44 protein-coding genes (2 of these 44 running past the window's edge) are annotated in these 57,671 nt (G+C 62.9%); 23 read left to right on the top strand and 21 right to left on the bottom strand.

Translation table 11 applies throughout. From position 1 onward, the window contains the following. The 8 genes in view from C8K61_RS18565 to C8K61_RS18600 are tightly spaced (at most 47 nt apart) and all read right to left on the bottom strand, a layout consistent with a single transcriptional unit that may run on beyond the window. Window positions 1-653: the 5' portion of a hypothetical protein gene (locus C8K61_RS18565; protein ID WP_108097762.1), read on the bottom strand. Its footprint begins 16 nt before the window's first position; only the first 653 of its 669 coding nucleotides appear in the window; it begins with the start codon at window positions 651-653; the stop codon falls past the left edge of the window. After that, entirely contained in the window at window positions 650-859 is a 210-nt protein-coding gene (locus C8K61_RS18570; RefSeq protein ID WP_108097763.1) for a hypothetical protein, read from the bottom strand. The genes C8K61_RS18565 and C8K61_RS18570 overlap by 4 nt, the downstream gene beginning before the upstream one ends. Window positions 860-906: 47 nt before the next feature. Continuing rightward, window positions 907-2,955, bottom strand: a complete 2,049-nt coding sequence (locus C8K61_RS18575; protein WP_108097764.1) for an ATP-binding protein — start codon at window positions 2,953-2,955, stop codon at window positions 907-909. Then, window positions 2,952-4,124, bottom strand: a complete 1,173-nt coding sequence (locus C8K61_RS18580) for a Pvc16 family protein (RefSeq protein ID WP_108097765.1) — start codon at window positions 4,122-4,124, stop codon at window positions 2,952-2,954. The genes C8K61_RS18575 and C8K61_RS18580 overlap by 4 nt, the downstream gene beginning before the upstream one ends. A gap of 2 nt (window positions 4,125-4,126) precedes the next feature. Next, on the bottom strand, window positions 4,127-4,966 hold the full coding sequence (locus C8K61_RS18585; protein ID WP_108097766.1) for a hypothetical protein: 840 nt from the start codon (window positions 4,964-4,966) through the stop codon (window positions 4,127-4,129). Next, complete coding sequence (locus C8K61_RS18590) at window positions 4,959-5,672, bottom strand: hypothetical protein (protein WP_146174305.1); 714 nt, start codon at window positions 5,670-5,672, stop codon at window positions 4,959-4,961. Before C8K61_RS18590 ends, C8K61_RS18585 begins: the two co-directional genes overlap by 8 nt. A 5-nt stretch (window positions 5,673-5,677) precedes the next feature. Continuing rightward, entirely contained in the window at window positions 5,678-6,196 is a 519-nt protein-coding gene (locus tag C8K61_RS18595) for a phage tail protein (protein ID WP_108097768.1), read from the bottom strand. A 12-nt stretch (window positions 6,197-6,208) separates the two neighbouring features. Next, window positions 6,209-8,077, bottom strand: coding sequence for a phage tail sheath C-terminal domain-containing protein (locus C8K61_RS18600; RefSeq protein WP_108097769.1), 1,869 nt, complete (start codon window positions 8,075-8,077; stop codon window positions 6,209-6,211). A 630-nt stretch (window positions 8,078-8,707) separates the two neighbouring features. Between C8K61_RS18600 and C8K61_RS18605 the strand changes: the two genes are divergently transcribed. From C8K61_RS18605 to C8K61_RS18620, 4 genes are all read left to right on the top strand, one after another. Beyond that, on the top strand, window positions 8,708-8,950 hold the full coding sequence (locus tag C8K61_RS18605) for a hypothetical protein (RefSeq protein ID WP_108097770.1): 243 nt from the start codon (window positions 8,708-8,710) through the stop codon (window positions 8,948-8,950). 46 nt (window positions 8,951-8,996) lie between these two features. Then, entirely contained in the window at window positions 8,997-9,890 is an 894-nt protein-coding gene (locus C8K61_RS18610) for a Ku protein (protein WP_108097771.1), read from the top strand. A gap of 18 nt (window positions 9,891-9,908) precedes the next feature. Further along, window positions 9,909-12,464 (top strand): DNA ligase D, encoded by a 2,556-nt coding sequence (gene ligD / locus C8K61_RS18615; protein ID WP_108097772.1) that lies wholly within the window; start codon window positions 9,909-9,911, stop codon window positions 12,462-12,464. 151 nt (window positions 12,465-12,615) lie between these two features. Next, complete coding sequence (locus C8K61_RS18620) at window positions 12,616-13,473, top strand: SDR family oxidoreductase (RefSeq protein ID WP_108097773.1); 858 nt, start codon at window positions 12,616-12,618, stop codon at window positions 13,471-13,473. A 9-nt stretch (window positions 13,474-13,482) separates the two neighbouring features. On the opposite strand, the gene C8K61_RS18625 is transcribed toward C8K61_RS18620, so the two are convergent. Continuing rightward, window positions 13,483-13,986, bottom strand: a complete 504-nt coding sequence (locus tag C8K61_RS18625; protein ID WP_108097774.1) for a hypothetical protein — start codon at window positions 13,984-13,986, stop codon at window positions 13,483-13,485. Between the two features lie 171 nt (window positions 13,987-14,157). On the opposite strand from C8K61_RS18625, the gene C8K61_RS18630 reads away from it, so the two are divergent. Then, window positions 14,158-14,796, top strand: a complete 639-nt coding sequence (locus C8K61_RS18630; protein ID WP_108097775.1) for a response regulator transcription factor — start codon at window positions 14,158-14,160, stop codon at window positions 14,794-14,796. A gap of 98 nt (window positions 14,797-14,894) precedes the next feature. Continuing rightward, window positions 14,895-15,263, top strand: a complete 369-nt coding sequence (locus C8K61_RS18635) for a response regulator transcription factor (protein WP_218277827.1) — start codon at window positions 14,895-14,897, stop codon at window positions 15,261-15,263. 24 nt (window positions 15,264-15,287) lie between these two features. Here the strand turns inward: C8K61_RS18635 and C8K61_RS18640 are convergent, their stop codons facing one another. Then, on the bottom strand, window positions 15,288-16,856 hold the full coding sequence (locus C8K61_RS18640; RefSeq protein WP_158272522.1) for an ATP-binding protein: 1,569 nt from the start codon (window positions 16,854-16,856) through the stop codon (window positions 15,288-15,290). A gap of 112 nt (window positions 16,857-16,968) precedes the next feature. On the opposite strand from C8K61_RS18640, the gene C8K61_RS18645 reads away from it, so the two are divergent. Both C8K61_RS18645 and C8K61_RS18650 read left to right on the top strand, forming a co-directional pair. Next, window positions 16,969-17,259: a Rho-binding antiterminator gene (locus tag C8K61_RS18645; RefSeq protein ID WP_108097777.1), complete on the top strand. Its 291-nt coding sequence runs from the start codon at window positions 16,969-16,971 to the stop codon at window positions 17,257-17,259. 128 nt (window positions 17,260-17,387) lie between these two features. Beyond that, a complete protein-coding gene (locus C8K61_RS18650) occupies window positions 17,388-17,999 on the top strand; it encodes an isochorismatase family cysteine hydrolase (RefSeq protein ID WP_108097778.1) in 612 nt (203 codons plus the stop codon). A gap of 10 nt (window positions 18,000-18,009) precedes the next feature. Here C8K61_RS18650 and C8K61_RS18655 read toward each other — a convergent pair whose 3' ends face one another. Beyond that, window positions 18,010-18,909, bottom strand: a complete 900-nt coding sequence (locus tag C8K61_RS18655) for an AraC family transcriptional regulator (protein WP_108097779.1) — start codon at window positions 18,907-18,909, stop codon at window positions 18,010-18,012. 343 nt (window positions 18,910-19,252) lie between these two features. On the opposite strand from C8K61_RS18655, the gene C8K61_RS18660 reads away from it, so the two are divergent. Next, complete coding sequence (locus tag C8K61_RS18660) at window positions 19,253-19,603, top strand: antibiotic biosynthesis monooxygenase family protein (protein WP_108097780.1); 351 nt, start codon at window positions 19,253-19,255, stop codon at window positions 19,601-19,603. On the opposite strand, the gene C8K61_RS18665 is transcribed toward C8K61_RS18660, so the two are convergent. Continuing rightward, window positions 19,582-20,529, bottom strand: coding sequence for a LysR family transcriptional regulator (locus tag C8K61_RS18665; RefSeq protein ID WP_108097781.1), 948 nt, complete (start codon window positions 20,527-20,529; stop codon window positions 19,582-19,584). The genes C8K61_RS18660 and C8K61_RS18665 overlap by 22 nt on opposite strands. Before the next feature lie 367 nt (window positions 20,530-20,896). Between C8K61_RS18665 and C8K61_RS18670 the strand changes: the two genes are divergently transcribed. The 6 genes from C8K61_RS18670 to epsC all read left to right on the top strand — a co-directional run bounded on the left by C8K61_RS18670 (window position 20,897) and on the right by epsC (window position 29,622). Then, window positions 20,897-23,323 (top strand): TonB-dependent receptor, encoded by a 2,427-nt coding sequence (locus C8K61_RS18670; protein ID WP_108097782.1) that lies wholly within the window; start codon window positions 20,897-20,899, stop codon window positions 23,321-23,323. A 42-nt stretch (window positions 23,324-23,365) separates the two neighbouring features. Next, complete coding sequence (locus C8K61_RS18675; RefSeq protein WP_108097783.1) at window positions 23,366-24,274, top strand: TauD/TfdA family dioxygenase; 909 nt, start codon at window positions 23,366-23,368, stop codon at window positions 24,272-24,274. Window positions 24,275-24,339: 65 nt separating this feature from the next. Next, entirely contained in the window at window positions 24,340-25,233 is an 894-nt protein-coding gene (locus C8K61_RS18680) for a TauD/TfdA family dioxygenase (RefSeq protein ID WP_108097784.1), read from the top strand. 915 nt (window positions 25,234-26,148) lie between these two features. Beyond that, on the top strand, window positions 26,149-27,543 hold the full coding sequence (locus C8K61_RS18685; protein ID WP_108097785.1) for an aspartate aminotransferase family protein: 1,395 nt from the start codon (window positions 26,149-26,151) through the stop codon (window positions 27,541-27,543). Next, window positions 27,540-28,526 carry a TauD/TfdA family dioxygenase gene (locus C8K61_RS18690; protein WP_108097786.1) on the top strand — a complete coding sequence of 329 codons (987 nt, stop codon included), beginning with the start codon at window positions 27,540-27,542 and terminating at the stop codon, window positions 28,524-28,526. The genes C8K61_RS18685 and C8K61_RS18690 overlap by 4 nt, the downstream gene beginning before the upstream one ends. A gap of 124 nt (window positions 28,527-28,650) precedes the next feature. Continuing rightward, on the top strand, window positions 28,651-29,622 hold the full coding sequence (epsC, locus tag C8K61_RS18695) for a serine O-acetyltransferase EpsC (protein WP_108097787.1): 972 nt from the start codon (window positions 28,651-28,653) through the stop codon (window positions 29,620-29,622). 152 nt (window positions 29,623-29,774) lie between these two features. Here the strand turns inward: epsC and mapR are convergent, their stop codons facing one another. Beyond that, complete coding sequence (mapR, locus tag C8K61_RS18700; RefSeq protein WP_108097819.1) at window positions 29,775-31,184, bottom strand: GntR family transcriptional regulator MpaR; 1,410 nt, start codon at window positions 31,182-31,184, stop codon at window positions 29,775-29,777. Between the two features lie 162 nt (window positions 31,185-31,346). After that, window positions 31,347-32,762, bottom strand: coding sequence for a cytochrome c oxidase accessory protein CcoG (ccoG, locus tag C8K61_RS18705; RefSeq protein WP_108097788.1), 1,416 nt, complete (start codon window positions 32,760-32,762; stop codon window positions 31,347-31,349). Between the two features lie 294 nt (window positions 32,763-33,056). Between ccoG and C8K61_RS18710 the strand changes: the two genes are divergently transcribed. The 3 genes from C8K61_RS18710 to C8K61_RS18720 all read left to right on the top strand — a co-directional run bounded on the left by C8K61_RS18710 (window position 33,057) and on the right by C8K61_RS18720 (window position 35,853). Beyond that, window positions 33,057-34,724, top strand: coding sequence for a nitrite/sulfite reductase (locus C8K61_RS18710; RefSeq protein ID WP_108097789.1), 1,668 nt, complete (start codon window positions 33,057-33,059; stop codon window positions 34,722-34,724). Further along, on the top strand, window positions 34,721-35,152 hold the full coding sequence (locus C8K61_RS18715; RefSeq protein WP_108097790.1) for a DUF934 domain-containing protein: 432 nt from the start codon (window positions 34,721-34,723) through the stop codon (window positions 35,150-35,152). Before C8K61_RS18710 ends, C8K61_RS18715 begins: the two co-directional genes overlap by 4 nt. Before the next feature lie 212 nt (window positions 35,153-35,364). After that, window positions 35,365-35,853: a DUF4174 domain-containing protein gene (locus tag C8K61_RS18720; RefSeq protein WP_108097791.1), complete on the top strand. Its 489-nt coding sequence runs from the start codon at window positions 35,365-35,367 to the stop codon at window positions 35,851-35,853. A 14-nt stretch (window positions 35,854-35,867) separates the two neighbouring features. On the opposite strand, the gene C8K61_RS18725 is transcribed toward C8K61_RS18720, so the two are convergent. Further along, window positions 35,868-36,308 carry a YqaA family protein gene (locus C8K61_RS18725; protein ID WP_108097792.1) on the bottom strand — a complete coding sequence of 147 codons (441 nt, stop codon included), beginning with the start codon at window positions 36,306-36,308 and terminating at the stop codon, window positions 35,868-35,870. A gap of 295 nt (window positions 36,309-36,603) precedes the next feature. Here C8K61_RS18725 and C8K61_RS18730 point away from each other — a divergent pair, with 295 nt between their 5' ends. From C8K61_RS18730 to glgB, 3 genes are read left to right on the top strand one after another with little or no spacing between them, the layout of a single operon-like run. After that, window positions 36,604-38,625, top strand: coding sequence for an alpha-1,4-glucan--maltose-1-phosphate maltosyltransferase (locus tag C8K61_RS18730; protein ID WP_108097793.1), 2,022 nt, complete (start codon window positions 36,604-36,606; stop codon window positions 38,623-38,625). Window positions 38,626-38,636: 11 nt separating this feature from the next. Further along, window positions 38,637-42,002, top strand: a complete 3,366-nt coding sequence (gene treS / locus C8K61_RS18735; RefSeq protein WP_108097794.1) for a maltose alpha-D-glucosyltransferase — start codon at window positions 38,637-38,639, stop codon at window positions 42,000-42,002. Beyond that, window positions 41,999-44,203, top strand: coding sequence for a 1,4-alpha-glucan branching protein GlgB (gene glgB, locus C8K61_RS18740; RefSeq protein WP_108097795.1), 2,205 nt, complete (start codon window positions 41,999-42,001; stop codon window positions 44,201-44,203). The genes treS and glgB overlap by 4 nt, the downstream gene beginning before the upstream one ends. Before the next feature lie 104 nt (window positions 44,204-44,307). On the opposite strand, the gene C8K61_RS18745 is transcribed toward glgB, so the two are convergent. Genes C8K61_RS18745 through C8K61_RS18770 form a run of 6 tightly spaced genes read right to left on the bottom strand, consistent with a single transcriptional unit; the run spans window position 44,308 to window position 51,193 of the window. After that, complete coding sequence (locus C8K61_RS18745; RefSeq protein ID WP_108097796.1) at window positions 44,308-45,948, bottom strand: BatD family protein; 1,641 nt, start codon at window positions 45,946-45,948, stop codon at window positions 44,308-44,310. Between the two features lie 3 nt (window positions 45,949-45,951). Next, the gene (locus tag C8K61_RS18750) at window positions 45,952-47,754 is read right to left on the bottom strand and encodes a VWA domain-containing protein (protein ID WP_108097797.1); all 1,803 of its coding nucleotides are present in this window, start codon (window positions 47,752-47,754) and stop codon (window positions 45,952-45,954) included. Next, window positions 47,751-48,800, bottom strand: a complete 1,050-nt coding sequence (locus C8K61_RS18755; RefSeq protein WP_108097798.1) for a VWA domain-containing protein — start codon at window positions 48,798-48,800, stop codon at window positions 47,751-47,753. The genes C8K61_RS18750 and C8K61_RS18755 overlap by 4 nt, the downstream gene beginning before the upstream one ends. After that, on the bottom strand, window positions 48,793-49,287 hold the full coding sequence (locus tag C8K61_RS18760) for a DUF4381 domain-containing protein (protein WP_108097799.1): 495 nt from the start codon (window positions 49,285-49,287) through the stop codon (window positions 48,793-48,795). The genes C8K61_RS18755 and C8K61_RS18760 overlap by 8 nt, the downstream gene beginning before the upstream one ends. Further along, window positions 49,284-50,228, bottom strand: coding sequence for a DUF58 domain-containing protein (locus C8K61_RS18765; RefSeq protein ID WP_108097800.1), 945 nt, complete (start codon window positions 50,226-50,228; stop codon window positions 49,284-49,286). Before C8K61_RS18765 ends, C8K61_RS18760 begins: the two co-directional genes overlap by 4 nt. A 5-nt stretch (window positions 50,229-50,233) precedes the next feature. Then, window positions 50,234-51,193, bottom strand: coding sequence for a MoxR family ATPase (locus tag C8K61_RS18770; RefSeq protein WP_108097801.1), 960 nt, complete (start codon window positions 51,191-51,193; stop codon window positions 50,234-50,236). A 551-nt stretch (window positions 51,194-51,744) separates the two neighbouring features. Between C8K61_RS18770 and C8K61_RS18775 the strand changes: the two genes are divergently transcribed. Both C8K61_RS18775 and C8K61_RS18780 read left to right on the top strand, forming a co-directional pair. Next, complete coding sequence (locus C8K61_RS18775; RefSeq protein ID WP_108097802.1) at window positions 51,745-56,586, top strand: NAD-glutamate dehydrogenase; 4,842 nt, start codon at window positions 51,745-51,747, stop codon at window positions 56,584-56,586. Window positions 56,587-56,878: 292 nt separating this feature from the next. Beyond that, window positions 56,879-57,671, top strand: the 5' portion of a protein-coding gene (locus tag C8K61_RS18780; protein WP_146174306.1) for a hypothetical protein. It continues 149 nt past the right edge of the window; 793 of the gene's 942 nt are visible here — the first part of the coding sequence; it begins with the start codon at window positions 56,879-56,881; its stop codon lies beyond the right edge, outside the window.

Genomic DNA, 57,671 nt, shown 5'->3' on the forward strand with positions numbered 1-57,671 from the left:
TCAACAATCTGTTCGGCCGTATTGGCCAGGTTGGCGATGGCTTGGGCTTCTTTGGCCAGGGTCGAATATTCCAGGGCGCCTTTGGCGAGGATGTCGTCGGAGCAGTCGTCGACGGCGATCACGCTCAGTTGCAGGTCCACTTCGGCGCGGGTGGGGTTGAGCAGGGCGTCGTATTCCAGTTCGTTGATGCTCATCGAGTCGATGCTCACGGGCAGCACCCGGGTCAGGCCCCAGATAAACAGGATGCGCGGGTATTTTTCCCGCGGGATCGGTTGCGCCGGCGGCGCCTCGCCACCGCCGCCCAGGGCACCGCCGATGGCGTCCAGCGCGGCACCCAGCAGGCCGGCGAGTTTGGCGCTGGGCAGAACCATCTTCTCCAGCGCCGCCAGTTGCGGGCCGATGCCGAACAACTGCGCCAGCACCTTGCCTTCGTCGAGCATATTGGCGGCGCTGAAGTGCGCCTTGAAGGTGATTTTCTCCACGGTTTTTTCCCCGGCCTGGGTGGCTTCACGCGGTGTGGCACCGCCGGGCCGTGGCGGGATATCCAGCGAGCGCGACAGCGACTCGGGGTTGAATTGGAAGATCACCACATTGGGAATCGGGCCAATCAGGCTGGTGCCGTACTCGATCAATGCGCCGCGCAGCAGGGTCATGGCTGTAGGCTCCCGAGGCGGCGGGCAAGTTGATGGGCAATGGCACTGGCCACCTCTTCAGCACTGCTGCTGTGGCTGAGGGTGATCTCACCCGGTTGCCGTAACGCTCGCGCCAGCGCCGGGCCAAGCAGACGCACAGCGGCTTTGGCGGTGTCCGGCGCGATGCCGCGAAGGTCCAGATGCAACGCCTCGATGGCGACGCTCATGGCCACACCGCTGCCTTGTGGGAGAGGCTTCAGCCTCGATTCCTGGCTCATCGTTCCACCCTCTGGCCCGCGACCAGTTCGGCGTATGGCCCGAACTGGTCGAGGCTGTTGGCCCGGTCGAGTTTTTGGTATTCACGTTGAATAGCGCGCACCACCGCCGGCATCTCCAGGCGCCGCGGCGCGCCGTCGTCTGCGCTTTGCAGGCAGGCGGAAAACACGATGCCGCGAATGTGCCCGCCGGCCAGGGCAAAGCGCTGGGCGAGAAAGTCGAGGTCCAGGGCGCTGGCATCCACCCCTGGCGGAATCACGCTGCGCCAGATCCGCAGGCGCTCATCGGCGCCCGGCAGGGGGAACTCGATGGCAAAGCGCAGGCGCCGCAGGAAGGCTTCGTCGAGGTCTTTGCGGCGGTTGGTGGCCAGGATGGTCAGGCCCTTGCAGCGCTCCATGCGCTCCAGCAGGTAGCTGATTTCCAGGTTGGCGTAACGGTCGTGGGCGTCTTTGACTTCGCTGCGTTTGCCAAACAGGGCGTCAGCTTCGTCGAAGAACAGAATCAGGTCGGCGGCGTCGGCGGCATCGAACAGGCGGCGCAGATTCTTCTCGGTTTCACCGATGTATTTGTTCACCACCTGCGACAGGTCGATGCGGTACAGCGGCAGTTCCAGCTGGTGGGCGATGGCTTCGGCGGCCATGGTCTTGCCGGTGCCGGGCGGGCCGGCGAACAGCACCGCCAGGCCGCCTTCGTTCCACGGCCGTGCGGTGCCCCAGTCGTGGTGTACGCGGGTCAGGTTGCGCATGGCGGCGATGATTTCGTCCAGCTGGGTGGCCTGGGCGGGCGGCAGCATCAGCTCGTTGAGGGCAAAACGTGGTTGCACCGCTTGCGCCAGGTTGCCGAGATCAAGGTCGGCCCGCGCCGCAGCGAACACCTGGCTGCTGGTCGGCGCTGCCGGCAAGGCGTGCACCTCGGCAGCCACCCGTTGAATCGCGCCCAGTTCATAACGAAAACGCCGCGCCAGTTCGGCCAGGGCCGGTGCCTCGGGCAAATGCCGCTGCCACAACGCCAGGCGCTGCGGGTAGCTGAGCGGCGCCAGGCTGAGGGCGGGCAGGGTGTGGCTCAGGCCTTTGAGGCGGGCCAGGTCTTCGGCGCCCAGCCACAGCAGCAAGGGCAAGGCCGGTAGCGGGAGGCTGATGGGGGCGGGCTCATGGCCGTGGTCATCGCCAAGGTCACGCGCGTTCAGGTACAGGGTGCAGCCGCGTAACCAGCTGACGGTCATGGCGGCGGCCAGTTGTTCCGGCGCCAGCGCATGGCTCGGTTGCAGGGTGCCGAGCCCGGCTTCGGCGCTGCAGGCAGCGGCTACCTCGGCCAGCGGCGCGTCACTGGCGCCCAACAGCGGTAGAACCTGCAGTCCCGTCGAGGTGCGTAACAACGCCGCCCGCACCCGCGCGGCGGCCTGTTCGGGCAAGGCCTGGTCGGTAGCCGTTACCCCGTGCAAGGCCGCCGGCAGCTCGCCGTCGGCCAACAGCAACTGGCGGGCGACCAGAACAGGCACCTGCAACGGTGCATCCCAGCCGCTGATGGGTTGCAGCAGGCCATGGCTGAACAACCGATGGCCAGGGTCGAGGCAGCGCAGCAATTGCTCCGGGGCGTGCCATAGGCGCTGGGCCAGGGCCAGGGTCGGCGCCTGGCGATTGCTGTCGTTCTGGCAGCAGGCGATCACCGCGCCCGCAGCGCTATCCAGGCTGGGCAGCAAGGCCAGGGCGAGGACAAAACTTTCCACCGCGTTCAGCTGCAACTGCGCCACCACCCAGGCAAACGAACCCTGGGCGCCGTCGACCGTGGGCGCCGCGTCGTCGAGCTGCTCGCTGAGGTAACGGGCGGTGCTGTCGCTGGCAAAAAACTGCTGTTTGTCGTGCTGGTAACGCTGCAGGTCGAGGGCGAACAGGGTGCTGTTGACCTCGGCGGGCAACGCCGCCGTGCCCTGGTCGCCGCGCTCGCGCCACAGCCAGCCGACTTCACGGCGCAGGCGCAGCGTGACCTGGCCCAGCCAGTAGCGGGCGCAGGCGTCGTCCGCCTGCAGGCCGGGGACAAACCCGCTCATGGCAGGTTCACCAGAGGGCTGCCCTGGGCCTGCTGGTTGTTCACCCGCAAAATCACCTGGTAGGCCCCAGCCGGCACCGCGACGGCCGCGCCGGGTACGGTGAGAGTCTGCTGATCGGCGCTGGCGGTGAAGGTGTCGAACAGGTGCACAGTGGCGCCATCGACCTGGCGGTAGAACAGCACCGTGACATCGTCGTCGTGTTTACCCAGCAACAAACCCTGCAACTGCAAGTCGCTGCCGACCAGGTTGGCCGAGGTCAGGGTTGGCAGCAGACTGGCCGCGAGCAGGTTGCTGGAACGGAAACGGTCGTTGAGCAGACGCCGGCGCACCACCAACGGCAGCTCGCCGGCCGACAGCCGGGTGCCGTCCTCCAGCGGCGCACCGTTGGCTGCCTGGGCTTGCACCCGCAGGCGGTCGGGAGCGCGTTCGAGAATGGTCAGCGGCACGTCACCGAGCAGCACCTCGTGGCTGCTGGAATTGAGGTCATCGCCGTACAGGGTGAAGGGCGCACCCAGTTCAAAGCGGGCTGGCTCCACCCGCAGCAGGGTGGCGCCCATGGACGCCGTGACATCGATTTGCACGCCGTCCCGGCCGATCACGGTTTGTGCCGCGCTGCTGTAGTCGACGCCCACCAGCAGCGCGCCACGGGGCAGGGCAGCGGGCACGATCAGCACCGGGCGAACCTGGAAGGCCACCGACAAACGATAGCGCTCGTCGCTGCCCTGCATGGTCTTGGCAATCAGCTCGACCGGGGCATCGTCGAAGCTCAGCTTGAGCGGCTCCGGGTTGTTCTCCAGGGCCTTGCGCACATCGAGGGCCACCAGCGCGTCCAGGCGCAGAAAGGCCAGTTCCTGCAGCGCCGAGATACCCCGCCCGAGCAGGTCGTGGGCGGCGGCGCTGTCGCTGTTTTCGCCCACGTCGAAGGCGGTCAGCAGGTACTTGAGCACCATCCACAGCGGTGGGCGTTCGCCGTCGCGCAGCACCTGGTTGCGCAGGTGGCCGTCGAAGGCGGTTTCGAACAGATACAGGTTGAGCTTCTGGTTGCTGCTGTCGGTTTTCGCCGCCTGTTCCGGTTTGCCAATGGCCACCTCGAAACCCCGGCGAATCAGCTGGTCTTGCAGCAGGCGGGTGACGGCACCAATGGCGCGTCCGGAATCGGCGAGGGCCATGGTCAGAGTGGCCTCAGCGCACGACGGCTCAAACCGCTGCGGGCGGTGACGGCGGTGCGTGGGGCGGCAGCGGTTTTGCTTGGCGCGGGTTTTACCGCAGCGACCGGTTGCGCCGGGGGCGCAGGGGCATCAACGCGGAGGTGGATGGCGCCGATGGAGATGCTGATGGGTTGCTCTGCGGGCTCAGTCGGGCGTTCAAGCGGCTGCAGAATGACGGCGGCCGCTGGCTGGTCAGGCGCCAGAACAGGGTGGCTGGGTGTCGCTAACGCATCGCCAAGTGCTGCCTGCTGGACTTGAGTTGGCTGAGTAAGCTGAGACGCCAACACCTGCGATTCGGTATGCCGGTTCAGCGCCAATTCGACCGGCGCAGTGGTCGCTGTTTCGCTGACAGAAACCATCAGGCTCGTCGGTGCAGCAAGCGTGTTGGTCACCGTGACGGACTCAGGCGTTTGCTGCGGATCGCTGGCAACCCAGCGCAGTACCGATTGCACCAGCGCCTGTTGGCTGACGGCGGCGGCAACTACGGGTTGAGCCTCGGTTTTAATCTCCGGCACCGACGCCTCGCTGGTAGCAGCAGGTGCACGCTCGGGTTGGCTGAGGGGGTTGCTCGGCTGGCTAACGGCCGGTGTGCTGGATTCAGGGTGGGTAACTTGAACGACAGCAGGTGCTGGCGGCACCGCTACCGGCTGGCTTAACGCCGTTTCAGCCCTGGCCTGAGGCACCCCGGCAGTAGGCGTCGAAAACGCCTCCAACTCCTCTAACCCAAGGTCCGCCGTCGGCGCGGCGAACGGCTGCCCGCTCAGGCCACTGGCCCGCAGCAGCGCGGCAAAGTAGTCACTCATGATGGCTCTCGATCAAGGCCAGGTAGTGCGCGCGCCGCGGCGCGGGAATCGCCAGCACCTGGGCTTCGCTCCAACCGTAACGGCTGGCGAGGCGGTGGATATCCAGCAATAAGGCGCGTTGACGTTGCTGCAGGCGGGCGAGGGCGGCGGCGTCGAGGTCGATATCCACCTCGCGGTCGGCGCCACAGGCCGGGCATTGGCAGGCCACCGCAAAGGCCGCCAGCGGGTCGGCATTGGCCAGGGCGGCAGCCAGCGGCGCGTGGTCTTCGGCCTGCACCTCGCCCTCCAGCAGCAGGCTGTCGAGCATCAACTGCACCGCCTGCTCCTGGCTGCTCGGCCGCGCCGCGCGCCAGTGGCGCAGGTCGTTACCGGTGGCGCGGCGCAGGGCCAGGGTGCGGCTGTGCAGTTCGACCTTGAGGGGCGCCGGGTCGATGGCGGTGGCCAGTAACGGCGCCAGCGGCAACTCGAATTCGAACGGCTCGCCACACAAGCTGCACTGCGCGCTGAACGGCAAGGCGCTGAGGTTTTCACTGCGCGCGGCCACTTGCAGCAACGCGGCAGTGCGCCCACTGACCGGCTGCGCCCACCAGAACGCCGCGTCCCGGGGCGTCGCGCACTGAGCCAGCAGCTGGGTGACCAACTGCGGCCGGTCGGCGCTGGCGAAATCCAGGTCGAGGTCTTCCAGTGCACCAAAGGCCCGCGCCATGTCGGTCAACCCACCAGCGCCGGTTCGGAGGGTTCGGCCACTTCGCTGTCACGCTCCCAGCCTTCGTTTTCCAGCTTGAGGGTCTGGATCGCGATGGCATTGGCGTTGGCGTCGAGGTCAGGCAGCGCCTGGAATTCCGAGACCCAGCAACGGAACAGCTTGTAGGCCAGTACCACCTGGCCGGCTTCGTTGTACACCTCGAGAATCAGGTCTTTGCGAAAGTCCTTGAGGCTGACTTCCGCGCCCAGGCCGGTGCCGATATGCCAGACCTTGTTGGCCCAGGCTTCGAACTCCAGGTCATGGGTGACCCCACGCTCGAGGGTGATGGCTTCGTATTTGGTGCGCCCCGGCGATTTACGCGAGGTGGAGGGGTCGCCACCTTCGCGGTGCTCGACCACTTCGGTGGTGCGTTTCAGGGCGCCAACCTTGCTCACCCCGGCCACGTAACGGCCGTCCCACTTGATGCGAAATTTGAAGTTCTTGTAGGGGTCGAAGCGATGGGTGTTAACCGCGAATTGGGCCATGGTCCGACTCCTTTATTGCAGATCGCCAGCGATCTGTTGAATGGACAGAACGACGAACTCCGCGGGTTTCAGCGGGGCAAAGCCGACCTGGATATTGACGATGCCGAGGTTGCGGTCGGCCTGGGTGGTGGTCTCCTTGTCGCACTTGACGAAGAAGGCTTCCTGCTGGGTTTTGCCCTGGAACGCGCCCTGGCGAAACAGGCCGTTCATAAACGCGCCGAGGTTGAGGCGGATCTGCGCCCACAACGGTTCGTCGTTGGGTTCGAACACCACCCACTGGGTGCCGCGGTACAGGCTTTCTTCGAGGAACAGCGCCAGGCGGCGGATGGGGATGTACTTGTATTCGTCGGCCTGGGCGTCGCCACCTTTCATCGTTCGCGCGCCCCAGGCGACCCGCCCGTAAGCGGGAAAACTGCGCAGCACGTTGATGCCCAGCGGGTTTATCTGACCGTTCTCCAGGTCGTTCACCGGCAGGGCCAGGTCGAGTACGCCGTTGAGGCTGGCATCGGTACCGGCCGGGGCTTTCCACACGCCACGGGTTGCGTCGGTGCGGGCGTACACCCCGGCGAGGGTGCCGGAGGGGGCCATGGCGCGCGGGCGTAAACCGTCGAGGGGGTCGACGATGCGCACGGCGGGAAAGTAGGTGGCGGCGTTGCGCGACTGTGAGGCGCTGTTGGCCCAGCTGCCAATATCGCTGAGGATGCGGTTGGCCGGCGCGTCGACGATGTAAAAGGCCCGGCGCGCTTCGCACAGGGCGATGGCGGCGGGAATCACCCCGGCCTCCTGGCCGCCGATCATGTCGAAGGTTTCCGGAATCAGCAGCAGGTTGAACAGGTCGGCGTCGAGCAGGGCATAGATGCCGGTTTTATCCGACTCGCTGCCCACCAGGTCGGTGGCCGTGCCACGGTTGCCATCCACACCGGCAGCGGCCGGCGCAACGTTGCTGACCACCGCCGGCCGGTGCTCGACCGCGCCAGCGAATTCGCGCCCGCCATTGGCGGCGCCGAGCTGCGCCAGAGCACTTAAACCACCAAAGGCACCGCCGGCGATCACCACGCTGGACGACTCGCCAGGCGTCAGCGATTGCAGGCTCAGGTGGTCGTTACCGGCCTGGCCGTCTGCACCGGTTTCCGAAGCTTGAAGCTTGGCCGCCAGGCCGGCGGCGATGATCGCGTCGTTGGCGGCGGTGACCAGGTCACCGATATCGGCCCACGGCCCGTCCTCCAGGGTCAGCAAAAAAGGCGTAGTGCCGTCGAGGGTGCCGCCCAGGGTGTTGTTGCTTGGGTCGAGGGGGAAGGTGATCGCGCCGCTCACTGCCTGGCCGCTGTCGCCGAACACCAGCGCCGCATCGCGCTTGACGCGGATATAGGCCGAGGCGTGGTTGATCACTGACTCGACGTATTGCGGCGATTTGCTGTCCAGGCTCAGGTTGCGGTGGGTTTCCAGCGGCGTGGTGCCGTCGAGCACCACCAGGTTGAAGTCGCTGTCGGGGTTGCGCACGCCGGTGTGCTGCACGCTCAGACGAATGCTGTTGCCCCAGCCACCGGGGCTGGCGGCTGTGACATTGAGGGCAGCGGCTGCGGCGCCGTTATTGAGCACCCAGCCGGCACTGCCGTAGCCATTGGCCACGCGCACGATCAGGGCCTGGGTACCGCCATTCAGAAAGAACTGGCGCACCGCGTAGGACACCGGGCTGTCGCGGTCCAGCCCGCCATAGCCGCGCTCGAAGTCGGCGAAGCTGGTAATGGCCACAGCCTTGTCGGGCACGCCTTTGCGGGTGTAGCCGACAAAGGCGGCGACCGAGGTGGCCACTCCGGTAATGGTGCGAACACCACTGGCCTTCTCGACGATGTACACACCGGGATAACTGACTTGAACCATAACGCCGACTCCTATGCGATGCAGAGGACCCGCCCGACGACAAGTACGGCTAACTCTTCCTTGGCAGGTGTTGGTATATAGCGGAACTAAATAGGGGGCACTTCGTTAGTTGCCTAAGTGCCATTAATTGGCTAGCACTTTTAATGCGGCTTACATATAGCGGTTAGTTGGTACATAAGTTCCATGTGTAACTGTAACGCTGCGTTAACACTTCGTTAGCAGGCTTTGTTAGTTTGCTATCTCGCTGATAAATCGTGCTTTAAAGGCGCAAGGCTACCGCCCATCCGCGTACTTTCACGCCGATAAATAACAGGGGGAAGTTGTTGCTGACACAGATCCTTCTGCTGCATGTGATGGCACTTTGCTGCTAATTAAGTGCAATCAAATAGGGGGGTCGTGGCAGAGCCATCGACAGGTTAGTTCGGGGTTGGCCATGCGCCATTAATTGACCAAGCGAAACGGCAACTTCCGACCAACGGCGAAAACTTATTACCTATCTTTTGGTCGGAGCGCCGTTTTAATTCGGTGAACTTCGGCGAACAGGCGCGGCAAACAAAACTGCAACTCTTTTTTCCCTCCGCCGTCCCAATTCCTGTGAGCCAGATAAGGCACGAGAAGGGGGACGCCGCCATGTTTCGCGATTTCGACACCTGCATCGCCTGGACCGATGCGATGAAAGAAGGGCACAACTACGTGGGCCTGATCGAGTACCAACCCAAACGCATGGGCGCCGAAGTGCGCGTGCTGTGGGTGATAGTGCCGGGCTGCGTGTGCGAGAACGAAGCGGAAACTGCCGCTGACAACATGCTGCGCGAAATCAGCGATATCACCCAGTTGGACCGCGTGACCTATAGCGATGGGGTGATGTTGTGACTGCCGCCGCCTAGCCCGTCCCGATAGATAACAGGAGAGCAACGCCATGCCACGAGCCATCTGGAAAGGTGCGATCAGTTTTGGTCTGGTGCACATTCCGGTCGCGCTGACCTCGGCCACTTCTGCGCAGGGCGTGGACTTCGACTGGCTGGACAAGCGCAGCATGGACCCGGTCGGCTACAAGCGGGTGAACAAGGTCACCGGCAAGGAAATCGACAAAGACAACATCGTCAAAGGCGTGCAGTACGAGAAGGGCCGTTATGTGGTGCTCAGCGAGGAAGAGATCCGCGAAGCGCACCCGACCTCGACCCAGACCATCGACATTTTCTCCTTCGTCGACAGCGCAGCCATCCCCCTGCAGAACATCGACACCCCCTATTACCTGAGCCCGGACAAACGCGGTGAGAAGGTCTACGCCTTGCTGCGCGAAACCCTGGCCAGCACACAGAAAGTGGCCTTGGCCCTGGTGGTGTTGCACACCCGTCAGCACCTGGCCGCGGTGATGCCGATCGACGATGCCATGGTGCTGGTGATGCTGCGCTGGCCCAGTGAGGTGCGCAGCCTGGCCAGCCTCGAACTGCCGGCGGCGGTGAGCGGCGCCAAGTTGGCCAAAGCCGAGTTGGACATGGCCAAACGCCTGGTCAAGGACATGAGTGGCGACTGGAGCCCGGACGACTATCAGGACAGCTTCACCGACAAGATCATGCAACTGGTCGAACAGAAGGCCCAGCAAGGCAAGATCGCAGCCGTCGAACAGGTGCCGGGCGAAGAAGGCCGGCGCAGCGCCGATGTCATCGACCTTACCGAACTGCTCAAACGCAGCCTGGGCGGCAAACCGGCGGCGGCGAAAAAGGCCAAGGCCGCATCGGCGCCAGCGAGCAAACCGGCGGCCAGCAAAGCAGCGCCGAAAAAAACCAGTAAAACCAGCAAGGCGAGTTAAGGCGCCGAGGGCTTGGCCATGAGCGAATACAACCGCAAACGCAATTTCAGCATCACCTCGGAGCCGCCCGAGAGCACTGGCCGCAAGCCGCGCAAAAGCCCCGGCGCGTTGCGTTTCGTGATTCAGAAACACGACGCCAGCCACCTCCATTACGACTTTCGCCTGGAACTGGATGGCACCCTGAAAAGCTGGGCGATTCCCAAAGGCCCGAGCCTCGACCCGAAAGACAAACGCCTGGCCGTGCATGTTGAAGATCACCCGCTGGGTTACGCCAATTTCGAGGGCAGCATTCCCAAGGGCCAATACGGCGCGGGTGATGTGATCGTATGGGACCAGGGCGTCTGGCAGCCCCAGGGCAACCCGCTGGACAGCTACAAAAGCGGCAAGCTCAAGTTCACCCTGGTGGGCGAAAAGCTCAGCGGTGATTGGGCCCTGGTGCGCACCCGGCTCAAGGGCAGTGGCGACAAGGAGCAGTGGCTGCTGATCAAAGAACAGGATGACGTCGCCCGCCCGGCCAGCGAATACAGCGTGGTCGATGAGCTGCCGAAAAGCGTATTGAGCGGTGGCGAGGTGGGCACGGCGAAAAAAGCCGCCAGCAAGCCGGCAAAAGCCAAGGCTAAATCCACCGGCAAGGTCAGCGCCGCCGACACCCAGGCCGCCAACCACCCCCACGGCGAGATCCCCGAGAAGTTCCAACCGCAGCTGGCCACCCTGGTTACCCAGCCGCCGGCTGGTGAGTGGATCTACGAGATCAAGTTCGACGGCTACCGCATGCTCGCGCGCATTCAGGGCGGCGAGGTGCGAATGTTTAGCCGCAACGGCAACGACTGGACGGAGCGCCTGCCCAAGCAGGTGGAAGCGTTGCGTTCGTTGCAGCTCGGTGATTCCTGGCTGGACGGCGAAGTGGTGGTGCTCAACGAAGAAGGGCTCCCGGATTTTCAGGGGCTGCAAAATGCTTTCGATGAAGGCCAGAGCCAGCCGATTCTCTATTACCTGTTCGATGCGCCGTACCTGAATGGCCAGAACCTGCGCCAACAGCCGCTGGAAGCACGGCGTGATGCGCTGCAAAAAGTGCTCAAGCACAAACGCGGGCCGCTACGTTTTTCCAAAGCCTTCACCGCCAGCCACCAGGACATCGTCGCAAGCGCCTGCGCCATGCGCCTGGAAGGGGTGGTCGGCAAACGCGCCAACAGCCCTTACGTGTCGCGCCGCAGCGATGACTGGATCAAGCTCAAATGCCGTCAGCGCCAGGAATTCGTGGTGATCGGCTACACCGAACCCAAGGGCAGCCGCAGTGCTTTTGGTGCTCTGCTGCTGGGCGTGTATGAAGACGACAAGCTGCGTTATGCCGGGCGCGTCGGCACTGGTTTTGATGAGCAACGCTTGCAGCACTTGCTCAAGCAGATGGAAAAACTGCAGCGCGCCGATACACCCCTGGCCAAACCACTGAGCGCCGCCCTGGCGCGTGGCGTGCAATGGCTGAAGCCGACCCTGGTGGGCGAAGTCGAATTTGCCGAATGGACCCGTGAAGGGCTGGTGCGCCAGGCCTCGTTCATTGCCGAGCGAACCGACAAACCGGCCAGGCAGATCATTCGTGAACAGGCAGTGGCGCCGCCGAGCACATCCAGCAAGCCGAGCGGCAAGACCAAGGCTAAAGCCAGTGCTGCCAGCAAGCAGCGGCAGAGCCTGGATGACGTATCCATCAGCCACCCCGAGCGGGTGATTGATGCCCAGAGCGGCACGCAAAAGGTCGAGTTAGCGCAGTTCTACCACGACATCGGCCGCTGGATTCTGCCGCACCTGCAAGGCCGCCCGGTGTCGCTGATGCGTGCGCCAGATGGCGTCGAGGGCGAGCAGTTTTTCCAGAAACACGCCCAGCACCTGGCCATTCCCCATATCACCCACCTGGACAAAAAAATCGACCCCGGCCACGCCCAACTGATGCAGATCGACAGCCTGCCGGCGCTGATCGGCGCCGTGCAGATGGGCTGCATCGAGTTGCACACTTGGGGCGCCGGGAGCGCCACGGTGGATAAACCCGACCGGTTGATTCTCGACCTCGACCCGGACCCGGCGTTGCCATGGCGCAGCATGGTCGAAGCGACCAACCTGACCCTGGCGGTGCTCGACGAACTGGGCCTGCAGGCCTGGCTGAAAACCAGTGGCGGCAAGGGCATGCACATCGTCGTACCGCTGCGTAAGCAGGCCGGCTGGGACAGCGTCAAAGCCTTCTCCAAGGCCCTGGCTACATTCATGACCCAACAGATTCCCGAGCGCTTCACCGACAAGATGGGGCCACAGAACCGGGTCGGAAAAATCTTTGTCGACTACCTGCGCAACCAGCGCGGCGCCAGTACGGCCAGTGCTTACTCGGTACGTGCGCGGCCGGGTTTACCGGTGTCGGTGCCGATTCGTCGTGAAGAATTGGACGATCTGAAAAATGCCGCGCAATGGACCGTCGACAACCTGCGCGAGCGCCTTGACAGCCTGGAGCAAGACCCCTGGCACGACTACCACAACCGCCAACGTATCACCCGCGCGCAGTGGAAAAAGCTGGGTGCGAAGCCGGTGTGATATACCCCGTCGTCCCAGCGCAGGCTGGGACCCAGAATCGTGCGGCATACACCGCTCTCCTGCGCAACACTGGATCCCAGCCTGCGCTGGGATGACGGTGAGGAGCCATTGCTGTTGGGACGTTGGCAAGCCATTACTTTTGGAGGGAACAATGAGCGAAGAACAAACCCTGCCACCCCAACACCAGACCGAGCAACCCGGCAGCGAAGCGCAGATGCAGCCGCAGCCGGAAACCATCAGCGAGTACTACCTGGCCGCCGGAAAGCTCGAAGGGTTGGTGGCGATTGTCACCGGCGGCGACAGTGGTATCGGACGCGCCGTGGCGCTGCACTTTGCCCGCGAGGGTGCCAATGTGGCGATTGTTTATCTGGATGAGCACGACGATGCCGCCAACACCCGCGACCAGATCCACGCCCTGGGCCGTGGCTGCCTGCTGTTTGCCGGCGATGCGGCGGACAAAAGCTTCTGCCAGGGCGTTGTCGACAACTGCCTGGCCGAATGGAAGCGCCTGGATCTGCTGGTCAATAACGCTGGCGAGCAACACCCGCAGGACAACCTCGAAGACATCAGCGAAGAACAGTGGGAGAAAACCTTCCGCACCAATATCTTCGCCTTGTTCCAGCTAACCAAGGCCGTGCTGCCGCACCTGAATGCCGGCGCCAGCATCATCAACACCACCTCGATCACCGCCTACAAAGGCAACCCGACCCTGCTCGATTATTCCTCGACCAAGGGCGCGATCACCTCGTTCACCCGTTCCCTGGCGCTGAACCTGGCCAAACGCGGTATTCGGGTCAACGCGGTGGCGCCGGGGCCGATCTGGACGCCCCTGATTCCCTCGACCTTCAGCGCGGAAAAAGTCGCCCAGTTCGGCAGCAACACGCCGATGGGCAGACCGGGGCAACCCTCTGAAGTGGCGCCGGCCTATGTGTATCTGGCCAGCGCCGATTCCAGCTATGTCAGTGGCCAGGTTATTCACGTTAACGGCGGTACGGTGGTCAATGGCTGATCGACGCCCCTACGAAGCGAAGGCGCTGACGCGCCGTCCACGTAAGCGCAGCAGTTGATACCCCAAGCCCAGCAAAAAAATCCCGAAGGCAATGCCAATTGCCAATTTCACTTCCGGCGAGTCCGGCCCATGGCCAATCGGGTTGCCCACGGGCAGGCGCGACAGGCTTTCGTTCAGCCCCGGGATCATCAGCACCAGGTAACTGAAGGTCATGCTCGCGGTTTGCAGGTACTCGCGGGCGTTGCCCAGGCGCTGCACGGCATGGATATGGCGGCCGAAAAAGATCGCCGCCAGGGCGATGATGCCCAGGGCATGGCCGCTGTTGAAACCGCCGGTGCTGGACAGGCCGAAGGCGCTGAATACCGAACCGAGCATGCCGTACAGGTACCAGTCGCCTACGCGACTATGGGGGCTGATGCGCCCGTCGCGGACAAAACCGTAGGCGCCGGCCACCACCGGCACCAGGCTGATTGCAGTGTGAATAGTGCCCAGAAAGGACAGTGAGCTGGCCATCGCGTGTACCTCTTGCGGCTAAGCGGTGAAGGATCGAGGCCCGGCTACTGCTGGCAGGCTTGGCCTGCGCCGGTATTAGCGACTATAAGAAGCTGGCCACGGCGCCACCATTCTACGAAGGGGCGCCGCACTCATACCTGGGTATGAGTGTTACCCGACCGGAAAACCGCCATGCCGCAAGAACCACAGGAACTGGTGCATATCATTGATGACGACGAGTCGCTGCGCTGCGCGCTCGACAGTCTGTTTCGCTCGGTTGGCATGGCCACCCGGCAATATGGTTCGGCCCAGGAGTTTCTCGCCGCCGAGCGCCCCGATTGCCCGTCCTGCCTGGTGCTCGATGTGCGTTTGCCAGGCAAGAGCGGGCTGGATTTTCAGGCGCAACTGCTGGACTTGCAGATCGCCATTCCGGTGGTGTTTATGACCGGCCATGGCGATATCTCGATGTCCGTGCGCGGAATGAAAGCCGGCGCGGTGGACTTTCTGACCAAGCCGTTTCGCGACCAGGACATGCTCGATGCGGTGGCCGCCGCCATCGGCAAGGACCGCAGCCAGCGCGATCTGGGCCGCAACGCGGCACTGCTGCGCACACGCTTTGCCAGCCTCAGCCCGCGGGAACGGCAGGTGATGGCGCTGGTCACCAGCGGCAAGATGAACAAACAGGTGGCCGGCCAGCTTGGCCTCAGCGAAATCACGGTGAAGATCCACCGTGGCCACGCCATGCAGAAGATGCAGGCGCGCTCGCTGGCCGAGCTGGTGAAAATGGCCAGCGAACTGCAGCTGCAAGCCGACGGCGAGCTGGCCACCTAAACCTCCGTATGATGGTCAGCCCGCGCGGGCTGGGCCATGCTGAGCATCAGTGGCGAGACAACCGGTGCTCGCCCAAGCCTTATTGCGTGGCGCAAACCGTGGCCCAAGACCCGCTGATTTCGGTGATCGACGACGATGAGTCGCTGCGCCTGGCCACCTCCAGCCTGCTGCGCTCAATGGGGTATGCCACCGAGTATTTCGCCAACGCCGAAGACTTTCTCGGCTCCGGCGATGCCGCACGCTTTGCCTGTGTGATCAGTGATATCCAGATGCCGGGCATGAACGGTATCGACCTGACCCAGCGGCTGATGGCCGCAGATGGCGACAGCAAGGTGATTCTGATGACCGCGCGCACCGAGCAGGAACTGCACGAGCGGGCGCGGGCGAGTGGGGCAGTGTGCTTGCTGCTGAAACCGTTCGAAGCGGAGCGGTTGTTGCGCTGTGTGGGGGAGGCGTTGGTGATGTAGGAGCGGCTTCAGCCGCGATGCTTTTTAGCTGAGGTGCACGACAAACCGCGCACCTCCACCGTCGCTGTTAGCCGCCGTAATGCTCCCGCCGAGACTCTCAACAATCGTCCGGCAAATCGGCAAGCCCATGCCCATGCCGCTGGCCTTGGTGGTAAAGAAGCTGTCGAACAGCTTGCCGAGGTTTTCTTCAGCAATCCCCGGCCCACTGTCTTCCACCCCCAGTTCGATACCGCCGCTGTCATGGGCGCGGGTGCTGAGGGTAATTTGCCGCTGTTCGCTCTCGGCCATGGCCTGCATGGCATTCACCAGCAGGTTGACGATCACCTGCTGCAGCAGGGTGCGGTCGGCCTGCACCTTGGGCAGGTTAGGGGTGAGTTTCAGGCGCACCTCCACACCCTGGGCCTGCAGTTCATGGCGGAGGAACTGCACGGCTTCCTTGACCACGTTGTTGAGCACTTGCGGCGCCCGCTGCGGGCTCTGGTGGCGGGCCATGCTGCGGATGCGGGTGATGATATCGGCGGCGCGACGGGCGTCGGCGACCATGCGCTCGGTGAGGGTGCGCACCTCTTCGGTATTGGGCAACGGCCGGTTCAACCAGCGCAGCCCGGCCTCGCCATTGGTGGCAATAGCTGCCAGCGGCTGGTTGATTTCATGGGCGATGGAGGCGGTCAGCTCCCCGAGCATAGACACGCGCGCCGCGTGCATCAGTTCAGCTTGCATGCGCTCCAGCGCAGCGAAGGCCTGGTTGCGTTCGGAGAGGTCGATGACGCCGACCATCAAGATGCCTTTTTTCATGTTCTCTGGCGGAAACGAGGCGGTAAACAGCGCGTCAAACTCGCGGCCATCGATAGTGCGCAGGCGGGTTTCCTTGCTGTAGTTGAGCTGGCGCGACACGGCGGCGACGATGCTATGGGCAAACACCTCGGTGCTGGCGGACGGCCAGAACGGCTCCACCGATTGCAGCAGTTCGGTTTTGTCGCCGCGGCCGAACAGGCGCACGGTCTGTTCGTTGACGTCCAGCACCCGGGTGCGCAGCATCATTTCGCGCACCAGCTGCGGGTGGTCGGCAAAGTGTTGGGCGAGGTCGCTGACGCCCGCGGCGAACAGCTGGCGGACCATAGTGCCGATCGGGGTGAAGTCCAGCTCCCAGAAGGAGGCGGCCATGGCCTGGAACAGATTGCGGTAGCGGTATTCACTCTCCGCCAGGCTGTGTTCGATGGCCTTGCGCGCGCTGATGTCGCGGCCGATTTCGACGATGCCCAAGGCGTCACCCTGGGCATTTTTATGCAGCGACCAGCGCGCATCTATCAGCAGCGTCTGGCCGTTGGCACGCTGGCGCGTCAGTTCGCCATCCCAGCGGCCGAGGCTGTTGACCTGCGCCTCCAGCGCCTCGATGCCATCGGCGTGTTGCGAGCCCAGCAGCTCATGGGCCAGCTTGCCCAGCGCCTGTTCTGCCGGCCAGCCATACAAGGCCACGCAGGCCTGGTTCCAATAGCGGATGCGGCCGTTCAGGTCGCGCACGAAGATGCTCTCGTGAATCAGCTCTAGCACGTCCAGGCCGGGGCCGGACTCGATCGACTGGGCATCGCTCATGGGCTTTTTTCCGGGTGCGCTAAACAGGGGCTGGCAAGGGGTATAGATCAGGGTTCGACACTCGGCAAGAGAACCCGCTACGCTGCCGCCATTGCCGCACGGAGACCTGCCCATGACTACCCCCGACATCCCCTATCAACCGCTCGACTGTGACCTCTACGACTACCTGGAAATGGCCTGCCTGTACCAGTACCGCGTGCTGGTGGAAATGGTCGAAGGCGGCCGCTTCGAAGCCGTGGCGTTGGACACCCACACCAACGCGCGCAAAGAAGAGTTTCTGGTGGTGCAGGTGGATGACGAAAAGGTCGAGCTGCGCATTGACCGGCTGCTGGCGATCACGCCATTGAATGAAAAAGCCAAGTTCGGGCGGGTGGAGTTGGCGGGGTTGTACTGCGCGAAGTAGTTCGCAGGTAAATCAGCTGCGATGCGCTTATACCAAGGTGTGAGCCGCGCATGCCGATGGACGATAGGCCGGCCACCCCAGCCAGGCCGATGATGGTGCCACCCCCCAAAGCGCCATCGGAGCCCGTCATGTCTACCTATCCCGCTGCCCACACCGCCTTGCTGCTGGTCGACCCCTACAACGATTTTCTCGCCGAGGGCGGCAAGCTCTGGCCCCTGGTCGCCGATGTAGCGCAGACCGTCGGCCTGCACGCCAACCTCAAAGCCATCACCCAGGCGGTACGCAGCAAAGCCTTGCCGGTGTTTATCGTGCCGCACCACCGCGCCGAGCCGGATGAGTACGCCGGTTGGGATCACCCCACGCCCTACCAGTTGGGCGCCTCACGGGCGCAGGTGTTTGCCAAGGGCAGTTGGGGTGGCGACTGGCATCCGGACTTCGCCCCGCAGCCAGGCGACACGGTGGTCAAGGAACACTGGGGTGGCAGTGGTTTCGCCAATACCGATCTGGATTTTCTGCTGAAACAGAAGCGCATCAGCCACGTGATTCTGATCGGCTTGATCGCCAATACCTGCATCGAAAGCACCGGGCGCTTTGCCGCGGAACTGGGTTACCACGTGACCCTGGTGCGTGATGCCACGGCGGCGTTCAGCCATGAACATATGCATGCCGCGCACACCCTTAATGCGCCGAGTTTTGCCCACCAGGTAGTCACCACCGCCGAGCTGCTGGAGCGCTTATAGGGCGTGACGCTCAGGCGATGTTTTTCAGGCGGGCGAGGTCTTTGAGCGGCGGGGCACCGAACAGGCGGCGGTACTCGCGGCTGAATTGCGAGGGGCTTTCGTAGCCCACGCGGTAGCCGGCGGCGGCCACTTCCAGGCCTTCGCTCATCATCAGGCGCTGGGCTTCCTGCAAGCGCAGCTGCTTCTGGTACTGCAGCGGGCTCATGGCGGTGACGGCTTTGAAGCGGTGGTGCAGGGCGGACACGCTGAGGTTGGCGACGCGCGCCAGGTCTTCGATGCGCAGCGGTTTGTCGAAATTGGCGTTGAGCCATTCAATGGCGCGGGTGATGCGGTGCGATTGGCTGTCGCACATGGCGATTTCGATCAATTGCTGTCCTTGCTGGCTACGCAGCAGGCGGTAGTAGATTTCCCGCAGCGCCAGCGGCGCAAGCATGGCGATGTCGCGCGGGGTGTCGAGCAGGCGGGTCAGGCGCAGGACGGTGTCGAGCAGCGAGGCGTCGATGCGGTCCAGGTACATGCCGCGACTGGCCGGGCGCGCCGGCAAACCGACCGGGCCGACGTCGCTGATCATGCGGGTGATTTCTGCCGGATCAAGGTCCAGGCGCAGGCACAGGTAGGGTTTGTCCGGGCAGGCTTCAGTGACCTGGCCGGTCACCGGCAGGGTCACCGACACCACCAGGTAATTCAGCGCGTCGTACACGTAGCTTTCACCGCACAGATGCACCTCTTTACGGCCCTGGGCAATGATGCACAGCGCCGGTTTGTGCACCCCGCGTGATATCGGCGTGGGCTGGTCGAAGCGGATCAGGCTAAGCGGGCCGATGGCAGTCTGGAATGGGCCCTCGCCAGGGGTGAAGCGCTCGATCAACGTCGCCAGTTCGTGTTGGCGTTGCTGTACTTCGATTTCCATGAGGGCCTCCGCAGACGGGGAAATGCACGTTCGATGTGGCATCACGACGATTGCCGCGCAGCTTGCGCACGGGAACGCCGTTTGGCCAGCGCCGTCGGTGCGTTTGTGCAGGATTAGGCAAGCATAAGACAGGATCAGGTAAACCGGACAATCAGCGCGCCCACGCCCGCTGTAACCGGTCCGGCGGCTTCAGCGATTTTTTGCAGGATTAGGCAAAAGGAAAGCAGGAAACGGATAACCCGCCTGCGCGCCGCTGGGTAATCTGGCAACCGTGGTAATCGGCCCATGCCACCCGGCTAGCTGCGCCACCTTTTTCGTTTCTGACTTTCAAGGAGAACGACTCATGTCTGAGCAAGTCAGCACCCTGGTCTTTATCAAAGCCAGCGAAGGTCCACGCGCCAGCACCGAGCTGGAAGTCCGTTTGCAGCAACTCGTCAGCCAATCCCTGGGTGAGCCCGGTTGCCTGGCCTATTCACTGCAGCGCTCGTTGACCGACCAACACCTGTGGTTGCTGCAGGGCACCTGGCAGTCAAGCGACGCGTTGAATGCCTACCTGTGCCAACCGCCGTTGCAACTGTTGGGCGGGCTGCTGGGCGAACGCCTGGTGGTGGAGATGGACCTGCACACCTTCAGCGGCGCGGTCGGGCAGAGCGCTGCCATCACCAGCAGTCCTCACGCACAGGCATTTGCCTGATAGGCCAGGCTCTCCTGGCCCAACTCGCTGTCCACCTCGACGATCATCGCGATCATCGCCCGCGCTGCTGCCGATAGGCGATAACCGGCACGGCTGACAATCCCGCAACGGGCTTGCAGGCTCTCGTCGATGTTGGTGGGCAGGTTACGGAAGTACAACCGCACCAGTTCGCCACGCTGCAGTTCCTGGCCGAAAAATTCTTCGGTGGCAATGCCGATGGCATCGGTGTTGCGCACGATGTCCACCAGGGCCGGCAGGTGTTCACAGGTAACTGATGGATTGAAGTCGGTGCGCCCGCTGAGGTTCGCCAGGTATTTGCGTGCTCGCGCCGGAATCTTCGGCGTAGCCACCGGGTAGTCGAAGAGGTCGTTGGTGGACAGGCTGTCTTTGTCCAGCAACGGGTGCCCCGGGCGGCAGAAGTAGATGCCGCGACGCGGGGTGATGGCCTGGGTGTGGAAGTTGGGGTCGGCCTCGAACTGGGTGATATCGGCAATAAAGAACTCGATCTCATCGCGCGACAGGCTGCGCCCGAGCTTTTCCCAGTTATCCACCTCGAAACTCAGGCTGATCCGCGGGTGCTGTTTAACGAATTGCGCCACCGCACTGGGCACCAGGCGTGCGGCTGGGGCAGGGCCGCAACCAAAGCGCAGGTCGCCGGCATCCAGCTTGGTCATCTGATCGATTTCACTGCTCAGGTTGGCCGCGCCCTGCACCAGGCGCAAGGCATGCTGCAGCACCACCTGGCCCTCGGGGGTGGGGCGCAGATCCTTGTTGCCACGGTCCACCAGGGCGCAGCCAAATTCCTGTTCCAGGCCTTGAATACTGCGGCTGAACGCAGGCTGGGTAATGCCGATGGCATCCGCCGCGCGCACGAAACTGCGGTGTTCCAACAGGGCGATGAAGTAGCGCAGTTGTCGAAGGTCCATATGCTTTCCTGGCATCGAAAAAATAAGTCGAAGGCATTTGCTGCTGTATGGGTGAGGGTTTTAAATGCAGGCTCTTATTCCGTCAACACAGCATGTTTGTATTTGTTAGAACGTAAACGAATATGGATATGGCGCCGCGTAGATAGGGGAGCCACATGAGCCGACAACCCAGCAACAAGCATCAACGCCAAGCGCACCAGCGCATGTGTTGCCACGCCTGATAAATAGGCAGACGTAAGCAGCCACGCTGACGTCCTCGCCCGCTAATACCAGACCGTTATTTTCGAGCACCGCGATTGCGTGGTGGGGGATCGTTTTGCCCGCGAATTGAGCCGCGTGGCCAAACGAGCACACAAGGATTTGCACGATGCGTTCGACCATCAACCCGTTTACTCCGCGTTTGGCGCGGCCGTTGGATCTTCGCCGATTGGCCACCCCGGAATATGCCCTGACCCTGATTCTGGCCCTGAGCAGCGCCGGCCAATGGAACAGCGCCTGGGCGGCAGAAGAAACTGCAGCCGACAGCGTGACCAGCCAGGATGCCAGCCAGAAAGACAGCGAAGCGGCCAAGGCCAACGCCGATACCCAACTGCAGAAAGTCACCGTCACCGCCCGGCGCCGCGCCGAAGATGCCCAGGACGTGCCGACGCCTATCACCACCCTCAGCAGCAACACCCTGGAAACCCAGCGCATCTACAAAGTGCAGGACCTGCAGCAGGTGCTGCCCAGCGTCAACGTTGCCTTTATTCATGCCCGCCAATCCAGCGTGGCGGTGCGCGGCATCGGCAACAACCCGGCCAGCGACGGCCTCGAAGGCAGCGCGGGCATCTACCTCGACAACGTCTACCTAGGTCGTCCCGGCATGGCCGTATTCGACATGCTCGACATCGAGCAGATCGAGCTGCTGCGTGGCCCGCAAGGCACGCTGTTCGGCAAGAACACCACCGCTGGCGTGCTCAATATCAGCACCAAGAAACCCACCTTCAGCCCGGAGCGCACGGTGGAAGTGTCGGGCGGTGAAAACGGCTACTTCCAGGGCAAGGGCACGGTCTCCGGCGCCTTGACCGAAACCCTGGCCGGGCGCCTGTCGGCGTACCGCACCCGCGATGACGGCTACACCAAGAACATCTACAACGGCGATGACCTCAACGGCGGCGAGCGCCAAGGCGTGCGCGGCCAGTTGCTGTTCCAGCCCAACGACGATTTCAACCTGCGCTGGATCAACGACTACAACGAAGAAGACTCCACCCAGGGCACCATGGTGGTCTACGGCCAATCGGACCAGTACCGCCAACGGGCCGCGCTGGTAGGTGCTTCGCCGGTCAATGATCCGGACCGCAATGAAGTGAACATCAACGGCCGGCAGAACGTCAGCGTGCACCAGGGCGGCAGCTCGGTGGAGGCCAATTGGAACCTCAATGGCGGCTTCACCCTGACCTCGGTCAGCGCCTACCGCTATTGGCACTTCACCCCGGCCAACGATGAAACCCTGAACGTCTCGGCGATCAACAACACCGGCGTAGAAGTGCATGACCGCCAGTTCTCCCAGGAATTTCGCCTGGCATCGCCCACCGGCGGCTTCTTCGACTATGTGGTCGGCGCCTACGTGTTCAACTCCAACCTGGGCAACAAGACCTTCACCGACTACGGTCCGGAGGCCGACCGCTTTATCCTGCCGGCCGCGCAGAACAGCTTCAACTCGCTGGACGGCGTGTCGACCAAAGCCAACGGCAAAGTGGTGACCGACAGCTACGCGCTGTTTGGGCAGGGCACCTTCCACCTCACCGACCGCCTGGACTTCACCGCCGGCCTGCGTGGCACCTATGAAGAGAAACAAGCCAAGGTCGAGCGTTTCGCCCCCGAAGGCGGCGAAACCCCAATTGGCCCGGGCGCGACTATTCGCCAGCGGCAGTTGGGTGCCTATGACAGTGGCGACCTGAGCCTGCACAACGCATCGCCATCCGGCCTGTTGAGCCTGAGCTACAAATTCAGCGATGACGTATTGGGCTATGCCAGCTTGTCCCACGGCGAGAAATCCGGCGGGGTCAACCTGGCGGTGGCCAGTGCGCCCACCGCCGGCGCCGACTCGCTGCTGGTCGGCCCGGAGCGCGCCAATGATGCCGAACTGGGCTTCAAGAGCACGTTGCTGGACCGTCGTTTACAGCTCAATGCCAACGTCTTCTGGACCGGCATTCACGGCTACCAAGCCACCACCCTGTACCAGCCAGCGGGCAGTACCACCCTGGTGCAAGTGCTGGCCAACGCCGGCAGCGTGCGCAGCCGTGGCGTCGAGTTCGAAGCCACCGCCCTGGTTACCCGTGGCCTGACCGTCAACGTCAACGGCTCCTACAACGACGTTACCTACCTGTCGTTTGAAGACGCTCCGTGCCCCGGCGAGGTGGCCACCGCACCCGGTGCACCCGCGACCTGCGACCTGACTGGCGAACGCGTAGTCGGCGCGTCGAAATGGATCGGCAACCTCAACAGCGAATACAAGTGGCAACTGGGTAACGGCTTCGAGCCCTACGTGAATGCCAGCTACTCATACCGCTCTGAAGCCGAAGGCACGCTGGACAACTCCGACCTCTCGAAAATCGACGGCTACGGCCTGGTCAACCTCTCCACCGGGGTGCGCGCCGATGTTGGCGACGGCCAGTTGGACGCCTCGCTGTGGCTGAAAAACGCCACCGACAAAGAGTACTACCTGAGCGCTTTTGCCTACATCAACGGCGCTTACACCGCGTCGGTGGGTCAGCCGCGTACTGCCGGCGTGACCCTGCGTTACGACTTCTAACCCCGAGCCTGACCTGACCCGAGCTAACAAGAGGAAACCACCATGAGCAATGCAGCACTCGCCACACCGTTGAGCCACGCCGTGCAACTGGACATCCGCCGTGTCGCCGGCCGTATCGGTGCCGAAATCCGCGGGGTGAAACTCTCCGCTGACCTCGATGCCGACACCGTGGCCGCCATCCAGCAGGCCCTGCTGGAACACAAAGTGATCTTCTTCCGCGGCCAGACTCACCTGGATGACGTCAGCCAGGAAGCCTTCGCCAAACTGCTCGGCGAACCGGTCGCGCACCCGACCGTGCCCGTGGTCGATGGCACCCACTACCTGCTGGAACTGGACTCGGCCAAAGGCGCGCGCGCCAGCTCCTGGCACACCGACGTGACCTTCGTCGACGCCTACCCGAAAGCGTCGATCCTGCGTTCGGTGGTGGTGCCTGAATACGGTGGCGACACCACCTGGGCCAACACCGCCACCGCCTACGAGCATCTGCCCAGCGAGTTGAAAGAGCTGGCCGACAAGCTGGTAGCCGTGCACAGCAACGAATACGACTACGCCGCGATCAAGCCCAACGCCCAGATCGAAGCCGCCGAGCACTACCGCAAGGTATTCACTTCCACCGTGTACGAAACCGAGCACCCGGTGGTACGCGTGCACCCGGTGAGTGGCGAGCGCAGCCTGCTGCTCGGGCACTTCGTCAAACGCATCAAAGGCTATGGCGCAGCCGACTCGGCGCACCTGTTCAACCTGCTGCAGAGCCATGTGATCCGCCTGGAAAACACCGTGCGCTGGACCTGGCAGGTGGGCGACGTGGCGATCTGGGACAACCGCTCGACTCAGCACTACGCCGTCGACGACTACGGTACGCAGTCGCGCATCGTGCGCCGCGTAACCCTGCACGGCGAAGTGCCGTACGGCGTCAACGGCCAGCGCAGCCAGACCATCAAGAAAGCCTGACCCCACGTGTGAAACCTGAGTAGCCCGCCGCCAACGGCGGGCCCCCTGATCTGGAGATTTTCTGTATGAGCCAAGCTGCCACCGCGCTGCGCCAAGAACCCCCGGCCTTTGCCATCGTGCCGCTGCACGACGCGGCCCTCGGTGCCGAAGTGCACGGCCTCGATGCCCGCCATCCACTGCGCCCCGAGCAGGTGCTGGAACTGAAACAGGCGCTGCGCGACCACCACATTCTGATCTTCAAAAACCAGCAACTGGACGACCGCCAGTACCTCGACTTCACCAGTTACTTTGGCTCGGTATTTCAGCCGCACCCGGACTTTCCCGTGCTGTCTTCCGGCGCTGACGGCAAGGCACCCACCATCGTCCGGGTGGCCAACACCGAAGGCGGTGAGCTGGGCAACTTCGCCTTGCCGGCCCATAGCGACCACCAGTGGACGCCAACGCCGTCGGCCGGCTCGTTGCTTTACGCCCTGCAAGTGCCGAGCAGAGGCGGAGAGACCAGCTGGACCAACCTGGCGTTGGCCTATGAAACCCTGCCCGAGGCCACCAAGGCTGAAATCGAGGGGCTGCGCCTGATCAACTACAACCCGTTCGTGCGGATTAAAAACGGTGGTTATGGCGGGACGTTCATTACCTACCGCACCCCGGATATCGAGCCGATTCAGGGCACCGAACACCCGTTGGTGCGCACCCATCCTGAAAGTGGCAAACGTTTGCTGTTTCTCAGTGTGCACACGGAGGTGGAGATTCCCGGGGTTGATCCGGAAAAGGGTAAGGAACTGATAGGACGGCTGCGTGAGCACCTGCAGAATCCGAAGCTGTATTACACCCATACGTGGCAGGTGGGGGACATTGTTTACTGGGATAACCAGGCGACCCTGCATGCGCGTAATGCGTTTGATCCGAAGGAAACCCGTAATCTCAAGCGGATCAGTTTGGCGGGGAGTCGGCCGTTCTGATGCCTTGAGACTGAAGCCTCTCCCTCGGGAACGAAAATCCATGCGGGAGAGGTTTCAGCTTCGAGTTTTTGATGTGGACGTTCTTCTATACCGCGTGGGCTGGGCGATCTGTTTCGCGCCTTACGCGCGAGTTTCTTTTTTCAGTCGATAAAAAAGAAACCAAAAAATCTTGCCCCCACCTCGGCCTTGCGCTGCGCTCCAGGTCCCCTCACTCCGTCGTTGCTCCGGGGGCCGGCAAAACAGGCCATCCTTGGCCTGTCTTTGCCTCTCGCGGCTCCCGGCCGCTCGACCCCCTCCACAACGACTCCGTTCGGCCTTCGCCCAAGGGGCGGGTAGATCAACAGCCAAGCAAAATCAAAAGCCAGAGCAATCGAGGCTGTTGATCTGGCTGTTGATCTGGCTGTTGATCTGGCTGTTGATCTTGATCTACCCGCCCCTTGGGCGAAGGCCGAGCAGAATCGCCGTGTAAGGGGTTGAGCGGCAGGGACGCCGCGAAAGGAACGATGGGCCAGGGACGGCCCGTCGTGACGGCCCCTGAAACGGCGATGGCGCGAGGGGACCCGCAGCGCAGCGGAGGGCCGAGGTGGGGGCGAGCGTTTTTTGCTTACTTTTTGCCGCGACTGGCAAAAAGTGAGTCGCGCGTAAGGCGCGAAACAAAACACCCAGCGCACGCGGAAAAGAAGAACAACACCGCTCGCCCGAAGACCGCTTGGTGCGCGGAGCACACCCTACAAAAGCACCGCGCGTAAGGCGCGAAACAAAACGCCCAGCGCACGCGGTAACGAAACCAAGCCCGAAGCGCAAAGCAACCACCTCCTAAATCCGACTCAACCTCGCACGTTACCTCTGCAACGGATACCGATCGCGCCGGCGCGCTGTTGGTTGAGTCGCTGCCATTTACGGAGTATCACCCCCATGCAAGTCGCCACCGCCTCGCGTGCCATTGCCGCAGAAGAAGTGCTGTATCAGTTCGACGAGTCGCCTTTGCTCGAGCGCCAGAAACGCCAGGAGTCCAATGCCCGTAGCTACCCGCGGCGCATTCCGTTGGCGTTGAAGCGGGCCCGTGGCATTTATGTGGAAGACGTCGAGGGCCGCACGTTTATCGACTGCCTGGCCGGCGCCGGCACCCTGGCGTTGGGGCACAACCACCCGGTGGTGATCGATGCCATCCGCCAGGTGCTCAGTGACGAGCTGCCGTTGCATACCCTCGACCTCACCACGCCGGTCAAAGACCAGTTCGTGCAAGACCTGTTCGCGGTGCTGCCCGAGGCGTTGGCTCGCGAAGCGAAGATCCAGTTCTGCGGCCCCACCGGCACCGATGCGGTGGAAGCGGCGCTGAAGTTGGTACGCACGGCCACCGGGCGCAGCGGCATTCTGTCGTTCCAGGGTGGCTACCACGGCATGAGCCTGGGAGCGCTGAATCTGATGGGCAACCACGGGCCGAAAAAACCCTTGGGCGCGGTACTCGGCAATGGCGTGCAGTTCTTGCCGTACCCCTATGACTACCGCTGCCCGTTTGGCTTGGGTGGCGAGCAGGGTGTGCAGGTCAATCTCAACTATCTGGAAAACCTGCTCAACGACCCGGAAGGCGGTGTGCTGTTGCCGGCGGCGGTGATCGTTGAAGTGGTGCAGGGCGAGGGCGGTGTGATTCCGGCGGATATCGCCTGGCTGCAGGGGTTGCGACGGATCACCGATCAGGCCGGTGTCGCCCTGATCGTCGACGAAATCCAGAGCGGGTTTGCCCGCACCGGCAAGATGTTTGCCTTCGAGCACGCCGGCATCATTCCCGATGTGGTGGTGCTGTCCAAAGCTATTGGCGGCAGCTTGCCGCTGGCCGTGGTGGTGTATCGCGAGTGGCTGGATACCTGGGCACCGGGCGCCCACGCCGGCACCTTCCGTGGCAACCAGATGGCCATGGCCGCCGGTTCCGCCGTGCTGCGTTACCTGCGTGAACACGACATCGCTGGCCACGCCCTGGCCATGGGCGAGCGCCTGAGCAATCACCTGCGCACCTTGCAGCGCGACTACCCACAGATGGGCGATATCCGCGGCCGTGGTCTGATGCTCGGGGTGGAACTGGTCGACCCGCGTGGCGCTGCCGACAAGCTCGGCCATCCGCCAGTCTTTACTGCGCTGGCCTCGCGGGTGCAGGCCGAGTGCCTGAAACGTGGGTTGATTCTGGAACTCGGTGGCCGCCATGGCAGCGTGGTGCGTTTCCTGCCGCCGTTGATCATCAGCGCCGAGCAGGTGGATGAAGTGGCCAATCGTTTTTCCCGCGCCTTTGCCGCTGCTGTGGACGCGCTGGCATGAGCAGCGTCGCCAGCCCGCTGCCGCTGAGCATTCAGCCGCTGCTCAGTAGCGGCGGCAGCCTGCCGTTGCTGGTGCAGGCGCCGGAGGCGGGCGTCGATCTGCTGGAAGCGCTGGGGCAGATCCGGCCGTTGGTGGACAACCATCTGCTCAAGGCCGGCGGTATTCTGTTCCGCGGTTTTGCAGTGGGCGACGCCGAACGGTTTCGCGCTTTTGCCGGCGGCTTTGGCCACGGGCTGCTCAATTACGAGTTCGGTTCGACGCCGCGCAGCAACGTCACCCAGGGCGTCTACACCTCTACCGAATACCCGGCGCACCAACGCATTCCGCTGCACAACGAGCAGGCCTACACCCGCGAATGGCCGATGAAAATCTGGTTCTACAGTATGCTCGCTGCCGAGACCGGTGGCGAAACGCCGATTGCCGACAGCCGCGAGATCTTCCGCCGCATTGCCCCGCGCATTCATGAACGTTTCACCCGCCATGGCCTGATGTACGTGCGCAATTTTGGCAATGGTCTGGATGTGCCCTGGGAGCAGGTGTTCAACAGTGACGACCCGAAAGTGGTCGAAGCCTACTGCGCGCGCCAGGGCATCAGTTGCGAATGGAAAGACGACGGCGAGTTGCGCACCCGCCAGACCTGCCAGGCTGTGGCCCGTCATCCGCGCACCTTCGAAGACGTGTGGTTCAACCAGGCGCACCTGTTCCACATCTCTAACCTGGCCGCCGATATCCGCGAAAACCTGCTGGACATCGTCGACGAAGAAGACCTGCCCCGTAACGTGTATTACGGCGACGGCAGCCCGATCGAAGACAGCCTGCTGGACGAAGTGCGCGGCGTGCTCGACGAATGCGCCATCAGCTTTGCCTGGCACAGCGGCGACGTGCTGATGCTCGACAACATGCTCGCCGCCCACGCCCGCTCGACTTTTACCGGAAAACGTAAAGTGATCGTGGCGATGGCAGAAGGGCACGGTAGCTTTTGATGCACCACGTACTACGAAATTGTGCCTAGACGATTTGGTTCTTAACCTAAACGAATTAATTATTTAGGCCGCCCATCAGCCGCGCCGTAGAGTAGCCATCCCGCCTGATCTACCTGGGATTGCCATGACTAAACAGCTCAACGCCGGCCTCGACAAGCTGACTCCAACCCCCAGCGAGGCGGTCAGCCAGCCGGTGAATTGGCAATTGGAGCAGATCGTCAACGAACTGCACGCGGTGCGTGCCGAGTGGCGCAGCAGCAACGGCCGTTCCCGTGAGCTGGTGGGGCGCGAACTGCCGTCGCGTCAGGCCATGGCCAACATCCTCGACGGCCTGATCGGCGCGCTGTTTCCGATGCGCCTGGGGCCGAGCAACCTGCGTCAGGAAAGCGAAGATTTCTACGTCGGCCACACCCTCGACAACGCCCTTAATTGCCTGCTGAACCAGGTACGCCTGGAACTGGCCTACGCCGCTCGCCAACGGGGTGACGACCCGGCCGGTGAGGCCGCCGCCGTGGCCATCGTCCGCGACTTTGCCAGCGCCTTGCCGGGCATGCGTCGCCTGCTCGACACCGATGTGATTGCCGCCTACAACGGTGACCCAGCTGCCCGCAGCGTGGACGAGGTGCTGCTCTGCTACCCGGGCATTCTCGCGGTGATTCACCACCGCCTGGCCCACCACCTGTACCGCGCCGGCTTGCCCTTGCTGGCCCGCATCAGCGCTGAACTGGCGCACTCGGCCACCGGCATCGACATTCACCCTGGCGCACAGATCGGCCACAGTTTTTTCATCGACCATGGCACCGGTGTGGTGATCGGCGAGACCGCGATCATTGGCAACCACGTGCGCATCTACCAGGCCGTAACCCTGGGCGCCAAACGTTTCACCGCCGACGAAACCGGCCAACTGCACAAAGGCCAGCCGCGCCATCCGATCGTTGAAGATGACGTGGTGATTTATGCCGGGGCGACCATTCTCGGGCGCATCACCCTGGGCAAAGGTTCAACCATCGGCGGCAACGTGTGGCTGACCCGCAGTGTGCCGGCGGGGAGCAACGTCAGCCAGGCGACAGCGCAGAGCCAACCGGCTGGCGAGTAATTTGCGAAGTGATGCGGTCTTTGTGGGAGGGGCTTTAGCCGCGAGCTTTTTAGAGCAAAGGCATCGCGGCTGAAGCCCCTCCCACAACAGCCCGTTTGCCGCAGATGGAGAAACTCTCACGCCTTGCCGCGCTGGAACCTAAATCCAGCGCGTCAAAACGACACGGCAATCCTTCCCAGCATCTCCATCGCCCGCTCACTCGGCTCATCCCACGGGTGCCCATGGTTCAACCGGGCGCAGTTGCCGAAGCGCCGCGTCGCGGAGAAGATCGGCCCCGGGGCCAGGCTGATGCCTTGCGCCAACGCCAGTTGGAACAGTTGCAGCGAGTCCACCTGCTGGGGAAATTCAAACCACAGAAAGTAGCCGCCACTGGGCCGTGTCACCCGCGTTTGCGCCGGAAAGTGGCGGGCAGCGGAGGCAAGCATGGCGCTTTGTTGCATCTCCAGGGTGTGCCGCAGTTTGCGCAGGTGGCGGTCGTAGCCGCCGTGTTGCAGGTAGTCGGCAATCGCCGCTTGTGCCGGCACGGAAGGGGAAATGGTGGTCATCAGTTTCAGCCGGCTGATCTTTTCCGCGTAGCGCCCGCCGGCCACCCAGCCAACCCGGTAACCCGGCGCCAGGCTTTTTGAAAACGAGCCGCAGTGCATCACCAGGCCGTCACGGTCAAAGCTCTTCACTGGCTTCGGCGGCTGCGTGCCGTAGTACAGCTCGGCGTACACGTCGTCCTCAATCAGCGGCACCTGGTGCTGATGCAGCAGCTCGTACAGGGCGCGCTTTTTCTCATCGCTCATGCTCGCGCCCAAGGGGTTCTGCAGGCTGCTCATAAACCAGCAAGCTTTGATCGGCAGCTGCGCCAGGCTGTCGGCCAGGGTCTGCAGGTCGATGCCCTCGCGCGGGTGCACGGGAATCTCCACGGCCTTGAGTTTCAGGCGTTCGAGCACCTGCAAGGTGGCGTAGAACGCCGGCGCTTCGATGGCGACCAAGTCGCCCGGCTGGGTAACGGTTTGCAGGCACAGGTTCAGCGCTTCCATGGCGCCATTGCTGATCACCAGTTCTTCCAGCGGCAGCATCACGCCGCTGACCATATAACGCAGGGCGATCTGCCGGCGCAGGTCGGGGTTGCCGGCGGTCATGTCGGCGATCACCGCGTGCGGCGACAGGTTGCGCAGGCTCTGCGCCATGGAGCGGGCCAGGCGGGCGAGGGGGAACAGGTCGGGGCTGGGGAAGGCCGAACCGAAGGGCACGGTGTTGGGATCTTTCAACGAACCGAGTACGGAAAACACCAGTTCGCTGACATCTACGTCGGTGGTCTGCGCCTGGCGCGGGCTGATCTGCGCTTCCGGTAATGGCTGCTTGGCATGCTCGCGAACGAAGTAACCCGAACGCGCCCGCGCCTGGATCAGGCCGCGGTCTTCCAGCAGGTAATAGGCCTGGAACACGGTGGACGGGCTGACCCCATAGGTGCGACTGGCGTGGCGCACCGACGGCACTTTTTCGCCGGCAGCAAGCACCCCGGTGCGAATCAGTTCGGCAATTTCATCAGCGAATTTTTCGTAGCGTTTCATCTTGTCCGACATGACCGCGGGCGGGGGCGCCGGTACGTACTCTACGGAAAGCTGCGCAGTCATGCGATGGACCTCGGGGTAGATGATCAAGGGCATCGCGGCTAAAGCCCCTCCCACAGGGATCGTGGTCTCCTTGTGGGAGGGGCTTTAGCCGCGATGCTGTTAGCGATTTAGCGGCGCAACAAAAGTACTGAAACCCGTCACCCGATTCTCCTGCGTACCCACCTCATGCACCTCGAATCCAATCCGCTGCGAAGTACTGTTCAGGCGCGGCGCGGTCAGCACTACGCTCAACGGCACATCGGTAATTTCCCCCGGCGCCAGATTCACCAGGGTGTTGCCGCGCAGTTCAAACGGGCCGTCGTCATTCAGCGCCAGCTCATAGGTACGGCTCTGCTGGGTCTTGTTGATCACCTTGAAGCTGTAGATGTTCTCGATCTGCCCGGCGCTGTTTTCGCGGAACAGGCCACGGTCGCGTGTGATGTCCAGTGACAGCAGCGGCCGCGCATCCAGGGCCCAGACAAAGGCGCCGATCATCAACACCAGGGCAGCGGCATAACTCACCAGGCGTGGGCGCAGGAAGTGGGTTTTGCCACCGGCCAGCGCGCTTTCCGAGCGGTAGCCGACCAGGCCACGGGCATAGCCCATCTTGTCCATCACCGAGTCGCAGGCGTCGATGCAGGCGCCGCAGCTGATGCAGTCCAGCTGTAGGCCGTCGCGAATGTCGATGCCGGTCGGGCACACCTGAACACACATCGTGCAGTCGATGCAGTCGCCCAGGCCAACGCTCTGCGGCGCCACGTCTTTGCGCCGTGGGCCACGGTTCTCACCGCGGGCGGCGTCGTAGCTGACCAGCAGGGTGTCTTTGTCGAACATCACGCTTTGGAAGCGCGAATACGGGCACATGTGCAGACAGACTTTTTCCCGCAGCCAACCGGCGTTTATGTAAGTGGCGGCGGTGAACAGCAGCAGCCAGGTGGCGCTGCCGCTGTCAAGGCTGAAGCTCAGCAGCTCACTGGCCAGTTGGCGTACCGGCACGAAGTAGCCGATAAAGCCGATTGCGGTGACCAGGCTGACGCTCAGCCAAAGGCCGTGCTTGGCCGAGCGACGCAGCAGCTTGTTCAGCGACCAGGGCGCGGCATCCAGTTTGATCCGTTGGCCACGGTCGCCCTCGGTGACCTTTTCCACCCACATAAACACCCAGGTCCACACGCTTTGCGGGCAGGTGTAGCCGCACCACACGCGGCCGGCGAACACGGTGATGGCGAACAGGCCAAAGGCGGCGATGATCAGCAGCGCCGAGAGCAGAATGAAATCCTGCGGCCAGAACGTGGCGCCGAAAATATAGAAGCGCTGCCCGGACAGGTCCCAGAGCACCGCCTGGCGACCCTCCCAGTTCAGCCAGGCTGTACCGAAGAAAATCGCAAACAGAAGCCCTGCACCGTACAGCCGCAGGTTGCGGAACAGGCCGGTGAAGGCACGGGTATGAATCGGCCCGCCGGCTTGCGCAGGCGTCAGGCGAAGCGGGTGGCGCGGATCAATGGTGTCGATGATCTTCGCGGCAATACGGTCAGTCATGGCATGGCCCCATCAGGCTCTTTATCAGGCGGGGCCATGATCGCGGCGTAACTGATCCGATAACAGACTCAGGTTGTGCTCAAAAAAGCGGATCAGATGATGCGTTACGCTGGAGTTGCTCTTTGTGGGAGGGGCTTTAGCCGCGATGCACTTGTTTTTAAAAGCTCGCGGCTAAAGCCCCTCCCACAAGGGATTTTGGTTTTCTTCTGATCCGCTTTTTATTCACCGATCTGCCGCTGTTTTCCCCAGTCCGGACACCGGCATAGTTCCCCTCACTAACCGAGGGCCGCCTTGATGTATCAATACGATGATTACGACCACGCGCTGGTGCGCGAGCGGGTCGAGCAATTTCGCGATCAGGTGCAGCGCCGGCTGAGTGGCGAGTTGAGCGAAGAAGAGTTTCTGCCGCTGCGCCTGCAGAACGGCCTGTATATGCAAAAGCACGCCTACATGCTGCGGGTGGCGATTCCTTACGGCACGCTGAGCGCCGAGCAATTGCGCTGCCTGGCGAGCATTGCCCGCGACTACGACCGCGATTACGGCCACTTCACCACCCGGCAGAACATCCAGTTCAACTGGATTGAACTGGCACAGGTGCCGGACATTCTTGCGCGCCTGGCCGAGGTGCAGATGCACGCCATCCAGACCTCCGGTAATTGCGTGCGCAACATCACCACCGAAGCCTTCGCCGGGGTGGCCGCCGATGAGCTGCTGGATCCACGACCGCTGGCAGAAATCCTCCGGCAGTGGTCGACGGTCAACCCGGAATTCCTGTTCCTGCCGCGTAAATTCAAGATCGCCCTGTGCTCGGCAACCGAAGATCGCGCAGCGATTCAGATGCACGATATCGGCCTGTACCTGTACCGCGACGCCACCGGGCAGATGCTCCTGCGGGTCATGGTCGGCGGCGGTCTGGGGCGCACGCCGATCTTGTCCCAGCAGATTCGCGATGGTTTGCCGTGGCAGCACGTGCTGTCCTACGTCGAGGCCATTCTGCGGGTGTATAACCGCCATGGTCGGCGCGACAACAAGTACAAGGCGCGGATCAAGATTCTGGTCAAAGCCCTCGGCATCGAGGCCTTTGCTGCCGAAGTCGAACGCGAATGGCAGCACCTCAAAGACGGCCCGGCCGAGCTCACCGAGGGGGAGTACCAACGGGTCGCCAGCGCCTTCGTGCCGCCGGCCTATGAACGCTTGCCGGTGATCGACCTGGATTTCGGCAGCCACCTGGCACACAGCCCGGCGTTTGAGAAATGGGTGGAGCGCAACGTCAAAGCCCACAAGGTGCCGGGTTATGCCTCGGTGGTGCTGTCGACCAAACCCGGCGCAGCGTTGCCGCCAGGCGATGTTACGGCGGTGCAGATGGAGGCGGTGGCCGACTGGGCCGAGCGCTTTGGTTTTGCTGAAATCCGCATTGCCCATGAACAGAACATCGTCCTGCCAGACGTGCGCAAGCGCGACCTCTACGCGCTCTGGTCGGCCGCCTGCGAGCACGGCTTAGGCACCGCCAATATCGGTTTACTCAGCGACATCATTGCCTGCCCCGGCGGTGACTATTGTTCACTGGCCAACGCCAAATCGATCCCGATTGCCCAGGGCATTCAGGCGCATTTCGATGACCTCGATTACCTCCACGACATCGGCGAGCTGAGCCTGAACATCTCCGGCTGCATGAACGCCTGCGGCCACCACCACATCGGCAATATCGGCATCCTCGGCGTCGATAAAAACGGCAGCGAGTGGTACCAGATCACCCTCGGCGGTGCCCAGGGCCAGCAGGCCGCGTTGGGCAAAGTGATAGGCCCATCCTTCGCTGCCGAGCAGGTGCCGCAGGTGATCGAGCGCATCGTAAAAACCTTTACCGACTACCGGGAAAACCAGGAGCGCTTTGTCGACACGGTGCAGCGCATCGGTCTGGAGCCGTTCAAGGAGCGGGTGTATCGGGCGGAGGAGGTGGCATGAACAAACTGATTCGTTTGCGCGAGGGCCAGCCGGTTATCGAGTTCGACGACCCGGCGCTGCGCATCGTGCCGTTGGCGCAGTGGCAAGCCGGCGAGGGGCTGTTGCTGGGACCGGATGATGACGTCGAAAACCTGCAGCTGGCATTCAGCGACGTGGCAATGATCGCCATCGACTTCCCCAGCTTTCGTGATGGTCGCGGTTACAGCCAGGCGTACCTGTTGCGTCAGCGTTTGGGTTGGCAGGGTGAATTGCGTGCAGTGGGCGATGTGCTGCGCGACCAGCTCAGCCATATGCGCCAGTGCGGGTTCGACAGCTTTGCCGTGCGCGAAGACAAGTCGGTGGAAGATGCACTCAAAGGCTTGGCGGGGATGAGTGTGCTGTACGGGCGCTCGGCGATTGAGCCGCGGCCGCTGTTTCGGCGGCGTTGACCGCGGCCTCACCCCCAGCCCCTCTCCCGCGTGGCGGGAGAGGGAGCCTTGGCGATGTTCGCCGAGCAATCACCGGTCCAGTCCCTCGCCCCTTCGGAGAGAGGGTTAGGGTGAGGGGAAAGGCTGCACCGGCGTTTCTCTTTTCACCCACTAAGGAACCTTTGCCCCTGCGCAGCAATCTCTGACGGGATGGAATTTCAACGGAGGTGTGTATGTTTTTGCGCTCGTTCAGCCTGGCCTTGATGGTTGCCCTCAGCGGCCCGGTCCTGGCCGATGACAGTGACAGCCCGCTCAGCGCCGACCGTGGCCAGGCGCGCCCGGTGATCGTGATTGCCAACAGTGCGGCCGACCCGGCCCTGGTAAAACTGCTGGCGGCGCTGAAGGAGCCAGCCAACCAGGCAGCGTTCAAGGAGCGCAACATGGTGCTGTACACCGTGGTCAACACCATCGGTAAACGCGACGGCAAAGACCTCGACCCGCAAAGCACCATGGCCCTGATCCGCGCCCTTAAGCTGGGCGCCAGTGCCCAGGCCAAGGTGATTCTGGTGGGCAAGGACGGCGAGAAGAAACTCGAACACGCGGGGCCCATCGAGCCGCAGCAACTGTTCAGCGCGGTCGACCAGTTGCCGGCCAGCGAGAAAGAGCTGAGCAAGCCGGCGCCTGACCCGGCAGCACTGACGCCCGCGCCGCTGGACGATTGAATCTGCAGCTGCTCCTACGGGTTACTGCCAAGGTTCAACACAACCGCCGCCAACACCAGATAGCGGCCCGCCTTGGCGATGCTAACCAACAGCACAAACCGCCACAGCGGCTCGCGCATTACCCCGGCCACCAGGGTCAGTGGGTCGCCCACCACCGGTAGCCAACTCAGCAGCAGGGTCCAGCAGCCATACCGCTTGTACCACTGCTGCGCCCGCGCCATCTGTTCCGGGCTGGCGGGGAACCAGCGGCGCTGGCGAAAGCGCTCGACGCTGCGGCCCAGTACCCAGTTCAGCAGCGAACCCAGCACATTGCCGACCGTGGCCACCAGCACCAGCGCTGCGGGCGAGTATCCGCCAGTCAGCAGCAAACCGACCAACACCGCTTCCGATTGCAGCGGCAGCAGGGTGGCGGCGATGAAGGCGCTGGCGAACAGGCTGAGGTAGGCGGTGAGCATGGGGCCACGGGAAGGTGAAAGCGGGCGACTGTAGCGTAAATGGAGCAATTCTGGACCCCAGCCTGTGCTGGGGTGACGGCGGTTTGGGCAAACACTACCGTCGTCCCAGCGCAGGCTGGGACCCAGAAACGACCGCCGTGCGCGGGCGTTGGCCATTGATCAAAACCCTGAACTTTTGCTCTACCACGGGGCTCGGAACTGTACGCCCCCTGTTTTGCGCAGGGACAACGAATCCAAACGAGCCGCCACCCGATCCATCGGGCGGCGGCTGTTTGCAGTGATGGAGCCCGATTCGATGTCGCATGCCCGCCCGTTACTTCCCCTCAACCAGGTTGCTGAACGTCAGGCCTCCTCCTTGCAACTGGACGACGCCTTGCAGCTACCGCGCATTGCCATCGAAGACGTAACCCCAGTGGTCGAAGGCGGGCGCTTTCCCGCCAAGAGCGTCGTTGGCTCCCTTGTCACCGTCAGCGCAGTGATCTTCACCGATGGCCACGACAAGCTCGACGGCGCTGTGCTGTGGCGCGCCGAGCTGGAAGAAAAGTGGCACCGGGTGCCGCTGGAGTTTCTCGGCAATGACCTCTGGCAAGGCCAGTTCAGCCTTGAGCAGCCCGGCCGCTATCAGTTCGCCGTACAGGCCTGGTGGGACGGTTACGCCACCTTTACCTACGAGCTGCTGAAAAAATTCTCCGCCGGGGTGCCCCTCACCCTGGAGCTGCAAGAAGGCGAGCTGCTGCTGCGCAGAGCCGCTGAACACGCCGGCCCTGAACACGCCGAGCTGATGGCCGAGCGCTTGCGCACGCTGCAAGACACCCAGTCGGTGGAAGAGCGCGTGAGCTTCTTTCTCGACCCGCAAACCACCCAGGCCATGCGCCTGACCGAAGCCCACCCGCATCGCATCAATAGCCCCGCCTACCCGCTGGAGGTGGAGCGCAAGCTGGCCGAGTTTGCCAGTTGGTACGAGCTGTTCCCGCGCTCGGCGACCGACGACGAAGACCGCCACGGCACCTTTCGTGACGTGATCGAACGCCTGCCCTATGTGCGCGACATGGGCTTTGACGTGCTGTATTTCCCGCCGATTCATCCCATCGGCCGCGCCCACCGCAAGGGCCGCAACAACTCCCTGCAAGCCCGCGCCAATGACCCCGGCAGCCCCTATGCGATTGGCAGCCAGGACGGCGGCCACGACGCCATTCACCCCAAACTCGGCAGCTTTGACGACTTCCGCGCCCTGGTGCAGGCCGCCAAGGAACATGGCCTGGAAATCGCCCTGGACTTCGCCATTCAATGTTCCCCTGACCACCCGTGGCTCAAGGAACACCCAGGCTGGTTCAGCTGGCGGCCGGACGGCAGCATCCGCCACGCGGAAAACCCGCCGAAAAAATACGAAGACATCGTCAACGTCGACTTCTACGCCGAAGACGCCATGCCCGATCTGTGGCTGGCCCTGCGGGATGTGGTCAAGGGTTGGGTGGAGCAGGGCGTGACGCTGTTTCGCGTCGACAACCCGCACACCAAACCGCTGCCGTTCTGGGAATGGCTGATCGCCGATATACGCGCCATTCACCCGCAAGTGATCTTCCTCGCCGAAGCCTTTACCCGCCCGGCGATGATGGCGCGCCTGGGCAAGGTCGGTTTCAGCCAGAGCTACACCTACTTCACCTGGCGCAACACCAAGGCCGAGCTGGAAAGCTACCTCAGCGAACTGAATACCGCGCCCTGGCGCGATTGCTACCGGCCGAACTTCTTCGTCAATACCCCGGACATCAACCCCGCCTTTTTGCACAACAACGGCCGTGCCGGTTTCCTCATTCGCGCGGCGTTGGCGAGCATGGGTTCGGGGCTCTGGGGGATGTATTCGGGCTTTGAAATCTGCGAGTCGGCAGCGGTGCCGGGCAAAGAGGAATACCTCGATTCGGAGAAGTACCAGATCCGCCCGCGGAACTATCAAAAGGCCGGGAATATCGTCAGCGAAATTGCCCAGTTCAACCGCATTCGCCGGCAGAACCCGGCGCTGCAAACCCACCTCGGTTTGCAGATTTACACCTGCTACAACGACAACATTCTGCTGTTCGGCAAGCGCACGGCCGACCTCAGCAATTTTGTGCTGGTGGCCGTGAGCCTCGACCCACACAACGCCCAGGAAGCCCATTTCGAACTGCCCCTTTGGGAGTTCGGCCTACCTGACGATGCCAGCCTGCACGGTGAGGACCTGATGACCGGGCACACCTGGACCTGGCATGGCAAAACCCAATGGATGCGCATTGAACCGTGGCACCAGCCATTCGGTATCTGGCGTGTGCGCGTAACCGGCTAAGGGGGGACGCAATGAGCGACCAAGCGAATACACCGAATAGCGAGAAAAAACCGACCACCGAACGCCGCAAAAAACGCCGGCCTGCGGCCTTTATCGAAGACCCGCTCTGGTACAAGGACGCGGTGATCTATCAGGTGCACGTGAAGTCGTACTTCGACTCGAATAACGACGGTATCGGCGACTTCCCCGGCCTGATTTCCAAGCTCGATTACATTGCCGACCTCGGCGTGAACACCATCTGGCTGCTGCCGTTCTACCCCTCGCCACGGCGCGATGACGGTTACGACATTGCCGAATACCGCGACGTGCACCCCGACTACGGCGGCATGGCCGATGCCAAACGGTTTATCGCCGAGGCCCACAGCCGTGGCATCCGGGTGATTACCGAACTGGTGATCAACCACACCTCCGACCAGCACCCGTGGTTCCAGAAAGCACGGCGGGCCAAGCCCGGTTCCAAGGCCCGGGATTTTTACGTGTGGTCGGACAGCGACCAGAAATTCCCGGAAACCCGGATCATCTTTCTCGATACCGAGAAGTCCAACTGGACCTGGGACCCGGTCGCCGGCCAGTACTTCTGGCACCGCTTCTATTCGCACCAGCCGGACCTCAACTTCGACAACCCGCAGGTGCTCAAGGAAGTGCTCAGCGTGATGCGCTTCTGGCTCGACCTGGGCGTTGACGGCCTGCGCCTGGACGCCATTCCGTACCTGATCGAACGCGAAGGCACCAACAACGAAAACCTCGCCGAAACCCACGTGGTGCTGAAGAAAATCCGCGCTGAACTGGACGCCACCTACCCGGACCGCATGCTGTTGGCCGAGGCCAACCAATGGCCGGAAGACACCCAGCTGTATTTTGGCGGCGAAGACGGCGGTCCCGGCGATGAATGCCACATGGCTTTTCACTTTCCACTGATGCCGCGCATGTACATGGCCATCGCCCAGGAAGACCGTTTTCCGATCACCGACATCCTCCGCCAGACCCCGGAAATTCCCGCCAACTGCCAGTGGGCGATCTTCCTGCGCAACCATGATGAGCTGACCCTGGAAATGGTCACCGACCATGAGCGCGACTACCTGTGGAACTACTACGCCGCCGACCGCCGCGCGCGGATCAACCTGGGTATCCGCCGCCGTCTGGCACCGCTGGTGGAGCGGGATCGTCGGCGTATCGAGCTGCTCAACAGCATGCTGCTGTCGATGCCGGGCACGCCGACCCTGTATTACGGCGATGAGATCGGCATGGGCGACAACATCTTCCTCGGCGACCGCGATGGCGTGCGCACGCCCATGCAGTGGTCGATCGACCGCAACGGCGGTTTTTCCCGCGCCGACCCAGCCAGCCTGGTGTTGCCGCCGATTCAGGACCCGCTCTACGGCTTCCAGAGCATCAACGTCGAAACCCAGCAGCGCGACACCCATTCGCTGCTGAACTGGACGCGGCGCATGCTCGCCATCCGCAAGCAGCAGAAAGCTTTCGGCCGCGGCACCCTGAAAATGCTCGCACCGGCCAACCGACGGATCCTCGCTTATTTGCGCGAATACACCGGCGTCGATGGCAAACACGAAGTGATCCTCTGCGTCGCCAACGTCTCGCGCGCCGCCCAAGCCGCCGAGCTGGAGCTTTCGGCCTACAACGGCATGGTGCCGGTGGAGATGGTGGGTGGTACCTCGTTTCCGCCGATTGGCCAGCTCAACTACCTGTTGACCTTGCCGCCGTACGGCTTCTATTGGTTTTTGCTCGCCGAAGAAGCGCAAATGCCGGCCTGGCACGTACCGCCGGTAGACCGCATGCCGGAGCTGCCAACCCTGGTGATCAAACGTGATCTCAGCGAGCTGATGCAGTCGCGCGCCAGCCTGACCCTGAGCCGCGAATCGCTGCCGGCCTACCTGCCGAAACGCCGCTGGTTCTCGGCCCTGGACGATGCCGCCGCCGAATACAAACTGCTGTACGCCGTGCCCTTTGGCGAACGCAGCGTGCTCAGCGAGGTGGAGGTGCGCAGTGGCGACCACTACGAGCATTACCAACTGCCCCTCAGCTATGTCGCCGAAAACGAAGCCGGCAGCAGCGTGCCGCAACAACTGGCCCTGGCCAGATTGCGCCGTGGCCGCGAAGTAGGGCTGTTGACCGACGCCTTCACCCTCGGCGAATTCAGCCAGCAGGTGGTGCGCTACCTGCGTGAAGGCCAGGTGCTTAATTCGGCTGGCAGCGAGCTGCAATTCCTGCCGACGCCTCAGCTGCACGAACTGGCGGACAACCCGGAGGAAGAGGTCAACCTGGTGTCTGCCGAGCAGTCCAACAGCTCGGCGCTGATCGGCGAAAGCATGGTGCTGAAGCTGGTCCGTCGAGTAATGCCCGGCATCCACCCGGAAACCGAAATGGGCGGCTACCTCACCGCCCAGGGCTTCGCCAATATTCCGCAACTGCTTGGCGAAGTGCGCCGCGTCGATGCCCAGGGCGTGCCACATACCTTGATGGTGTTGCAGCGCTTCCTGAGCAACCAGGGCGATGCCTGGCTGTGGACGCAGAACACCCTGGAGCGGGCGATTCGTGATCAGCTGGCGAGCCCGGCGGTGAACGATGCCGATGGCGCCATTGCCCCGGCCAGCGTCGAGCTGGCAGCCTTCGCTCGCCAGCTCGGCCGCCGCCTTGGCGAGATGCACCGGGTGTTGGCCCAACCCAGCGACAACCCCGACTTCGGCGCCGTCACCAGCACCCAGAAAGACGTCGATGAGTGGGCCCGCAGCATCAGTGCGCAGCTGCAGGAAGCCTTGGACGAGGTGGCCAACAGCCACACTGCCGATGCCGACAGTGCGACCTGGCTGGCGGCGCATGGCAAACAACTGCTGGCGGCCGTTAACCAGATTGCGCAGCTGTGCCTCGGTGGCCTGCGCATTCGCGTGCACGGCGACTTGCACCTCGGCCAGGTGCTGGTGGTGCAGGGCGACGCCTACCTGATCGACTTCGAGGGCGAACCGACCCGCAGCCTGCAGGAGCGGCGCACCCGCCACAGCCCGATGAAAGATGTCGCCGGCATGATCCGCTCGTTCGACTACGCCGCCGCCATGGCCATCCGCAACACGCAAAGCACCGACGCCTCGCGTGAAGCCGACGCCGTGCGCCGCACCGTCGCCGCGAACTACCGCAGCCAGGCGCGCACCGCCTTCCAGGAAGCCTACCGCCTGGCCGCCGCCGACCTGCCGCACACCTGGCACGAACGCGACGGCGAAGTGGCGGCGCTGGCGTTGTTCAGCCTGGAAAAGGCCGCCTACGAAATTCTCTATGAAGCCCGCTACCGCCCCGACTGGCTGAATGTGCCGGTGCAGGGCCTGGTGGAATTGGGCCAACACCTGTTGGGGAGCGCAGCACGATGAGCAACTTTACTGGGCTGGCGCCGCTGAACGCCGAACTGCCGGACCCGAATGTGCAGGCCCTGGTGCGTGCCGAACACAACGACCCGTTTGCCTTCCTCGGGCCGCATAGCGATGAGCAGGGGCCAATTGTGCGCGCCTATCTGCCTGGTGCCCTGGGGGTGAACCTGATCGATGCCGACAGCGGCGCGGACCTGGGCGAAATGACCCTGGGCGAAGTGCCCGGCATGTTCACCCACCGCCCGCAGGAGCAGCGCCCATACCGGCTGCGCATCCGCTGGGGCGAGGGCGAGCAGGAAATCGAAGACCCGTATGCCTTCGGCCCGCAGCTGGGTGAAACCGATATCTACCTGTTCAGCGAAGGCAACCACCGCGAACTGGGCAAGTGTTTTGGCGCGCAGTTGATGGAGCAGAACGGCATTCCCGGCGTGCGCTTTGCCGTGTGGGCGCCGAATGCGCGGCGGGTCTCGGTGGTCGGTCACTTCAATGGTTGGGACGGCCGCCGCCATGTGATGCGCGCCCGTCATCCTTCCGGTGTGTGGGAGCTATTTATCCCGCGCTTGCAGGCAGGCGAAGTGTACAAATACGAAATTCTTGGCAGCCACGGCGTGTTGCCGCTAAAGGCCGACCCCATCGCCCTGGCCACCGAACACCCACCGGCCACCGGCTCGGTGGTGGCGCAGCCGCTGGACTTCGTCTGGAACGATCAGCAGTGGCTGGACAACCGCCAACACGCCCAGGCGCACAACCAGCCGCTGTCGATTTACGAGATGCACGTCGGCTCCTGGCGCCACCACGAAGATGGCCGCGTGCTGAGTTGGGCTGAACTGGCTGAGCAGTTGATTCCCTATATTCACGACATGGGCTTCACCCACGTCGAACTGATGCCAATCATGGAACACCCGTTTGGTGGCTCCTGGGGTTACCAACTGCTGTCGCAATTCGCCCCCAGCGCGCGCTACGGCAGCCCGGCGGACTTCGCCGCATTTGTCGACGCCTGCCATGTTGCCGGCATTGGCGTGATCCTCGACTGGGTGCCCGCGCATTTCCCCACCGACAGCCACGGCCTGGCCCGTTTCGATGGCACTGCGCTGTACGAATACGCCCATCCGTTCGAGGGCTTTCACCAGGACTGGGACACCTTCATCTACAACCTCGGCCGTAACGAAGTGCATGGCTACATGCTGGCCTCGGCGCTGCACTGGCTGCGCCAGTACCACATCGACGGCCTGCGCGTGGATGCCGTGGCCTCAATGCTCTACCGCGACTACTCACGCAAAGATGGCGAGTGGATTCCCAACCGCCATGGCGGCCGCGAAAACCTCGAAGCCATCGATTTTCTGCGCCACCTCAACGACGTGGTGCACACCGAAGTGCCTGGCGCCTTGGTGATTGCCGAGGAGTCGACCGCCTGGCCCGGCGTCAGCCACGACACCCAAGGTGGCGGCCTGGGTTTCGCCTACAAATGGAACATGGGCTGGATGCACGACAGCCTCAAATACATCGCCGAGGACCCGCTCAACCGCCCGCACCACCACGACAAACTGACCTTCGGCTTGCTCTACGCCTTTACCGAGCAATTCATCCTGCCGATTTCCCACGACGAAGTGGTGCACGGCAAACGCTCGCTGCTGGACAAAATGCCCGGCGACCGCTGGCAGAAATTCGCCAACCTGCGCCTGTACCTGAGCTTTATGTGGAGCCATCCGGGCAAGAAGCTGCTGTTCATGGGCTGCGAATTCGGCCAATGGCGCGAATGGAGCCACGACCACGAACTGGACTGGTACCTGCTGCGCTACGGCGAACACCAAGGCACGCAGAACCTGGTCAGTGCCCTAAACCACCTCTATCGCCAACAGCCCGCACTGCATCAGCGTGACGGCAAAGCCGAAGGCTTCCAATGGCTGATCGGCGACGACGCCAGCAACAGCGTCTACGCCTGGCTACGCCACGGCGACGACGGCGTGCCGCTGCTGGTCGTGCACAACTTCACCCCCGTACCGCGCGAAGGCTACCGCATCGGCGTGCCCCAGGCCGGCGAGTGGCAGGTACTGCTTAACAGCGACGATGAACAGTACGCCGGCTCCAACGCCGGCAGCCGTGGCGGGTTGCAGACCGAAGGGGAAGTGAGTCATGGGCAAGTGCAGTCGTTGGTATTGAACCTGCCGCCGCTTGGGGCGCTAGTGCTCAGGCCGAACCCCTAAACGGTGCGGTGATCATCGTTTGCAGGAATCGCGGCTGAAGCCCCTCCCACAATAAAACTCGGTTCCTGTGGGAGGGGCTTTAGCCGCGATGCCTTTGGCTTTTTTTAGCGTGGATACAACGGTGGCAGCGGGCTGGTTTCTTGTGCGGCGGCTGGTGCTTCGGCGGCCGGCAAGGCGCGGATGGCTTTCCACAGTTCTTCGCCTTGCCAGTACTGGCCGCTTTCGCTGTAGAGGGCGCCGTTGAGGCCGTCCAGGCTTTCCGAGAGCGGCACAAAACGTGCGGCCATGTCGGCGAGGGTTTCCGGTTGCTGGCGGGCCCAGGCGTCGAGGGCCTGGCGGGTGGCTTGCGAGTCGTTGGCCAGGCAGGCGCGTTTGAGGTCGTCGAGCAGGCTGCGTGGGCTTGGACCGACCTGGGCGGTGCGCGAGACAGCTGGCTGACGGCGGGCATGCCACCAGAGGCCGAAGCCGAGCAGGGTGGTCAGGGCCAGAATCAGCGTCGCCAACTGCCAGGGCCACAGCGGTGGGCCCTCCACCAGCGGTTCGGCGCTGTCGGTGTTGACCGGTGCTTCCACGTCCATCGCCGGGTTGTTGGCCACCATCAGGGTGCGTGCCGGCACGCTGGTGTGTTCCAGGCGGTCGTCTTTGGTGTTCCACCACACCAGGTCGACGCTCGGCAGTTCGATGCGACCGCTGCGGTTGGGGACCAGGGCTTCGCGTTCTTCGCGGCTGCCGATCAGGCCGCGCTCGTTGGTGCTGTTGCTCAGTTGCGGCTGGTCGGGGTAGCGGCGCAGGCCGGTCACCGAGGTGGCGGGCAGTGGCGGCAGCTGGGCGCTGGAGAGACCGTCGACTTTAAGGGTAAGGCTGCGGGTTAGTGAATCGCCGACCTGGGCTTTGTCCGGTTCCGGGCTCCAGGATTCGCTCAACACCACGGCGCGGGCTGGCAGCCACGGCGCATCCGCCGGGTATTCAGCCGGTTTGGCTTTCACCTGCAGCGGAATCACCGGCGACTTCACCCGCATCAAGCGACCCGGGCGTGGGCCGAAGGGTTGGTAGCCGCTGTTGTTCTGACTGCGATCAGCGACCGTGGCGCTGAAGACCAGCGCCGGAATGTCCAGTTCGCCGCTTTGTTGCGGGTAGATGGCGTAGCGCAGTTCGATTACCCCATGGCGTACACCGTTGATTTCTTTTTCGTAGGTGCGTGGGTCGCCGAGCGATTCGATGCGCGCGTTGGCGATTTGCAGCGGGGTGAGGGCGCTGTCGTCGTACAGCGATACCGAGTGGTAGATGCGCAGGGTCAGAATCGCCTGGGCCTGCACGTAGACGCTGTCCTGATCGAGGCTGGCGTCGATGAACACCGGGGCCACCGATTCGCTGTCGCTGTTGGCTTCGGTTTTGATCACTTGCAGGGTGATCGGCTCGCTCTTGTTGTCGCCCAGGCTCAGCGCCGGAATCACCACGTTGCCGACGGTTTTCGGCTGCAGGGTGATGATCCAGCGGGTGGTGGCGCGGGCCGAGCCGTCGATGGTGGTCAGGCGGTTGATCTGCCGGGTACCGAGCACGTCGAAGGCTTCGTCGAGCGGCGCCAGGTCGGGTTTGCCGAACAGGGTGGCGTCATCGGATTCCAACGACAGTTCCAGGGTTTCACCTTCGCTCAGGCGGCTGCGGTCCACCGAAGCGGTGAAGTTCGCGGCGCTGGCCTGCAGGGCCACCAGGCACAGCAAAAAGGCGCAAAACAGACGGGTCATCAACTAATTCCTAGGCTCTTGGCGCTGTTGCTGTTCGTACCAGAATTTGCGTCGCAGCAGCTCGCCCGGGTCGTCGGGGATCTGCCGCAGCCACTGTTCCATGGCTTGGCGCTGTTCGGCGCCGAGATGTTGCTGCTGGCCGTCGTCGGCCTGCGGTTTACCGCCCGGTTTGGCGTCGGCTTTGTCCGCCTTGGCGGTTTTGCCGTCTTTGTCGCCACCGCCCTCGGCGCCTTTGTGCTCGGCGTTGGCGTCCTGGTTCGCGCCTTGCTGGCCGGGCTGCTGGTCTTGCTTTGGGTCTTGTTCGCCGGGTTTGTTGGCAGTCGGCGGGGGTTTGTTATCGGTGTCGCTGCCGGGGTTCTGCTCGGCCGGTTGCTGCTGGTTTTTGCCTGGCTGCTTTTGCTGTTTCTGTTGCTGCTGTTTCTTCTGCTGCTCTTTTTCCTGTTGCTGCTGTTGGCGCAGCAGCTCTTCGACCAGGGCTTTGTTTTTCAGCGCCTGAGGTAAGTCGGGTTGGCGTTCCAGCGCCTGGTCGTACGCATCCAGCGCGGCTTCCAGCTCACCGCTGCGGGCCAGGGCGTTGCCACGATTGTAGTGGTCGGCAGCGCTGTTACCGCTGGCAAAACGGTTGGCGGCACCGGCGTAATCGCCAGCCTGATAGAGCGCCTGGCCCTGCCATTTCGGGTCGCTGAAGGTGTCGGCGGCTTCGGCGGCTTTGTGTTGCTGCAGCAGGCGTTCGCCTTGCTGGTCGGCGCGCAGCCACAGATCGTTGAACTCGAAGGCATAGCTGGGTCGCGGACCAATCAGCAGCAACAGCGGCAAGCAGAACAGCCAGCCGCGGCGTCCGGCACAGGCAGCCAACAGCAGCAGCGGTAACAGCAACCAATAACCCTGGTCGGCCCAGGTTTCCAGTTGGGTCGGTTCGCTGTCGCGCAGGCTTTCGCTGTCTTCCAGCAGGCCGAGGTCGCGCAGGTCGGTTTCATCCAGGCGCGAGCGCAGGTAGTTGCCGCCCAACTCGTTGGCAAAGCGGCGCAGGCCGGCGCTGTCCAGACGCGGCAGCAAAATGCTGCCCTGGGCGTCTTTCAAAAAGCCGCCGCCTTCCTGAGCAATAGGGGCGCCTTGGGCCGAGCCGATGCCGAGAATCTGCAGGCGGCTGCCATGTTTGCCCAACGCCTGACGAATGCCTTGGCGCTCCTGGTCATCGAGTGCCGAGGTGATCAACAGCAGCCGGCCGTTACCCTGAGCGCCTTGCTCTAGCAGTGCCAGGGCCTTGCCCACGGCCAGGTCAGCTCGACGGCCAGCCTCGGGCATGATTGCCGGTTTCAGCGATTCCAGCAGGTTGCGTGCGGTGCCCAGGTCGTCGGACAGCGGTACCAGGGTGTGGGCGCTGCCGGCGTAGAGAACGATGCCGGTCTGCGCGTCATGGCGCGCTTCCAGCAGGTCGAGCACTTTGTGTTTGGCGTGCTCCAGGCGGTTGGGTTGTACGTCGCCAGCGAGCATCGAGGGGGTCATGTCGAGCATTACCACCAGCGGGTCGGCGCGCTTTTGCGTGCTTTGCTCCACGTGCTGCCAACTCGGGCCGAGCAGGGCCAACAGGCACAGCAGCCAGGACAGACCGAGGGCGATCCACGGCAAGCGACTGACGCGGCGGTTACCGCCACTGAGCAGCACTTTATGGAAGGCCGGCGGCAGCAGCATCTGCCAACGCCCAGCGCGGCGCTGGCGGTGCCAGAGTTGCCACAGCAACCACAGCAGCAGTGGCAGCAACACCAGCCAGAACGGCCGTAGCCAATGGGGCCAGAGCGCGATCATTGGCGTTTCCTCATCCGCGGCCGCCATTTCGGCCGCGCCGGCAAGGCTTGTTGCAGGCGGCTTTGCAGCAGGTGCGGCCACAGCGCGTTAACTACCAGCAGCAGGCTCATCAGCAGCGCCCCGGCCAGCGGCCAGGCATACAGTTCGAGGGCAGGGCGGGCGATGGTCGGTTGCTGGGCCACGGGTTCGAGTTTGTCCAGACTGGCTTCGATCAGGGTCAGTTCATCGCTGTCGCGGGCGCGGAAATACTGGCCACCGGTCATCTCGGCGATCTTCTGCAGGGTGCCTTCATCCAGGTCCAAACCAGGGTTCAAGCCCATCATGCCGAACGCGCCGCGCTCGGGGTCAGCACCAATGCCGATGGTGTAGACCTTCACTTGTTCTTCAGCGGCCAGGCGCGCGGCGGTCAGCGGGTCGATCTGCCCGCCATTGCTGGCACCGTCGGTGACTAACACCAGCACGCGGCTGTTGGCTGGGCGTTGGCGCAGGCGTTTTACCGCCAAGCCGATGGCATCGCCAATCGCGGTGTTTTTGCCAGCAATGCCGATCAAGGCTTCGTCCAGCCAGATGCGCACGGTGTGGCGGTCGAAGGTCAGCGGCGCCTGGAGGTAGGCCTGGCTGCCAAACAGGATCAGGCCGACGCGGTCGCCTTTGCGCCCTTCGATAAAGTCGCCGAGCAGGTTTTTCACCAAGGTCAGGCGGCTGACATCGTTGCCGTTCCACTGCATGTCGGCGTAGTCCATGGAGCCGGACACATCCACCGCCAGCAGCAGGTCGCGGCCGCTGGCCGACACTGGCAGCGGCTCACCGACCCAGGCCGGGCGTGCGGCGGCACCGAGCAGCAACAGCCATAACAACGCGAACGGCGCCTGTTGCCGCCAGGCTGGCAGGTTGGCGCGCGCACGGCGGCCGCTGAGGCCTTCGAGTTCGCTGAGAAAACTGACCTTCAACGCTGCCTCGCCGCTGTCGGCAGCCGGCAACACCAGGCGCAACAACCAGGGCAGCGGCAGCAGCACGAACAGCCAGGGCCAGGTGAACTCAAACATGTTTGCGAATCCAGGTGTCGACGGCCTGGTTGAGGCCATCCACGGCCTTGTCGTCGAGTTTGCATTCGGGCCGGTAGCCGCCTTCCACCAGAATCATCCAGCGGGTGAGGCCAGCAGCCGGGCAGCGGTTGTCCAGGTACGCCAGCCAGGCGCGGCCACTCATGGTGTGGCTCTGGCTATTGGGGTAGTGGCTGCGGCACAGGCGTTTGAGCAGGGCGTTGAGCTGCTGCAACCAAGGGCCCGCGTTGGCGCCGTCGTAGGGTTTTTTCAGTTGCCCGAGCTCTTGCAGGGCGGCCAGGCGCAGCGGATCGAGCGGCACCTCGGTGCGGGATTTTTTGCCCCGTTGTGGCAGGCGTTTACGCAGACGCCAGAGGCCCCAGAGCAACAGCGGAATCAGTGCTGCGAGCAGCCACCAGCCAGGGGCGGGTGGCCACCAGGAAATCGGCGGCGGCGCAATCAAGGGTTGCAATTGGTCGAGGGGATTCACTGTTTTTTCCTCGGCCGCTGCGCCTGCAAATGATCGCGCAGCTGTTCAATCGGGTCGTTCATGGTGCTCAAGGGAAACAACGGCACTCCGAGTTTCTGTGCCAATACCTGCCAGCGCGCCTGACGGGCTTCGCCGAGGGCGTGGTAGGTCTCGCGCAGTTCACTGTTGTGGGTGTCCAGTTCCAGCAGGGCGCTGCGTTGGCTGAATTGCAACAAGCCAGCAGCGGGCAGGGCGTGGTCCAGCGGGTCGGATAGGGGCAACAGCAACAGGTCGGTGTGGCGAGCCAGCAGGGTCAGTTGCTGCTCGGCGCTGTCGTTCAGCGCGCGCTCGTCACACAGCACCACCGCCAGGCTGCCGGGGCGCAGCACTTCGCGGGCGCGGCGCAGGGCCAGGCCGAAAGTGTCGCGGCCGGCAGGGATGTCGCTGTTGAGGTTCTGGTTGGCGCGCACCATGCGGTTGAGCAATTGCAGCAGGCTCATCTTGCTACGCCGCGGTTTGATTTCGTGGTGCTCGTTGTCGCCAAACACCAGGCCGCCGACGCGGTCGTTGTGGCTCAGCGCAGCCCAGCCAATCAGCGCCGCGACCTGCGCCGCCAGCACCGACTTGAACGCCAGACCGGAGCCGAAAAATAGGCGCTGGCTCTGTTCCACCAGAATGAAGATCGGCCGTTCGCGTTCCTCATGGAACAGCTTGGTGTGCGGCTCTTGCGTGCGCGCGGTAACTCGCCAGTCGATGGTGCGCACGTCGTCGCCGGGCTGGTAAACCCGCACCTGGTCGAAGTCGACGCCGCGGCCACGCAATTTGGAGTGGTGCAGGCCGACCAGGGGGCTGCGCCGCGCCGGCGTGGAGAACAGCTGCACCTCGCGGATGCGATGGCGCATTTCGATCAGCTCGGCGAGGCTGACGCGGATGCCGGGTTCGCTGGCGGCAATCGGTTGCATGGCGATCAGGCCACGGCAACCACGTCGAGGATGCGTTGCAGCACCCGGTCCTGGTCAATACCAGCGGCTTCGGCCTCGAACGACAGAATGATGCGGTGGCGCAGCACGTCGAACAGCACGGCCTGAATGTCTTCCGGCGACACGAAATCGCGGCCGGCCAGCCAGGCGTGGGCGCGGGCGCAGCGGTCTAGGGAAATCGAGCCGCGAGGGCTGGCGCCATAGGAAATCCACTCGGCCAGTTCCGGGTCGAACTTGGCCGGGGTGCGCGTGGCCATCACCAGCTGCACCAGGTATTCCTCCACCGCGTCGGCCATATAAAGGCCGAGTACTTCTTTACGCGCGGCAAAGATCGCCTGCTGGCTGACTTTGTGCTCGGGCTTGGTTTCGCCGTTCAGCGCTTCGCCACGGGCTTGCTGGAGAATCTTGCGTTCCACCGACGCGTCGGGGAAACCGATTTTCACGTACATCAGGAAACGGTCGAGCTGCGCCTCTGGCAACGGATAGGTGCCTTCCTGCTCGATCGGGTTCTGCGTGGCCATGACCAGGAACAGCGGCGACAGGTCATAGGTGCTGCGCCCCACGCTGACCTGGCGCTCGGCCATGGCTTCGAGCAAGGCCGACTGCACCTTGGCCGGGGCGCGGTTGATTTCGTCGGCCAGTACCAGGTTATGGAAGATCGGCCCTTGCTGGAACACGAAGCTGCCGGTTTCCGGGCGATAGATTTCCGTGCCGGTGATGTCGGCCGGCAGCAAATCGGGGGTGAACTGAATACGGTGGAACTCGGCTTCGATGCCTTCGGCCAGTTCTTTGATGGCCTTGGTCTTGGCCAGACCGGGAGCGCCTTCGACCAGCATGTGGCCGTCAGCGAGGAGGGCGATCAACAGCCGCTCAATGAGTTTTTCCTGACCCAGAATCTGCGTGGAGAGAAATTGACGCAGGGCGACCAGCGCTTCGCGGTGTTCCATCGTGGAAAGGTTCCTGGCGGATTGACGAGGTGCAACGGCTCGCAGCCGCGCGACGAAGGCGGCGGGGTGGCTGCGAATGGCGTGACACTTTAATGCATAACGTGGAGTGGCGGCTATCGTGGCCAGGGGGAATGAGCGGCGGTTCACGCGGATCGAGATCCAGAACTCCGTCATTCCTGCGCAGGCAGGAATCCAGAATCTCGCGGCGTGCTCAGAACGTCGTACCGTCGCGTATTCTGGGTCCCAGCCTGCGCTGGGACGACGCTGGTTTTTTCATAAAGTGGCGTGCAACCGCTGCAATAGAGCACCGCATCTGTTGACCGAATATGTCGCCCCATCGCAATCCCTCGGTCACAGCCTATCGTTAAGCTACGCGTGACTTGATGGTCGCCGTGTGCACTGGCGGGTTTCAACAATGGCCTAGACTGTTGTGCAACCCGAATAGAAAGGTGCCCTGCCCACGTATTTGTCGGCACCGGTATACGGCGCGTTCAGTCAGGTATGAATTCAGCGAGCTCTTCCACGAATAACAAACCCCGCGGAGCACAACCATGGCGTTCTTTACGGCGGCCAGCAAAGCCGACTTTCAGCAACAACTGCAAGCGGCACTGGCGCAGCACGTTAGCGAACAGGCGCTGTCACAAGTAGCCCTGTTCGCCGAGCAATTTTTCGGCATCATCGCCCTCGAGGAACTGACCCAGCGTCGCCTCTCCGACCTGGTCGGTTGCACCTTATCTGCCTGGCGTCTGCTGGAGCGCTTCGACAGCGCCAAGCCGCAGGTACGCGTATTCAACCCCGATTACGAAAAACATGGTTGGCAGTCCACCCACACCGCCGTGGAAGTGCTGCACCCCGACGTCCCCTTTCTGGTCGACTCGGTCCGTATGGAGCTGAACCGCCGCGGTTACAGCATCCACACCCTGCAAAACAGCGTGATCAGCACCCGCCGCAACAAGAAGGGCGAACTGCTGGAAGTGTTGCCAAAAGGCACCACCGGCAAAGACGTGCAGCAAGAGTCGCTGATCTTTCTCGAGATCGACCGCAGCGCCAACGCCACCGACATGCGCACCCTGGAAAACGCCCTGCTCGAAGTCCTGGAAGAAGTGCGCATCACCGTCGCCGACTTCCAGCCCATGCGTAACAAAGTCACCGAGCTGCTGACCTGGTTGGGCAAAGCCAAGCTCAAAGTGGATGCCGCCGAGCTGGCGGAAATCAAAGTGTTCCTGCAGTGGCTGATGGAAAACCACTTCACCTTCTTAGGCTATGAAGAATTCACCGTGGCCGATGAGGCCGAAGGCGGCCACATCACCTACGACGAGTCGAGCCTGCTGGGTCTGTCCAAGCGCCTGCGCACCGGCCTCACCGCCGCCGATCTGCATATCGAAGAATACGCCGTGAAGTACCTGCGCGAGCCGGTGCTGCTGTCGTTCGCCAAGGCCGCGCAACCGAGCCGCGTGCACCGCCCGGCGTACCCGGATTTCGTCTCCATCCGTGAGCTGGATGCCAAGGGCAAGGTGGTCAAGGAATGCCGCTTCATGGGCATTTACACCTCCATCGCCTACAGCGAAAGCGTGCGCAGCATTCCCTATATCCGCCGCAAAGTGGCCGAAGTTGAACAGCGTTCCGGCTTTACCGCCCAGGGTCACCTGGGCAAAGAACTGGTGAAAGTGCTGGAAGTGTTGCCGCGCGATGACCTGTTCCAGACCCCGGTAGACGAGCTGTACAACACCTCGCTGGCCATCGTGCAGATTCAGGAACGCAACAAGATCCGCCTGTTCCTGCGCGCCGACCCCTACGGCCGTTTTGTCTACGCCCTGGCCTATGTGCCGCGCGACGTGTACTCCACTGAAAGCCGCATCCGCATTCAGCAAGTGCTGGTCGACCGCCTACAAGCTACCGACTGCGAGTTCTGGACCTACTTCTCTGAGTCGGTTCTGGCGCGCGTGCAGTTCATTCTGCGTATCGACCCGAAAACCAAGCTGAACATCGACCAGGCGCAGATCGAGCGCGAAGTCATTCAAGCCTGCCGTTCGTGGAAAGACGATTACGCCGGTTTAGTGGTGGAAAGTCTTGGCGAAGCCAAAGGCACCCGTGTGCTGGCCGACTTCCCGAAAAGCTTCCCCGCCGGCTACCGCGAGCGCTTCGCCCCGCACTCGGCGGTGGTGGATATGCAGCACCTGCTGAGCCTGTCGGACGAGCGCCCGCTGGTGATGAGCTTCTACCAACCGCTCAGCGCCGGTGGCCAGGAACTGCACTGCAAGCTGTACCACGCCGACACGCCACTGGCACTCTCGGACGTTCTGCCGATTCTGGAAAACCTCGGCCTGCGTGTGCTCGGTGAATTCCCGTACCGCCTGCACCACCAAAGCGGCCGCGAATTCTGGATTCATGACTTCGCCTTCACCTACGCCGAAGGCCTGGACCTGGATATCCAGCAGCTCAACGACACCCTGCAGGACGCCTTTGTGCAGATAGTTGGCGGCGCCGCCGAAAACGACGCCTTCAACCGCCTGGTACTGACCGCCGCCATGCCGTGGCGCGACGTGGCCTTGCTGCGTGCCTACGCCCGCTATCTGAAGCAGATCCGCCTGGGCTTTGACCTCAGCTACATCGCCAGCGCCTTGCTCAACCACGTCGACATCGCCAAGGAATTGGTGCGCCTGTTCAAAACCCGCTTCTACCTGGCGCGCAAGCTCACTGCCGATGACCTGGCCGATAAACAACTGCGTCTGGAACAGGCGATTCTCACCGCCCTGGACGACGTTGCGGTGCTCAACGAAGACCGCATCCTGCGCCGCTACCTGGACCTGATCAAAGCCACCCTGCGCACCAACTTCTACCAGACCGACGCCAACGGTCAGGCCAAGTCCTACTTCAGCTTCAAATTCAACTCGCGCACTATCGCCGACCTGCCCAAGCCGGTGCCGTTGTTCGAAATCTTCGTTTACTCGCCACGGGTAGAAGGTGTGCACCTGCGCGGCGGCAAAGTGGCCCGCGGCGGTTTGCGCTGGTCCGACCGTGAAGAGGACTACCGCACCGAAGTGCTCGGCCTGGTGAAAGCCCAGCAAGTTAAAAACGCAGTGATCGTGCCGGTCGGCGCCAAGGGCGGCTTCGTGCCGCGGCGCATGCCAATTGGTGGCAGCCGCGACGAAGTGCTGGCTGAGGGCATTGCCTGCTACCGCATCTTCATTTCCGGCTTGCTGGACATCACCGACAACCTCAAAGAAGGCGACGTGGTGCCGCCGCAAAACGTCGTGCGCCACGACGAAGACGACCCGTACCTGGTGGTCGCCGCCGACAAAGGCACCGCCACCTTCTCCGACATCGCCAACGGCATTGCCGGCGAATACGGCTTCTGGCTGGGCGATGCCTTCGCCTCCGGCGGCTCGGCCGGTTACGACCACAAAGGCATGGGCATTACCGCCAAAGGGGGCTGGGTGTCCGTGCAACGCCACTTCCGCGAACGCGGCATCGACGTGCAGAAAGACCTGACCACCGTGATCGGCATCGGCGACATGGCCGGCGACGTATTCGGCAACGGCCTGCTGCTGTCGGACAAGCTGCAAATGGTCGCCGCGTTCAACCACCTGCATATCTTTATCGACCCGAACCCGGATGCGGCCTCAAGCTTCGTCGAGCGTAAACGCCTGTTCGACCTGCCGCGCTCCAGCTGGGCCGACTACGATGCGTCGCTGATTTCCAAAGGTGGCGGTCTGTTCCTGCGCAGCGCAAAAAGCATCGCCATCAGCCCGGAAATGAAAGAACGCTTCGACATCAGCGCCGACAAACTGCCACCCACCGAACTGCTGAATGCCTTGCTCAAGGCACCGGTTGATTTGCTCTGGAACGGCGGCATCGGCACCTACGTCAAAGCCAGCAGCGAAAGCCACGTCGACGTCGGCGACAAAGCCAACGATGCCCTGCGCGTCGACGGCCGCGAACTGCGCGCCAAGGTAGTGGGCGAGGGCGGTAACCTCGGCATGACCCAACTCGGCCGCGTGGAATACGGCCTCAATGGCGGCGCCAGCAACACCGACTTCATCGACAACGCCGGTGGTGTGGACTGCTCCGACCACGAAGTGAACATCAAGATCTTGCTCAACGAAATCGTTGCCGCCGGCGACATGACCGGCAAGCAGCGCAACAAGCTGCTGGCGGAAATGACCGATGCGGTGGGCAGCCTGGTGTTGGCCAACAACTACAAACAAACCCAGGCACTGTCCCTGGCCCAGCGCCGGGCACGCGGCAGCATGGGCGAATACAAACGCCTGATCGCCGCCCTGGAAGCGGCCGGCAAACTCGACCGGGCCATGGAGTTCCTGCCCACCGACGAGCAATTGGCCGAGCGCGTTGCCAACGGCCACGGCCTGACCCGCCCGGAACTGTCGGTACTGATCAGCTACAGCAAGATCGACCTCAAGGAATCGCTGCTCACCTCCCTGGTGCCCGACGACGACTACCTCGCCCGCGAAATGGAAATCGCCTTCCCGCCGCTGCTGGCGAAGAAGTTCGGCGAGGCCATGCGCCGCCACCGCCTGAAGCGTGAAATCGTCAGCAACCAGATCGCCAACGACCTGGTCAACCACATGGGCATCACCTTCGTGCAGCGCCTGAAGGAGTCCACCGGCATGAGCGCTGCCAACGTGGCCGGCGCCTACGTGATCGTGCGCGACGTGTTCCGTCTGCCGTACTGGTGGGCGCAGATCGAAGCACTCGACTACAAAGTGCCCGCCGACCTGCAACTGCAGCTGATGGACGAACTGATGCGCCTCGGTCGCCGCGCCACCCGCTGGTTCCTGCGTAGCCGGCGCAACGAACTGGACGCCGCCCGCGACGTCGGCCATTTCGCCCCGCGCCTGGAAGCCCTGGCCAAACAGCTCGACGGCCTGCTCGAAGGCCCGGCGCGCGAACAATGGCTGGCCAAATTCCAAGGCTACGTCGAACAAGGCGTACCTGAAGAGCTGGCCCGTGTCGTGGCCGGCACCAGCCACCTCTACACCCTGCTGCCCATCATCGAAGCCGCCGACATCACCGGCCAAGACCCGGCTCAAGTGGCTGCCGCGTACTTCGCCGTGGGTGGTTCGCTGGAACTGTCCTGGTACCTGCAACAAATCACCAGCCTGCCGGTGGAAAACAACTGGCAAGCCCTGGCCCGCGAAGCTTTCCGCGACGACCTGGACTGGCAACAACGGGTAATCACCGTCGCCGTCCTGCAAATGGCCGACGCGCCAGCCGACATGGAAGAGCGCACCGGCCTGTGGCTGGAACAGCACCGCCCGATGGTGGACCGCTGGAAAGCCATGCTGGGTGAACTGCGTGCAGCGACAGGCACGGATTACGCCATGTATGCCGTGGCGAATCGGGAGTTGATGGACCTGTCGCAGCGGGCTTGATGGCTGTGAGGTAGTAAAGGAAAGCCCCGCCGAGTGCGGGGCTTTTTTATGGCCGTTGATTGCGGCCAAGAGGGCAACCAAGTAACGGCTATCGAGGCTAAAGCCTCTCCCACAGAAGATCACCGTGCCCCTGCAGGAGAGGCTTCAGCCTCGATTCCTGCAAACGGAAATCCGAGCGTTTAAACACAGCGTCATGAGGGTTCGCTGTCTGCTTCTGGCGATCAAGCAACGGTCGCAATGCCTGCTGCCATGTGATCTATTAAGGCGCTGCAGCTATGACAAGGACGTGTACATGCGGTCGATCTCACACAAGGTCAAAAGTTATCGGCGCCAATTTCGCCTGATTCCTCGCTACGTGGTTAGTACGCGTATCTTTATCCTTATTTCTCTACTTGCGCTGCTGATGACTGTCGCCATGGTGCTGACTATGGTCGACAGTTTTTATTTCCGATCCACGGACTATTCACACCTGCCGTGGGTAGTACTCGGCTTTGAAGTGTCGCTGGTATTTGGCTTCGCTCAGCTAATTGTCGAATCCAGTAAGCGACGTTATTTGCGAGCCAACCCGGGCGCCGCAGCACCCAAGTTTCGCAATGCCCTGATGTCGACCGAGCGTGATCGAGTCAAGGTACTCAGCCAGTTGTTTGGCGAGCAGACCGACTACGAAGCACTGGCGCGCTCGTTAATCGAAAAATGGGAATGGCACAGCGCAATCCACGCCAAGGCCGGAGATCCTGTGGTTAAAAAGGCATTGGGCTTCTTTGGTTTTCCCGGCGCGGGGAACTTCGCTTCGTATCTGGGGGGGCTGATGGCGATTGCCGCAGCGGTGGTAGTCACCTTGCTGGATAAAGAAGCTTTCTATGCCCAGATGCCAACTCTCATGAGCGATATCCGCGAGATCTCATGGCTGATGACCAAACACCTGGTTTTTCCCTTCGCCGTGGTAGTAGTTCCATTGGCGATGGTGGTCGGTACTGTCAGGTCTGCCTTCGTTCGGCTGCTAGAAAAAGCCAATGATGACTACCTTAGCCAAGCCAGTTTTTACGGCTTTATTAAGGAACTGCTTGAGATGGAAGAGCGTCAAG

The sequence above is a fragment of the Pseudomonas sp. GV071 genome (genome assembly GCF_003050835.1).
In the GTDB taxonomy this organism is placed as follows: Bacteria; Pseudomonadota; Gammaproteobacteria; order Pseudomonadales; family Pseudomonadaceae; genus Aquipseudomonas.

Excerpts from the sequence above, each read along its gene's own strand:
- C8K61_RS18570 (WP_108097763.1), bottom strand. The coding sequence starts at position 859 with ATGAGCGTCGCCATCGAGGCGTTGCATCTGGACCTTCGCGGCATCGCG.
- C8K61_RS18575 (WP_108097764.1), bottom strand. The coding sequence starts at position 2,955 with ATGAGCGGGTTTGTCCCCGGCCTGCAGGCGGACGACGCCTGCGCCCGC.
- C8K61_RS18580 (WP_108097765.1), bottom strand. The coding sequence starts at position 4,124 with ATGGCCCTCGCCGATTCCGGACGCGCCATTGGTGCCGTCACCCGCCTG.
- C8K61_RS18585 (WP_108097766.1), bottom strand. The coding sequence starts at position 4,966 with ATGAGTGACTACTTTGCCGCGCTGCTGCGGGCCAGTGGCCTGAGCGGG.
- C8K61_RS18590 (WP_146174305.1), bottom strand. The coding sequence starts at position 5,672 with ATGGCGCGGGCCTTTGGTGCACTGGAAGACCTCGACCTGGATTTCGCC.
- C8K61_RS18595 (WP_108097768.1), bottom strand. The coding sequence starts at position 6,196 with ATGGCCCAATTCGCGGTTAACACCCATCGCTTCGACCCCTACAAGAAC.
- C8K61_RS18600 (WP_108097769.1), bottom strand. The coding sequence starts at position 8,077 with ATGGTTCAAGTCAGTTATCCCGGTGTGTACATCGTCGAGAAGGCCAGT.
- C8K61_RS18605 (WP_108097770.1), top strand. The coding sequence starts at position 8,708 with ATGTTTCGCGATTTCGACACCTGCATCGCCTGGACCGATGCGATGAAA.
- C8K61_RS18610 (WP_108097771.1), top strand. The coding sequence starts at position 8,997 with ATGCCACGAGCCATCTGGAAAGGTGCGATCAGTTTTGGTCTGGTGCAC.
- ligD (WP_108097772.1), top strand. The coding sequence starts at position 9,909 with ATGAGCGAATACAACCGCAAACGCAATTTCAGCATCACCTCGGAGCCG.
- C8K61_RS18620 (WP_108097773.1), top strand. The coding sequence starts at position 12,616 with ATGAGCGAAGAACAAACCCTGCCACCCCAACACCAGACCGAGCAACCC.
- C8K61_RS18625 (WP_108097774.1), bottom strand. The coding sequence starts at position 13,986 with ATGGCCAGCTCACTGTCCTTTCTGGGCACTATTCACACTGCAATCAGC.
- C8K61_RS18630 (WP_108097775.1), top strand. The coding sequence starts at position 14,158 with ATGCCGCAAGAACCACAGGAACTGGTGCATATCATTGATGACGACGAG.
- C8K61_RS18640 (WP_158272522.1), bottom strand. The coding sequence starts at position 16,856 with ATGAGCGATGCCCAGTCGATCGAGTCCGGCCCCGGCCTGGACGTGCTA.
- C8K61_RS18645 (WP_108097777.1), top strand. The coding sequence starts at position 16,969 with ATGACTACCCCCGACATCCCCTATCAACCGCTCGACTGTGACCTCTAC.
- C8K61_RS18650 (WP_108097778.1), top strand. The coding sequence starts at position 17,388 with ATGTCTACCTATCCCGCTGCCCACACCGCCTTGCTGCTGGTCGACCCC.
- C8K61_RS18655 (WP_108097779.1), bottom strand. The coding sequence starts at position 18,909 with ATGGAAATCGAAGTACAGCAACGCCAACACGAACTGGCGACGTTGATC.
- C8K61_RS18660 (WP_108097780.1), top strand. The coding sequence starts at position 19,253 with ATGTCTGAGCAAGTCAGCACCCTGGTCTTTATCAAAGCCAGCGAAGGT.
- C8K61_RS18665 (WP_108097781.1), bottom strand. The coding sequence starts at position 20,529 with ATGGACCTTCGACAACTGCGCTACTTCATCGCCCTGTTGGAACACCGC.
- C8K61_RS18670 (WP_108097782.1), top strand. The coding sequence starts at position 20,897 with ATGCGTTCGACCATCAACCCGTTTACTCCGCGTTTGGCGCGGCCGTTG.
- C8K61_RS18675 (WP_108097783.1), top strand. The coding sequence starts at position 23,366 with ATGAGCAATGCAGCACTCGCCACACCGTTGAGCCACGCCGTGCAACTG.
- C8K61_RS18680 (WP_108097784.1), top strand. The coding sequence starts at position 24,340 with ATGAGCCAAGCTGCCACCGCGCTGCGCCAAGAACCCCCGGCCTTTGCC.
- C8K61_RS18685 (WP_108097785.1), top strand. The coding sequence starts at position 26,149 with ATGCAAGTCGCCACCGCCTCGCGTGCCATTGCCGCAGAAGAAGTGCTG.
- C8K61_RS18690 (WP_108097786.1), top strand. The coding sequence starts at position 27,540 with ATGAGCAGCGTCGCCAGCCCGCTGCCGCTGAGCATTCAGCCGCTGCTC.
- epsC (WP_108097787.1), top strand. The coding sequence starts at position 28,651 with ATGACTAAACAGCTCAACGCCGGCCTCGACAAGCTGACTCCAACCCCC.
- mapR (WP_108097819.1), bottom strand. The coding sequence starts at position 31,184 with ATGAAACGCTACGAAAAATTCGCTGATGAAATTGCCGAACTGATTCGC.
- ccoG (WP_108097788.1), bottom strand. The coding sequence starts at position 32,762 with ATGACTGACCGTATTGCCGCGAAGATCATCGACACCATTGATCCGCGC.
- C8K61_RS18710 (WP_108097789.1), top strand. The coding sequence starts at position 33,057 with ATGTATCAATACGATGATTACGACCACGCGCTGGTGCGCGAGCGGGTC.
- C8K61_RS18715 (WP_108097790.1), top strand. The coding sequence starts at position 34,721 with ATGAACAAACTGATTCGTTTGCGCGAGGGCCAGCCGGTTATCGAGTTC.
- C8K61_RS18720 (WP_108097791.1), top strand. The coding sequence starts at position 35,365 with ATGTTTTTGCGCTCGTTCAGCCTGGCCTTGATGGTTGCCCTCAGCGGC.
- C8K61_RS18725 (WP_108097792.1), bottom strand. The coding sequence starts at position 36,308 with ATGCTCACCGCCTACCTCAGCCTGTTCGCCAGCGCCTTCATCGCCGCC.
- C8K61_RS18730 (WP_108097793.1), top strand. The coding sequence starts at position 36,604 with ATGTCGCATGCCCGCCCGTTACTTCCCCTCAACCAGGTTGCTGAACGT.
- treS (WP_108097794.1), top strand. The coding sequence starts at position 38,637 with ATGAGCGACCAAGCGAATACACCGAATAGCGAGAAAAAACCGACCACC.
- glgB (WP_108097795.1), top strand. The coding sequence starts at position 41,999 with ATGAGCAACTTTACTGGGCTGGCGCCGCTGAACGCCGAACTGCCGGAC.
- C8K61_RS18745 (WP_108097796.1), bottom strand. The coding sequence starts at position 45,948 with ATGACCCGTCTGTTTTGCGCCTTTTTGCTGTGCCTGGTGGCCCTGCAG.
- C8K61_RS18750 (WP_108097797.1), bottom strand. The coding sequence starts at position 47,754 with ATGATCGCGCTCTGGCCCCATTGGCTACGGCCGTTCTGGCTGGTGTTG.
- C8K61_RS18755 (WP_108097798.1), bottom strand. The coding sequence starts at position 48,800 with ATGTTTGAGTTCACCTGGCCCTGGCTGTTCGTGCTGCTGCCGCTGCCC.
- C8K61_RS18765 (WP_108097800.1), bottom strand. The coding sequence starts at position 50,228 with ATGCAACCGATTGCCGCCAGCGAACCCGGCATCCGCGTCAGCCTCGCC.
- C8K61_RS18770 (WP_108097801.1), bottom strand. The coding sequence starts at position 51,193 with ATGGAACACCGCGAAGCGCTGGTCGCCCTGCGTCAATTTCTCTCCACG.
- C8K61_RS18775 (WP_108097802.1), top strand. The coding sequence starts at position 51,745 with ATGGCGTTCTTTACGGCGGCCAGCAAAGCCGACTTTCAGCAACAACTG.